The sequence below is a fragment of the Pseudomonas sp. 21615526 genome (assembly GCF_013386245.1).
Taxonomy (GTDB): Bacteria; Pseudomonadota; Gammaproteobacteria; order Pseudomonadales; family Pseudomonadaceae; genus Aquipseudomonas.
Genome location: NZ_JACAOM010000060.1, coordinates 1 through 57,671, shown reverse-complemented (window position 1 = coordinate 57,671; position 57,671 = coordinate 1). Strand labels below are relative to the sequence as shown.

Annotated in this window: 40 protein-coding genes and 1 rRNA gene (1 of these 41 running past the window's edge); 13 read left to right on the top strand and 28 right to left on the bottom strand. The window is 61.7% G+C overall.

The annotated features are described in order from the left end of the window. From HX786_RS17500 to HX786_RS17440, 13 genes are all read right to left on the bottom strand, one after another. A protein-coding gene (locus HX786_RS17500) for a DUF637 domain-containing protein (protein ID WP_178912384.1) crosses the window boundary here: on the bottom strand, positions 1-7,838 show its 5' portion. It extends 547 nt beyond the left edge of the window; the window shows 7,838 of its 8,385 coding nt (coding positions 1-7,838); it begins with the start codon at positions 7,836-7,838; its stop codon lies beyond the left edge, outside the window. Positions 7,839-7,869: 31 nt separating this feature from the next. Continuing rightward, positions 7,870-9,591 (bottom strand): ShlB/FhaC/HecB family hemolysin secretion/activation protein, encoded by a 1,722-nt coding sequence (locus HX786_RS17495; protein ID WP_256735307.1) that lies wholly within the window; start codon positions 9,589-9,591, stop codon positions 7,870-7,872. 321 nt (positions 9,592-9,912) lie between these two features. After that, a complete protein-coding gene (gene pgaD, locus HX786_RS17490) occupies positions 9,913-10,395 on the bottom strand; it encodes a poly-beta-1,6-N-acetyl-D-glucosamine biosynthesis protein PgaD (protein ID WP_008433665.1) in 483 nt (160 codons plus the stop codon). Further along, the gene (gene pgaC / locus HX786_RS17485) at positions 10,392-11,738 is read right to left on the bottom strand and encodes a poly-beta-1,6-N-acetyl-D-glucosamine synthase (protein ID WP_003218180.1); all 1,347 of its coding nucleotides are present in this window, start codon (positions 11,736-11,738) and stop codon (positions 10,392-10,394) included. Before pgaC ends, pgaD begins: the two co-directional genes overlap by 4 nt. Before the next feature lie 3 nt (positions 11,739-11,741). Further along, entirely contained in the window at positions 11,742-13,739 is a 1,998-nt protein-coding gene (gene pgaB / locus HX786_RS17480) for a poly-beta-1,6-N-acetyl-D-glucosamine N-deacetylase PgaB (protein WP_008433662.1), read from the bottom strand. A 12-nt stretch (positions 13,740-13,751) separates the two neighbouring features. Then, entirely contained in the window at positions 13,752-16,205 is a 2,454-nt protein-coding gene (gene pgaA, locus HX786_RS17475; protein WP_178912383.1) for a poly-beta-1,6 N-acetyl-D-glucosamine export porin PgaA, read from the bottom strand. Positions 16,206-16,386: 181 nt separating this feature from the next. Next, entirely contained in the window at positions 16,387-17,883 is a 1,497-nt protein-coding gene (locus tag HX786_RS17470) for a YdgA family protein (RefSeq protein WP_023659325.1), read from the bottom strand. A gap of 266 nt (positions 17,884-18,149) precedes the next feature. Next, on the bottom strand, positions 18,150-18,782 hold the full coding sequence (locus HX786_RS17465; RefSeq protein WP_003218188.1) for a hypothetical protein: 633 nt from the start codon (positions 18,780-18,782) through the stop codon (positions 18,150-18,152). 81 nt (positions 18,783-18,863) lie between these two features. Beyond that, positions 18,864-20,306, bottom strand: a complete 1,443-nt coding sequence (locus HX786_RS17460; RefSeq protein ID WP_003218190.1) for an efflux transporter outer membrane subunit — start codon at positions 20,304-20,306, stop codon at positions 18,864-18,866. Further along, the gene (locus HX786_RS17455) at positions 20,303-21,193 is read right to left on the bottom strand and encodes an efflux RND transporter periplasmic adaptor subunit (protein WP_178912382.1); all 891 of its coding nucleotides are present in this window, start codon (positions 21,191-21,193) and stop codon (positions 20,303-20,305) included. The genes HX786_RS17460 and HX786_RS17455 overlap by 4 nt, the downstream gene beginning before the upstream one ends. Then, on the bottom strand, positions 21,190-21,399 hold the full coding sequence (locus tag HX786_RS17450; RefSeq protein ID WP_003218193.1) for a DUF1656 domain-containing protein: 210 nt from the start codon (positions 21,397-21,399) through the stop codon (positions 21,190-21,192). The genes HX786_RS17455 and HX786_RS17450 overlap by 4 nt, the downstream gene beginning before the upstream one ends. After that, entirely contained in the window at positions 21,396-23,474 is a 2,079-nt protein-coding gene (locus HX786_RS17445) for an FUSC family protein (protein ID WP_178912381.1), read from the bottom strand. Before HX786_RS17445 ends, HX786_RS17450 begins: the two co-directional genes overlap by 4 nt. Beyond that, positions 23,471-23,902 (bottom strand): MarR family winged helix-turn-helix transcriptional regulator, encoded by a 432-nt coding sequence (locus HX786_RS17440; RefSeq protein WP_177009336.1) that lies wholly within the window; start codon positions 23,900-23,902, stop codon positions 23,471-23,473. The genes HX786_RS17445 and HX786_RS17440 overlap by 4 nt, the downstream gene beginning before the upstream one ends. A gap of 260 nt (positions 23,903-24,162) precedes the next feature. Between HX786_RS17440 and HX786_RS17435 the strand changes: the two genes are divergently transcribed. Then, a complete protein-coding gene (locus HX786_RS17435; protein WP_003218199.1) occupies positions 24,163-24,441 on the top strand; it encodes a hypothetical protein in 279 nt (92 codons plus the stop codon). Next, positions 24,438-24,731: a type II toxin-antitoxin system RelE/ParE family toxin gene (locus tag HX786_RS17430; RefSeq protein ID WP_177027844.1), complete on the top strand. Its 294-nt coding sequence runs from the start codon at positions 24,438-24,440 to the stop codon at positions 24,729-24,731. The genes HX786_RS17435 and HX786_RS17430 overlap by 4 nt, the downstream gene beginning before the upstream one ends. Before the next feature lie 4 nt (positions 24,732-24,735). Here HX786_RS17430 and HX786_RS17425 read toward each other — a convergent pair whose 3' ends face one another. Continuing rightward, positions 24,736-24,981 carry a DUF2789 domain-containing protein gene (locus tag HX786_RS17425; protein ID WP_177020625.1) on the bottom strand — a complete coding sequence of 82 codons (246 nt, stop codon included), beginning with the start codon at positions 24,979-24,981 and terminating at the stop codon, positions 24,736-24,738. A 75-nt stretch (positions 24,982-25,056) separates the two neighbouring features. Then, positions 25,057-26,652 carry a glycosyltransferase family 39 protein gene (locus HX786_RS17420; protein ID WP_178912380.1) on the bottom strand — a complete coding sequence of 532 codons (1,596 nt, stop codon included), beginning with the start codon at positions 26,650-26,652 and terminating at the stop codon, positions 25,057-25,059. A 222-nt stretch (positions 26,653-26,874) separates the two neighbouring features. Between HX786_RS17420 and HX786_RS17415 the strand changes: the two genes are divergently transcribed. Both HX786_RS17415 and HX786_RS17410 read left to right on the top strand, forming a co-directional pair. Beyond that, a complete protein-coding gene (locus HX786_RS17415) occupies positions 26,875-29,037 on the top strand; it encodes an outer membrane assembly lipoprotein YfiO (RefSeq protein ID WP_177037328.1) in 2,163 nt (720 codons plus the stop codon). Between the two features lie 3 nt (positions 29,038-29,040). Beyond that, entirely contained in the window at positions 29,041-29,745 is a 705-nt protein-coding gene (locus HX786_RS17410) for a DUF3142 domain-containing protein (protein WP_177081708.1), read from the top strand. A 62-nt stretch (positions 29,746-29,807) separates the two neighbouring features. Here the strand turns inward: HX786_RS17410 and HX786_RS17405 are convergent, their stop codons facing one another. From HX786_RS17405 to HX786_RS17355, 11 genes are all read right to left on the bottom strand, one after another. Then, positions 29,808-32,261: a TonB-dependent siderophore receptor gene (locus tag HX786_RS17405; RefSeq protein ID WP_177081709.1), complete on the bottom strand. Its 2,454-nt coding sequence runs from the start codon at positions 32,259-32,261 to the stop codon at positions 29,808-29,810. 93 nt (positions 32,262-32,354) lie between these two features. Next, positions 32,355-33,311, bottom strand: coding sequence for a FecR domain-containing protein (locus tag HX786_RS17400; RefSeq protein WP_008433641.1), 957 nt, complete (start codon positions 33,309-33,311; stop codon positions 32,355-32,357). Continuing rightward, the gene (locus tag HX786_RS17395) at positions 33,308-33,817 is read right to left on the bottom strand and encodes a sigma-70 family RNA polymerase sigma factor (RefSeq protein ID WP_008433639.1); all 510 of its coding nucleotides are present in this window, start codon (positions 33,815-33,817) and stop codon (positions 33,308-33,310) included. Before HX786_RS17395 ends, HX786_RS17400 begins: the two co-directional genes overlap by 4 nt. Before the next feature lie 73 nt (positions 33,818-33,890). Then, on the bottom strand, positions 33,891-35,333 hold the full coding sequence (locus HX786_RS17390) for an efflux transporter outer membrane subunit (protein WP_177009328.1): 1,443 nt from the start codon (positions 35,331-35,333) through the stop codon (positions 33,891-33,893). Next, positions 35,330-36,388 carry an HlyD family secretion protein gene (locus tag HX786_RS17385; protein WP_003218219.1) on the bottom strand — a complete coding sequence of 353 codons (1,059 nt, stop codon included), beginning with the start codon at positions 36,386-36,388 and terminating at the stop codon, positions 35,330-35,332. The genes HX786_RS17390 and HX786_RS17385 overlap by 4 nt, the downstream gene beginning before the upstream one ends. A gap of 26 nt (positions 36,389-36,414) precedes the next feature. Beyond that, the gene (locus HX786_RS17380) at positions 36,415-37,950 is read right to left on the bottom strand and encodes an MFS transporter (protein WP_177123202.1); all 1,536 of its coding nucleotides are present in this window, start codon (positions 37,948-37,950) and stop codon (positions 36,415-36,417) included. Between the two features lie 229 nt (positions 37,951-38,179). After that, on the bottom strand, positions 38,180-39,100 hold the full coding sequence (locus HX786_RS17375; RefSeq protein ID WP_003218223.1) for a LysR family transcriptional regulator: 921 nt from the start codon (positions 39,098-39,100) through the stop codon (positions 38,180-38,182). Positions 39,101-39,196: 96 nt separating this feature from the next. Next, positions 39,197-40,045, bottom strand: a complete 849-nt coding sequence (locus HX786_RS17370) for an ABC transporter permease (protein WP_003218225.1) — start codon at positions 40,043-40,045, stop codon at positions 39,197-39,199. A 12-nt stretch (positions 40,046-40,057) separates the two neighbouring features. Next, on the bottom strand, positions 40,058-40,909 hold the full coding sequence (locus HX786_RS17365) for an ABC transporter ATP-binding protein (RefSeq protein ID WP_008433632.1): 852 nt from the start codon (positions 40,907-40,909) through the stop codon (positions 40,058-40,060). 1 nt (position 40,910) lies between these two features. Beyond that, a complete protein-coding gene (locus HX786_RS17360) occupies positions 40,911-41,936 on the bottom strand; it encodes an ABC transporter substrate-binding protein (protein ID WP_003218229.1) in 1,026 nt (341 codons plus the stop codon). 14 nt (positions 41,937-41,950) lie between these two features. After that, positions 41,951-42,844 carry a TauD/TfdA family dioxygenase gene (locus HX786_RS17355; protein WP_003218232.1) on the bottom strand — a complete coding sequence of 298 codons (894 nt, stop codon included), beginning with the start codon at positions 42,842-42,844 and terminating at the stop codon, positions 41,951-41,953. Between the two features lie 298 nt (positions 42,845-43,142). Here HX786_RS17355 and HX786_RS17350 point away from each other — a divergent pair, with 298 nt between their 5' ends. The 5 genes from HX786_RS17350 to HX786_RS17330 all read left to right on the top strand — a co-directional run bounded on the left by HX786_RS17350 (position 43,143) and on the right by HX786_RS17330 (position 49,867). Continuing rightward, positions 43,143-43,853 carry a GntR family transcriptional regulator gene (locus tag HX786_RS17350; protein ID WP_003218234.1) on the top strand — a complete coding sequence of 237 codons (711 nt, stop codon included), beginning with the start codon at positions 43,143-43,145 and terminating at the stop codon, positions 43,851-43,853. Positions 43,854-44,304: 451 nt separating this feature from the next. Further along, positions 44,305-45,069, top strand: coding sequence for a DUF3050 domain-containing protein (locus HX786_RS17345; RefSeq protein ID WP_023659321.1), 765 nt, complete (start codon positions 44,305-44,307; stop codon positions 45,067-45,069). After that, on the top strand, positions 45,066-46,013 hold the full coding sequence (locus HX786_RS17340; RefSeq protein WP_102367850.1) for a diiron oxygenase: 948 nt from the start codon (positions 45,066-45,068) through the stop codon (positions 46,011-46,013). Before HX786_RS17345 ends, HX786_RS17340 begins: the two co-directional genes overlap by 4 nt. After that, complete coding sequence (locus HX786_RS17335) at positions 46,010-49,390, top strand: amino acid adenylation domain-containing protein (protein ID WP_178912379.1); 3,381 nt, start codon at positions 46,010-46,012, stop codon at positions 49,388-49,390. Before HX786_RS17340 ends, HX786_RS17335 begins: the two co-directional genes overlap by 4 nt. Positions 49,391-49,417: 27 nt before the next feature. Beyond that, positions 49,418-49,867 carry an SRPBCC family protein gene (locus tag HX786_RS17330; protein ID WP_177067541.1) on the top strand — a complete coding sequence of 150 codons (450 nt, stop codon included), beginning with the start codon at positions 49,418-49,420 and terminating at the stop codon, positions 49,865-49,867. A 42-nt stretch (positions 49,868-49,909) separates the two neighbouring features. On the opposite strand, the gene HX786_RS17325 is transcribed toward HX786_RS17330, so the two are convergent. Next, a complete protein-coding gene (locus HX786_RS17325; protein ID WP_003218243.1) occupies positions 49,910-51,790 on the bottom strand; it encodes a methyl-accepting chemotaxis protein in 1,881 nt (626 codons plus the stop codon). Positions 51,791-52,069: 279 nt separating this feature from the next. On the opposite strand from HX786_RS17325, the gene HX786_RS17320 reads away from it, so the two are divergent. The 4 genes from HX786_RS17320 to HX786_RS17305 all read left to right on the top strand — a co-directional run bounded on the left by HX786_RS17320 (position 52,070) and on the right by HX786_RS17305 (position 57,395). Then, a complete protein-coding gene (locus HX786_RS17320; RefSeq protein WP_003218244.1) occupies positions 52,070-52,570 on the top strand; it encodes a sigma-70 family RNA polymerase sigma factor in 501 nt (166 codons plus the stop codon). Beyond that, a complete protein-coding gene (locus HX786_RS17315; RefSeq protein ID WP_003218246.1) occupies positions 52,567-53,550 on the top strand; it encodes a FecR domain-containing protein in 984 nt (327 codons plus the stop codon). The genes HX786_RS17320 and HX786_RS17315 overlap by 4 nt, the downstream gene beginning before the upstream one ends. A gap of 105 nt (positions 53,551-53,655) precedes the next feature. Next, positions 53,656-56,148, top strand: coding sequence for a TonB-dependent siderophore receptor (locus HX786_RS17310; protein WP_178912378.1), 2,493 nt, complete (start codon positions 53,656-53,658; stop codon positions 56,146-56,148). A gap of 71 nt (positions 56,149-56,219) precedes the next feature. Further along, positions 56,220-57,395, top strand: coding sequence for a PepSY domain-containing protein (locus HX786_RS17305; RefSeq protein WP_178912377.1), 1,176 nt, complete (start codon positions 56,220-56,222; stop codon positions 57,393-57,395). Positions 57,396-57,473: 78 nt separating this feature from the next. On the opposite strand, the gene rrf is transcribed toward HX786_RS17305, so the two are convergent. After that, positions 57,474-57,589, bottom strand: a 5S ribosomal RNA gene (gene rrf, locus HX786_RS17300). Positions 57,590-57,671 lie beyond the last annotated feature (82 nt).

Below are 57,671 nucleotides of genomic sequence, written 5' to 3'. Positions count from 1 at the left end.
CTGGCAAGCTCTCCAGCTAACTTACCATTAAAGTATTTACTCGCGCCGCCAAACAGAGCCGCCTGAGCTGCGGATTTCGCCGTGCTCCATGCCAGGTCAGACGTTACGCTCGACTCTCCTGGAAAGGTTTCCGGAAAGAAAGAAGCTAGCACTCGGTCGGGCTCATTGGATTTAAAATCCGCCGTAATCCGGCTAGCAGAATCCCATGCCCCCACCATCGAGGTGGTGCCAAGCGCTCCTAAGCCGATGGGTAAGGCACAGGTAACAACGCCAACACATGCGGGTGACGACATCACCATCCCGGTATATGCAGTAGCCCCTCCGACTAGGCCAAGGGCAGTGTCTTTGCTTGCTCCAACGACCTGCACCGCCTTGCCGTGAGCATTGAGCGTATCGTCGCTCCAATCCTGCCAACTACGGCCACCAAACTGGCCGGTCGCCTCAAGTAACGCGATCTCCTCACTAAAAGTGGCGCCGCGATCCTGAAGTGCCTTGAAGTCCTTATAGGTTTCATCGTTGGTCGGGATCGACTCTGCGCAACTAACCAAAGCGCAGGCCGCCGCATTCAAACGATCAGCCTTTTCCGGATGGAACCGTCGCTGTTCATCCAACGCATCGGCTTGAGACTTGTGAAGCTGGTGGTTGTACTGCGTGGCATTTTTCGCCACCCAGCCACCCTTCTCCAATTTGCTAGCATCTGCATCTTTTTGTGTGGCCGCAGCTAAAACACCGACCAGTTGAGAACTCATGGACAACAATGTCTTGTCGCCCTTCACGATGTCGTTAAGCTGTACGACCAGTGCCTCATTGGCGCCGGCTGCCAATGCGCCTGTACGGAAATCTCCACCCGTTGCTTCGGCCAAGAGGCCACCGACCATCGCATGAATCGCGATCTTGGGAATTGAACCGTTTTCGATGTTCCACTTTTTCGTGTAGTCGCCGACGGCATTGAAGCTGGCCGCTGCCAGGGTATTGAATAGCGCAGTTTTCAGCGCCTCACTCCCACTGCCGCCCTGCCCCAATGCTTTACTCAACAGCGTTGAAGTACCGCCTTGCAATGTCTGGTTCGCGGCAAACTGCCCTACACCAGTCCATGTGTTGAGCTGTGGCCCCGTTATTTGCTTAGTCGCCTGATCAGTATGAGTTCCGGTCCAGCCATCAAAATAAGCTGCGGTCAATCCAGCGGTCACACCGGAAATCGTATACCCCTTCAAAGCATCCGAAGAGGTGACATCCTTGAACACCGCCCCTAAGTTGCCACGATTATTAACGACACTAACCGTCGCATTGGTCGCAGCGCCTGCCGCTACGGCTCCCGCACCTGCCGCGACAGCGACGCCTGCTCCAGCACCTGCAGCCGCAGTCATTGCCAACGGCCCGACAAATGCGGCCATCAGAATTGCTATTACAATCTGCGAGCCCGCACCTAAACCGGAGTTACTGTATTTGAAGCTATCGTGGATCTCTTTGACTTGGCGCCAGTCCACGTCACCGCGCTTTTCAGCATCCTTGAGCCAAGCCAGATTCGGATCGGCTTTGACCATGGTATCGATGGTCTGACTAACGGTTTGCTGATCGATCTGCCTGACATCAATCTTCAATCCGTCGACAGCTTTGATAACGACCTGCCCTTGAGCGATCATTTCACTCTGGCGCAGCGTTTCGTCAGTGTTGCCTTTACCTTTGGCGCTGAACCAAGCGAGGTCACCCTTGCTCTTGGTATGGCTCTCGTCATGAAGGTCTTTGACGCCTTCAAAGACGATGGCCCCGCCACTGTTAAGAATGATGTCATTACCACTATCAAGCTTCGCGACCTGGTAACGCTGGTCACCTTCGCTGATCAACGTGAGGTTGCCGCCAGTCTTGATCTCGGTCCCAACGTTCGTGGTGCGGGTTACTTCGTCTCGCTGCTCTTTCTTCGCGCCCCAGCCACCGTTCTCCTTCATGTCATACAACGTATGAGTACTGTTCTGCGCCGCCAGCAAATTCAACTTATCCCCGCTATACAGATAAGCCTCATTCCCCGCACTGATCTTGCTCGCCACCAGCGTGGTGTCGCGCCCGGCCTGGCTCGTAAAGTCCCTGCCCGCCGTCAGCACACTGGCTAACTGCGTGGTCTGCTCATCCGCGGTCTTAATGCGTTTCTTGCCGTCTTTTTCCTTGCCTTCGACGTTGTGCACATCGCTGACAGACGCCACGTTGAAATCGCGCCCGGCCTGAATGTTCAGGTCCTTACCCGCGGTGGCGTTGCTGCCGATGATGTTGACGTCTTGCCCCGCCACCATGCTCAGGTTGCCGCCGGCCGTGACCGTGGCCGCTTGGTTTTTCACGTCGGTGGTGATGGTGGATTTGTGTCCGCCGTCGCTGAAGGCGTGGATCTCGCTGGTGTCGCTGACGGCGATCAGGTTGAGGTCGCGCCCGGCTTTCAGGTCGGCATCGCCGCCGGCGGTGAGTGCACCGTGGTTGGTGAGGTCGCGGCCAGCGTCGATGGCCAGGTTTTCGCGGGCGGTGATGGTGCTGACGCTGCTGTCGGTGAGGGTGCGCATGCCGGCGCCCTGGCGCACCTGGATGGCGGTGTTGTCGTTGGTAATGTCGCCCTTCAGGGTGGTGAGGCTGACCTGGGTGCCGCGTATCTCGCCAGCCATGGAATTGCGGATGCTGTCCTGGGCCAGCAGGCTGAGGTTGTTGCCGGCCTCGATCAGGCCGCCGGTGTAGAGGCTGCCGCTGCTGGCCACCGAGAGGTTGTTGCTGGCGCGCAGGGTGCCGACGTTGATCAGGTCGCCGCCGGTCATCAGGTTGAGGTCACGGCCCTGGATCAGGCTGTTGCCGCGCACGTTGCGGGAGTCGGCCTGGGCCAGGTAGAGCACCGGCACGAGCACGGTCTGGCCGTCGACCACGCGGTTTTCCATCCACACGATGTCGTGGGTCAGGGCGCCGACTTGCTGGTCAGTGAGGGACACGCCGACGCTCAGGCGCAAGGCGTCCTTGCTGGCCAGGGCGTTGTCCATCAGGTAGCGGAACTGGTCGTAGTCGCTGGTCAGGCCACCGGCGAGGAAGCGTTGCCCGGTTTGCGCCAGCACGGCATCGCGGATCAGCCGTGACTCGTATTGCCCGTCACCCAGGCGACGCCAGGCGTTGTCGGGGCTGTAGCCGAGCTTGCCGAGCATGTAGTCGGAGCTGAAGAAACCCGCCACAGTGGTGAGGTTCGGGTTGGTCTCGATCAGGTAGTGGCTGGTGGGGTCGGCGTTTTTGATGAACAGGCCGTAGTCGCCCTTGGGCAACTGGAAGCCGGGCGCGGTGGTGGGATCGACCGGGGTGAAGGACTCGCCGGTGTAGTCCACGGGTACGTAGCGGCCGTCGGGCGCGATGCTGGTCACCGGCAATACGCTGCTCGGCGCCTGGGCGGTGGCGTCGTTGACGTGCTTGCTCAGGTTGATGTTGATGCCGCCGACGGGGATGCCGGTCTGGTCGTCACCGAGGGTGCCGGTCAGTTGCTCCAGGGTGTTGGTGTGCAACGTGCCATTTTGCAGGGTGCGCGCAACGTTGAGGTTGACCGCGCCACCGGCCTGTATCGTCGCGGTGTAGCCCGGGCCGCCGTTGTCGGTCCAGGTGGTGACGTTGCTTTGTTCGGAGAAACGCCAGTCGCTCGACCGGGCCTTGAGCACCTCAAAGCGTGCTTCATCGAAATTACCCGCTGCCACTGCTGCGTTGAAGGCGGGCACGTCGATGTATTCCATCCGGTCCCACTCATCGGTGTCGATGCGCTGCGGGGTGCCGATGACGATGGTGTTCTGCCCGGTGCGAGTCGCGGCGCCCTGGTTGAGCAGGTCGTTGGCGGTGATGCTCAGGTTGCCATTCGCCGCCAGCAGGCTATAGCGGTTCTGGACGTTGTCGCCCTGGATCAGCAGGTCTTTGCCCGCCACCAGGCGCGCAGAGGCCGAGTCCTTGATCGCGGATTCAAGGTAGGTCTGGTTGATGGTGATTTGACCGCGCTTGAACGAGTCGTGCCCGCCGCAGTGCTGGCCGCACTGCCAATTGAGGCTGCCGGTGGTGACGGTCTGGCCCAACTCGAATTCAGCCTTGGCGTTTTCCACATTCCGCGCACTGATGCCGATATTGCCTTCGCTTTCAACCGTACCGGAAAGGTTGCTGAAGCCCGCCGCCATGCCGCCATCGAGCGCCGCGAAACTCAGGTTGCCCTTGCTGTAGACGTCGCCGTACAGGTTGCTGAAGCTGTTCCCGCGCAGGGTCAGATCGCCGCCGCTGAACAGCAGCGTGTCCGCGCTATTGCTGATGCCATTGCTGGCGCTGAGGTTGACGTTGCCTTGTGAACCGAGGGTGCCGCGGTTGTTGATCTGTGCGGCGGCAATGTCGAGTTGCTGGCGTGCGGTGAGGTAGCCGAGGTTATCCAGCGTACCGCCCAGGGTGATGCGGGTGGTGGTGCCGCCGGCCAAACGCCCGCCGTTCTGGCTGAGGTTGTTGGCGACCACGCTCAGTTTTTGCTGGGCCGAAAGGCGGCCACTGTTGGTCATGTCGCCGGTCAGGTTGACAGTCAGGTCACCGTCGCTGAGCAACTCGCCCGCGTTATCCAGGCTGGCGACATCCAGGATCAGCCCCTTGGCGCTGGCCAGGCGGTCGCCGGCCTTGAGGCTCAGGCCCTGGGTGCTGGTGTAGTGCAAGGCTTCATTGAGTTGCACACGGCCGAGGCCATCGACCCGGCCGAACGACCAGTCGGCGGTGCCCAGGCCATTGATGCTGCCCTGGCTGCCGCTGAGGCTGCTGGTATTGAGGCTGAACACGCCGGTGCCAGCGTGCTGCAGTTGCCCGGCCTGGTTATTCAGATGCCCGGCGCTGAGGCTGAAGGCCTGGCTGCCGAATTCAAGAATGCCGTTCTGGTTATTCAGTTGGTCGGTGACCGTCAGCGTGCTGCTGGCGCCTTCCATCGCCCGCAGTTGGCCGCCCGCGCTGTTGTCGAGGTTGCCGCCATTGAAGGTCAGGCCCTGGTTGGACTCAATCAGGCCGCCTTGGTTGGTCAGTTGGGTACGCGAGGTCAGGCTGAGCTGATTGCCGCTGATCTGGCCGTTGGCGCTGTTGTCCAGGGTGGCGCCGGAGACGGTGACGTGCTCCTTGCCGAACAGTTTGCCGCCCCGGTTGGTCAAGGCCTCGACCGTCAGTTGCAGGTCGCTCTTCAAGGCGGTCAACGCGCCGGCCTTGGTACCGTCTTGGCTGTTGTCGACGCTGTCGGCTGTCACCGTCAAGCTATCGCCCTGCACGGTGCCGCCCTGGTTGTTCAAGGTGCCCAGCGTCAGGTCGACCGCCGCACCACCGCTGAGGATCATGCCCTGGCGATTGCTCAGGTCCTGGCCGCGGTAGCTCACGCCCTGATTGCCGGCCAGGAGTTGGCCCTGGTCGTTGTCGAGGGTTTGCGCCGCGATATCCAGGCGCTTGCCCCGCAAGGTGCCGCTCTGGTTGTCGAGGGTGGTCAAGGCCTTGACCAGCACACTGCGTTCGGCGGCGTCGATCACACCGTTGGTGTTGGTCAGCAGGTTGCTGATGTTGAGGGTGATGTCGCCGTCATTGCTGACCAGCGCGCCCTTGCTGCTGTTGTCGAGGTCTTGCGCGGTGACAGTGAGGGCCTTGCCCAGCAGGATCCCGGCGCTGTTGCCCAGGCGGTTGCCGGTCAGCAGCAGGTCACCCTCACTTTGAATACGGCCCTGGGTATTGAGCAATTGGTCGTTCAGCACCACGCTCACACCCGGCACACCACCGGCCAGCAACCCGGCACTGCGGTTGTCGAGGCTGCCGGCGCGCACGTCCAGTTGGTCACCGACGATACGCCCGGCGCGGTTGTCGATCTGCCCGCTTCGCGCATCCAGCAGCAACTGCTTGCCGATGATGGCGCCGCCCTGGTTATCCAGGCTCGCGGCGTGCAGCTCGATGTCGCCCTGGGCGGCCTGCAAGTGACCTTTGGCGTTGTTCAGCTGTTGGGCGACGGTCAAGGTCAACTTGCCGGCATCCGCGCTGAGTACACCTGCGTCGTTGTTGCTGAGGCTGCCGAGGGTAGCGGTGAGTTGCCCACCCACCAGCTTGCCGTCCTGGTTGGCGACGTCACCGGCGCGCAGGTTCAAGTCAGTGCCAGCCTGGGCATGACCCTGGCTGTTGTTGAAAGTGTTGGTGACGGTGAGGTTGAGCGCGCCTTTCTCGGCACTGATCAAGCCCTTGGCACTGTTGTCGAGGCGGGCGGCGTTGACCGTCACGGCGTCGGCAACCAGGAAACCGTTCTGGTTGTTGATCGTGTCCGCTGTTACACCGAGGTTGCCCGCGACAATCTGCCCGCCGGTGTTGTTCAGCGTGCCGCTGTTGAGCGTCAAGCTGCCGCCCGCGACCTGGATATGGCCCTGGCGGTTATCCAGCGAATCGGTTTGCAGCGTTGCCGCCTGATCGGCACCGAAGCGAATCAACCCGCCGAGGTTGACGATGGCCGGCGCGTTGATCGCCAGCGCTTGCTCGCCATACACCCGCGCGGTGGCGCCCTGGTTGGTCAGTCTGGCACTGTTCAGCGTGACGGTTTTACCCTGGATCACTGCGCCCTGGTTGTTCAGTTCCCGGGTGGCCGTGGCGCTCAGCGAGCGGCTGGCCAGGACGTTGCCGCTGGTGTTCAGGGTTTGCGTATTCACCACCACATCGCCGGTGGCATTGCGGCTGTTATCGGCCTGCACGCCTGCTTCGATGATGCCCGGGTTGGTGACGGTGGTGGCGTTGAGTTCGATGCGTTGGCCAGCGGCCAGGCTCTTCTGGTTGACCAGTTCTTCAGCACCGCTCACCTGCACATTGCCGGCGGCGTAGACCTTGTCGGTCAGGTTCACGTTCTGCGCGGTGACCTTGAGGTTACCGGTGGTCGCCGTCTGCGCCATGCTCAGGCGCCCGTTGGCATCCAGCTGGATATCGCCGCCACTGGCGGCCAGCGTACCGTCGAGCTTCACACCCACGCCGGCTTCGGTGCCCACCAGTTTGATCGCACCGGCGTACATACCGCCCAGCGCCGAGGAGTCGATGGCCAGCTCGGGCTTGGCACTGCCGTCATCGGCGCGCGCGGTGGCTTTCAGGCTTTTGGCATCGACGTCGTTACGCCCGGCAATGACGGTCAATTCTCGTGCGTTGATCTGCGCATTGATCTTGGCCGAGCGGGTGATGATTTCGAAGCGGTCGACGTTGCTGGCATTCAAGCCTTCGCCGTCGATGGTCACGGCGCCGCCGTCAACCTGGTAGCGCTGCAACTGGCCGCTGGCGTCGAGCACCGGTTTGCCGGTGGTGAGGGTCACGTTGGGGGTGTTGATAAAGCCGCAACCGCTGCACGTGACGCCGTACGGGTTGGCGACGATGACCTTGGCCGACTGGCCCGCCACTTCGGTGTAGCCGCGCAGTTGGCTGGGGCTGCCGCCGTTGACTTCGTTGAGGATGACGCTGGCCGCGCCGCCCTTGAGGTTGGGGTTGCCGACGATGTAGCCACCCAGCTGGGTGTTCGTCATGGGGCCGTTGGCGTTGTTGAGGATCACGCCGTTGGGGCCGACGTTGTAGTCCTTGAATTGGTTATGGGACAAGCCACTGCCATTGGGGGTGGCGATGTTCACCACCGGTACGCCATTGCCGGCCTGGCCGACGGTGGTGCCCGGCGCACTGACCACAATGCCTCCGGCCTGAGCCAGCAGCGGCTGCCAGAACAGCGCGTTGGCCAGGATCAGCACCAAACCGCGCTTGGGCAGGCCGAAGAACGAGTCTCGCGGTTTCAGCGCAGCAGAAGGTTGGCGGGCCAGGAAGGCAAAGTGGCGAACATCCATTGTCATATTCTCGATGTAACGGGGCGTTGAATTACAGGAAGAAATCCATGCGGAAGTAGATCGGCGCTTCGCGCTCGCTCATCACTGCCGGGCGTTCCAGGGAATGGGCAAAGGTCACGCTGGTGCTGACGTATTTGCCACGGGCGAACAACTCCAACGAGTTGCTCGAGACCCGGCCGTGCACGTTGTCGTTGTAGCGGCCATTGCTGATCACACCCTGGTCGTAGCCGACGCTGGCGCCGTATTCGGCAAAGGCCGGGCGCATCCAGTCCCAGGTCACCGGGCGCGCCCAGCGCACGTCGTTGCGCCAGTAGCCGCCGCTGTCGCCGGTGAGCTGCTGGTCTTTGAAACCGCGCACCGAGGCCGAGCCGCCGAGGCTCATGCGCTGGGGGCTGAACAGAATGTCTTCACTGCGTTGGCCGGTGGCCAGGCTGGAGAAACTGAACGACTCACCCCATAGCGTGAACGGCTGCAGGTAGCTGACGGTGGCGGTGTATTTGCGGTAGCGCGCGTTGGGCAGGCGATTGCCGTACTGATCGCGCTCGTTTTCAGCTTGGGCATCGAAGGCGCCGATACCGTTCTGCATGCCCAGGTCGAGGTTGACGAAGGCATTGCCGATGCGGCGGCCGTGGTTGATGCCCAGTTGCAGCTCGCTGAGGCGGTTGCTGCTGGTTTCGAGGTGAGCGTCGTTGATGTAGTTGTTAGTGCGCAGGTGGGCCAGGCCGACGTTGACCGAGGTCTTGCTGACGTCGTCGCGATGGATCACGCGCTCGGCGCGCAACTGGTGGTTTTCGTTGTCGCCAGATTGCTTGAACTTGAAGGTGTCGGCGTAACCCAGAGCGCGGTAATCACTCTCGCTGTAGGTGTAGCTGAAGTTCCACCAGCCCCACGGCACGTTGTAGTAGAGCATGGTGTTTTTCGAGGTTTTCTGGTGGTCGCTGACGGCATCGTGGCCGCCGCGCAACACCAACTGGTCGGCCAGGCCCAGGGGGCTGTCCCACTCAAGGCCGGCGCCCCACTGCTGTTCGCCGGTACTTTTCTGCCCGTCGTTATTGCGCGACAGGCTGGCGCGCCAGGGCTTCTGCGGGACGTTCCTGACCTGCACTTCACTGCCGCCCACCTGGCTGCCGGGGGTCAGTTCCATTTGCGCCTGCTTGGACGGCAAGCGATTCAACTGGTCCACCAACTGCTCGATTTCCCGCAGGTTGAGCTGCTCGCCGACCTTGCCGGGGAAGGCCATGGCCAGCTCGCGCGGGGACAGGTTGCTGCCGTCGGCGCCCTTCAAGCCTTCGAGCTTGCCTTCCACCACCAACACCTGGAGGTGGCCGGTGGAAAGGTCCTGCTGCGGCAAGTAAGCACGGCTGGTAACCATGCCTTTGTCGATGTAGTAGTCGGTGATCGACTTGAGCACTTGGTTGAGCTGGGAGACGCCCAGGCACTGGCCGATATACGGCTTGAGCAGGCGCTCGCGGTCCGGTGCAGGCAGGCTGTCGGCACCCTTGAGTTCGATGTCTTTGATCGGGAAGCAACGGGTGTCGGCCGGGGTGGCAGGCGCTTCGGGCTTGGCTTCTTTGCCGGGCAGTTCCTTGAGGTCTTCAAGGCGCCGGCGCTGTTCTTCCAGCAGACGGTTTTGCCGGTCGCGGATCAGGTCCTGATCGCCAGGCGTGGGCGCAGCCGTCGCACTATTGAGTGCGAAGCAAGTCAGCAGGCAAACGCCCAGCAGCAGCCGAGTCCGTGGCAATAATAAAGACATGTTCGATCCGTCGAAAAAGCGGGGGCCGGCAAACTAACATCGAACTTCCGGTGGGCCAAGATTCTGGCTTAGTGGGAAGTTATGTTTAACAGGCATATAAGTTGCTGATTATTAACAATAAATAAATCATGCAACGTTTAATTGCTTGCAATTGGAATTTTTATTCCGACAAGCGGTAACAGTTTTGATACACCTCCAATGGTGGCGCTTACAATTGCCATTACTTGGCCATCAATGCGGTATCAAGACTGGTTAGTAGCCAAAAGATGAGAAAAGTTCGCGGTTATTTTGTGAATTGGATCCCATTTTTCGATATCCCGGTTAACCAACCTCCTTGGTCCGCTCCTGCCCCGCCACCAACTTCAACCCTGGCCGCTCCACATGCCGGGACACATGGGCTGTCACTTCCTGCACACCCCCTTCGTGGTCGTTATGAATCACCAGCACACCCGGGCGGCGCAGTTGCTCCAGGTCACCTTCCCCCAGGCTGAAGCTGTCGCTCAAATGCTGGTCGCTCAAGGCCTTGGCCGCCGAGCGCCGCTGGGCAAAGTGCTTGCCACGTCGCTGCTGGTAGCGTGCCCAACTGATCAGTACCATCGCGTTGAAGACGGCAATCCACAGGTAGATCTGCAAGGTATCCAGCGCCGCGAAAATCGGCGCATCGATCCGCGGGCCGCCGTGGCTGTCGAGCATCGGCACCAGCCCGCGCACCAGCAGGATAATCAGCCCGGCCCAGGCCAGCAGGGTCAGGAATACGTCGATGGCCCACATCACCGGGCGCTGTTGGGTTCGGATCAGGTTCATGGCTGCACATCCGTAGTGGGGGCTTTGATACCGCGATCCGGGCTGACCCAGCGCGCGCGTTTCTGGTGTTGGCGGAACAACACTTTGGGGAAGCTGACCAGGGTGGTGAACAGGCTCACCAGCCAGAACACCAACGGGTACCAGACGGTCCAGAACAGGGTTTTCCACAGGCCCTTTTCATAGCGCCGGTCGATCATGATGCTCACCGCGAACTGCACCAGGCATACCACCGCCAGCAGCAGGCCGGTGAAGGCCGGCGGCATCAGCGAGTCGACGGCGATGGCGGCGGGCAGCGTCACCACCTTGCCCACGGCCCAGAAAATCACCGAGAGCAAAAAGGTGAAGGCCCAACCGGTGGACAGGCAGTACTCGAACAGCAGCGGCCACAGGTAGCGATGGCGCCATTGCCAGATGCCACGAATATTTTTGAACAGCACTTCAGCGCCGCCCTGGGCCCAGCGCAGGCGTTGCTTCCACAGGCCGCCGAGGGTTTCCGGCATCAGGATCCAGCACAGCGCGCGAGGCTCGTAGAAGATGCTCCAGTGGTCCAGTTGCAGCTTCCAGCTCACGTCGATGTCTTCGGTGATCATGTCGGTGCTCCAGTAGTCGACCCGGTCCAGGGCCGCCCGCCGAAACGCCACCACCACGCCGGAGACGGTGAAGATCCGCCCGAAGACCCGCTGGGTGCGCTTGATCAAGCCGATGATCGAAGAGAACTCGCCCACCTGCACCCGCCCGATCAAGGTGGAGCGCGTGCGAATCCGCGGGTTGCCGGTGACGGCCCCCAGGCGCGGGTTGTCGAGCATCGGCGCCACCAGGTACGCCGCAGTGTTCGGCGAGAGCAACGCATCGCCGTCGATGCACACCAGGTATTCGCTGCGCGCTGCTACCGCGCCCATGCGCAAGGCCACAGCCTTGCCCTGGTTTTGCGCCAGGTGCAGCACCCGCAGGCGCGGCTCTTTCAGCGCCAGCGCATCGAGCACGGCGGCGGTGTTGTCGCTGGAGCCGTCGTTGATCGCGATCACTTCAATGTTGCGGTATTGCTGGGCCAACGCGGCGCCGATGGTTTCGGCGGCGTTGTCGCCTTCGTTGTAGCAAGGGATCAGGATCGAGATCAGCGGCTCACCGGCCAGCACCGGCGCCGGCGTGTCATCCGCCCACGGCCAATGGCGCTCCCAGTGCAGCCAAAAGTACAGGCCGCCAGCGATCCACAAGCCGGACATGAACAGCGGATAGAAGAATACGAAGTCCATCAGGAACTGCCCGGTGACCAAAAAGATCAGCCCAAGGGGCACACCCAATACCAATGACAAGACGATAAGCGCGAGGATTCTGTCGAACATGAGTCAAGGATTCCACTGGTTGGAAAGGGCCGGACGCACGGTTTTCAGATCCGGCGAATTCTCCAGGAAGTTGTCGGGGTAGTAGCCAAAACTGGTCACGCCCTGACGCTTGAGCACGCCCATCCACTCGGCCATTTGTGCACCGTCCAGATCGGGGGCGGCCGAAGTGCGCCAGTCCTTGGCTTGCAACTCGAAGACCGTGCGTTGCAGAGCGCCGGGGCGGGCCTTGACGGTGGCCACGAGCTTTTCCAGCCAGGCGTTGGAGCCTTTGAGGTCCTGGCCTTCCATCAGCGGCATGGCCATCGGCGCAGTCCAGTCGTAGCTGGTGAGGAAGTCGTCAAGGTTCTGCGCGAACCAGGCTTCGCTGCCCGGGTTGAGCATCGGTTCGGCGAAGATATTGCGTGCGGTCTGCACCTGCGGGCCGCGCAGCTTGCGGACCTTGGCCGTCAGCTCATGGGTGAAGTCGATCAGGTAGCGGCTCTTGAAACGCGTCCAGCGCTGCATCACCGCAGGGTCGGCGCGCAGGGCTTCGATGGTGTCCGGCAGGCCATTGGCGGCGTAGGCCTTGAGCGCCAGCGGGCTGGCGTCTTCGAAGTCCGACAGCACCGCGTCGTCGTGGAACAGCACGCCGTCGATGGCACTGGTGCGCGCCAGGTCTTCGTAGATCTCACCGATGACCTGCCGCACTTTCGGATCGAACGGCGACAGGCGCTGGTACTGGTCCGGGTCGATGGCGACCTTGCCGGTTTGCGGGTCCCAACGGGTAACGCGGGGCAGCTTCGAATCGAGGGCGAAACTGAGCACCGGCATCCAGGCAAATACGTTCACGTGGGCCCGGGTGCGCAGTTGCCAGGTGACGCGGTTGAACAGGTCGGCGCGCACCGGCAAATGGCGGTTGGGGAAGTACAGCGAACGCACCAGGCCATCGCCCTTGGGGTCGGCGAAAGCCTGCAGGAACACGGTGCTGGCACCCATGTCGACCACGCGCTGGATCAGTTTGTCGAGGTTGCGCACCTGCTGTTCCGGGTCCGGGTCGTAGACGTTGTCCAGGTCCACATGCAGCACCCGCAGCGGGGCTTCAGTCTGGGTCGCGACGATGGCGTTGGCGTAGTGTTCGCCGTCCGGGTCGGAGGCCACCAGGAAGCGCGGGCTGCTCATCAGGTTGCCGAGGCTGTCGAGACCGTCTTCCAGGGTCAGGGCCATCTGGTAACCCTGCTCGCCCACCACCGCCAGCGAGGTGCCATCGGCAGCGCCGTAAGGCCACACCCACACGCGCGGCGCCTTGCCGGTGACGGCGCGGATCTTGTTGGAGATCGCCGTCACGTCGGTGCGCATCCGCGCCTGGAACTGGGCTTCGGTTTCGTAGCGATGGGTCGCCGGGTCAAAGCGTCGGGTGGTGGCGGCCGGTTGCAGGTTGCCCTGTGGGTTGGCCAGCACGCCCTTGTGATTGGCGTCGGTGTGCGCGGCGATTTCCACCAGGCCGGACTGGGCGATTTCGCGCACCTGCTGCCAGGTCAGGAAGTCCGAACGCGGGCGTGGTGTGCCGGCGAAATCCACCGGCTGGTTCAGCGGCGTATCCACCCACGAACCCACCGGCGCCAGCAGCGCGTGCCAGTTGTAGCTGCGCAGGATCGGCATCACACGGGTGTAGAAGCTCGCGTAGCCGTCATCGAAGCTGAGCATGATCGCCTTCGCCGGCAACTCCGGGCCGCCGTTGCGGGCCGCCAAAATCTGGTCGACGGTGACGGGCTGGTAGCCGTTTTCCCGCAGCCACGCCAACTGCTCGATCAAACGTTCGGTGCGCACGGCCACGACAGCCTGATCGGGGTCGCGGTCCTCGATGTCGTGGTAGGCGATACCGAGGAAATGGTTCTTCGGCCACGCCGCTTCGCTGGCAGGCTTGAGCCGCTCGGCGGGTGGAGTGAAAGGTGCGGGTTGCTGGGCGCAAGCGCTGCTCAGCATTAACCCCAGGGCCAACAGGCAACGGGACAAGACAGGCATGATCGGACTCTTCTAGAAGCGGTAGGTGAGGTCGACGATCAGGCGCAGGTCGCTTTCGCGCTCACCGTCATAAGGTCGGCTGATCCAGCTGAGGTTGGCGCCGGTTTCGAGCACGTCGTTCCAGCGAAACCGCTGGCCGTAGCCCACCAGTGCAACGCCGCCGGTACCGTAGTCGCGCTGGCTGTAGGTGCCCGCCCCCACCTGGAACTGCTGGCTCCACTGGGTTTCGTAGCGGTGGTAGAGCACGTGGTTGACGGTGGCCGTGGGCAGCACGCTGAAGTCCGAGCGCGGGTTGAAGTACGGCGTGTCTTCCTTGGTGTTGCGGCTGGTGCCGACTTCCAGGCCCAGGTCGACTTGCACCCCCGGCGAGCTGTACACGCCCTGGCGACCGGTGAGCAGAGCTTCAAGGCGGTTGTTGCCGTCGCTGAAGTGGGACGGGCTCAGGGCCAGTTTCCATTCGCGGCTTTCGTTGGCGCGCCAGCGGATAAACCCGCTGCCGCCGTTGGCAGTAATGTCGGCATTCAGTGCCCGCAGCGGGGTGCTCGCGGAGAGGTAATCGAGACTGCCGCCGTACTGCCATTGGTCATTGATGTCGCGGGCAATCGCGATGCGTGCGCCCTGCTTGTCGCCAAAGCCGTAGGAGTGGTTGGAGACCTCGGCTTCGAGGGTCATGTCGCGGGTGCGCCGCTCTACACCGAGGCGCTGCCAACGGTGTTGGCCGGTGCCTTCTTCGAAATCGGCGGTGGCGTAGCCGGCCCCGCCGAACACGCGCCAGTCTTCATCGATGGGCGGGCTGTAGAGCAAGGTTTCGATGCCGAAATCGCGGCTGCCGGACACCGCGCCCGCGCCGTCATCGCCGCCGCCGTTGCTTTTGCCGGTGTAGGCCTCGACGCGCAATTCGGCCATGTCGTGCACATCCCGCAGGCGGCTGAGGCGCTGTACCTGGCGGTTGTCCGGGGCGCGGTCGACCACGTCATCGGTGAGTGCATCGAGCTGACGCCATTCCTGCAGATCGAGGGCAGTGTGGCCTTGGGAAACCTCCAGGCCGATGTCGCGCGGGGCCTGGGCTTCGGTTTCCTTGAGGGTGTTTTCGGCGCGCCGTGGCCAGTCGCGGGCACGGTACATATCGGCCTGGGCCAGGCGCAGGCCGATATTGCCCGGGGCCTGTTGCACCAGGGCTTCCAGGCCTTTTTCGCTGGCGGGCAGATCGGCGCCATAGGTGCCGGCCTGGGCGGCCAATTGTTGGGCGTCCATCCAGGCGTCGTTGGGGTTGCCGATGGGCAAGCCCTTGAGCTCGACCCGGGGTTTCTGGGTGCTCGCCAGGTTGTCGGCGACTTCGCGGGCTTCCACCACTTGATCGTTTTCGAGCAGGGCGTAGAACAGCGCGGTGCTGTCTTCGACGTGATCGCCGGCGTCCGCATCGCTTGCCGCCAGGGCCTGGCGATACAGCGGCGCGGCCTTTTCCGGCTGGCGCTGGTCGAGGTAGGCGGCAGCGACCCAGCGCAGGGCGTAGGTCGGCAGTTGTACGCCTTCGCCCTTCAGCACTTCGTAGTCGCGGATCACCTCGGCGGTGCGCGCCCGGGCTTTCAGCGCGCCCAGACGGTCGATGCGCCAGCGCACCACGTCGTCATGGGCGTTGGCATCCGGTGTCCAGGTGGTGAGCAGTTGGTCGTAATCCTTGAGGGCACGGTCGGCGATGACGTAGCGCTCTTTTTCACTGCGGGTCGCGAACTCGGCCATGCGCACGCGCTCGGCGGCCAGGTCGCCTTCGAGGCGGCGTTGGGTGACCGGGTCCAACAGGCCAGGGCGCCGGGCAGCGAGGCGCAGGGCCGGTTCCGGCAGGCGCGCACGTTGCAGGGCGACGATGTATTCGCGGGCGACTTCAGGTTTGTTGCCGGCACGCATGAACGCCTGGTCGAATTCGAACAGCGCGTCATAGGTAGAGCCGGCACGGGTCAGTGCGTAACCCAGGGCCATGCGGCGGTCGGCGTCGTCGGGCTTGGCGGCCACCAGGGCGCGGGTGCGCTGCATCGCTTCAGCGGTCTGGCCGGCGTCCGCCTGGGTCAGGGCCAGGCCGAGTTGCAAGTCCGGGTTATTCGGCTCGCGCAGCAACGCCTGGCGATACACGGCAATCGCCGGTTCCCAACGCTGCTGGTTGCGATAGGTGCGGGCGACGGTGGCCAGCGCCTGGGTGGTGAGGGTGCGTGAGCGGCCCTGGGCCTCGTAGACCGTCAGCACCTCGGCGTCCTGGCGCGCCCAGCTGGCAATCAACAGGTGATCGCTGACCTGCCCCGGCGTCTGGCGCTCGGCGGGCATTTGGCGCAACAGGTTGAGGGCCGGACCATAGTTGCCACTGCGGGCCTGGTTGATCAGCGAATCATAGGCCGCATCGGCCGATGCCACGACGGGCCAGAGCAGTTGGCTGCACAGGGCCAGGCGGATAAACGGATGAATATTACGCGACATGTCGTCAGCTTCCTCACCAGGGAAAGCTGTAGCGATAAGTTCACCTGCACGACACTCCAGGCGGCCGGCATCTGATGACGCGGCCAAGCTTTCCCGGGGCGCAATATCCTTGAGGGGGGTACAAAAAAGGCCAATTCAGAACAATTGTTCAGAATTGGCCTACATCACTTTGAGCCGAAACTTATTGAGCGCCGCTGACCGCGCCGAACTTGCCCAGCACAAAACCAATGAATTGCTCGACGGTCATTTTCTGGCCGTTGAAGGTCACTTCATTGTTGGCGTAGTGCAGCTTGGACACGATATCGGTACCCACCAGGGTCGCCAGTTGAGTACCCACGGCCATACCGCTGATCATCTCGCTGGCCATCTGGGATTGCTGCTCGATGGCTTTCGGGTCGGTCACACCACCGATCTGCGCCTGCAGGCCGGCAACGTCCTGGATCATCGGCTTGGACAGGGTCAGGTTGGCGTCCAGCAGCGCAACGATTTGCTTGCCCAGTTCAACCGGCGGCAGGTCCATGCTCGACGGCTTGGCGAAGTCCGCCACCAGGTTGAAGCGGCTCTCGCCATTGGTGGTTTTCAGCGACAGGTTTTCTACCGCCACTTGCGGCTTGGCAGCCAGCAGTTGGTCGACGTTGGCCTGGGCCAGGGTCTGCTCGGCTTCGGTCAGTTGCAACTCAGGCACGGGCTGGCCAGCAGCGGCAGCGGCCTGGGCCGGCTGTACTTTTTCCTGGTAGAGCTTGGTCAGTACCAGCATCGACGGGATGTCGACGTTCTTCATGCTGACGGCCATGGCCGCCGAACCCACTGGCTTGCCCTGGTAACCGATCTCGTCGATCTTGTAGTCGACGCGGCCGGCCAGGTTGTTGTCCTTGGTTTCGCTGCTGTCTTTCTGCTCAAAGTTCTTGAGAGTCAGCACTGCTTGCTGCGGGCCGAAGGTGACCTTGGTGTTGGTCAGCTCGACGGTGTTTTGCCCGGTGTAGAAACCGAAGGTGGTTTTTTCCAGGTTGCTGGCGATGGTCAGGCCGCTCAGCTCCGCATCCAGCTTGGCGTTGTTGGCATCGATGACCGAGACCTTGAGGCTGTCCATGTAGCCGCTGGCCTTGACCTTCTTGCCTTCGGCGGTGGAGTCGAAATCGAGGTTGGCGCCGGAGAAGCTCACGGCCGACTTGTCGTCCTTGAGTTCCAGGGGCAGCAGTTCAACGTTGCCGGTCACCGAGCGGTCATAGCCGATGTTGGCCACGCCTTTGAGGGGCGACACGTCCTTGCTGGCAGCGAACCATTTTTCGGTGGTGGGGTTTTTCTCGAGTTCGTAGTGACTGGTGGCCATGACCGGCAGCCACTTCAGCGACACCAGGCGCGAGAACGGCAGCGGGCCGTGTTCGATATGGTCGACGAACAGCAGTTCGGTGTCCTGATGATTTTCGCCGAACACCGCGCCCTGGGCCTTGAGGCGATAGTGGGCGGTGCTGCTGAACAGCTGACGGTCGAGGGAGACCAGTTCGAGGGTCACAGTGCCGTCGACACCGGCCATGGAGGTCTGCAGTTCCTTGTTGGCGTCCTGGATGGCGGTTTGCAGCACCGGCTCCAGTTGCTTGCCGGTGTACCAGGCACCGCCTGCGCTGATTGCACCAATGGCGACGACGATACCCAAGAGAACGACTGCTGGCTTATTCATGTAGTGACCTGATCAAATCCTGTGAAGTGGGCTGTCTTCCCTGAACCCCGAAGGGTGTCGGCTCAAGCCCGCCGAAATCCGGGGAAGATTAGCATTGGCTGGCGTATGCAGCCCAATTTTTCAATAGGCGCAGACTTCAGCGCTGAACGGTAAAGTGCCTTCGCGAGCAAGCCCGCTCCCACATTCGAGTGAGTTCCATCTTTGGAATGCAGTCGAGTGTGGGAGCGGGCTTGCTCGCGAAGGCGTCAGTACAGACACCACAGATTTCAGGAATACTCGGTTTCGATCTCATCGAGTTGATGGTCAAAGCTCTTCAGCCGTGCCGTCCACGTATACACCAGCACCTCAAACTCACGGTGAATCACCGCATTGCCCGGCGTATCCGACTTGGGATCATAAAAATCCAGCTGGTAACGCTCCCGCGCCATCGCAGTGGCCACGTCGGATAATTCCCGGGCGTTATTCAGCCAATGCCGTCCGTCGGCGACTTGCCGATCAAGCATCACGCATTGTTTTTTCAGGGCTTCGAGGCTTTTTTCCAGCGGTGTGCCGGTCAGTTCGCCCATGACTTCCTGGAAGGTGCGCCCCGGCTGCCAGTAGCTGCCCCAGAAGTAGCGGTCGAACACCGTCTCGACCCGGCGCAGGGCAACCTTGGTGTCCCAGATCGCCACGCGGGTCTTGCCTTGTTCGAGCAGTCTTCGCTTGATTCGCTGGCCCTGGTAGGAGGCCCAGGCCACCACGCCGATGGACAGCACCGCGATCAGCGCGCTGGCGCTGTCGAGGAACACCATGGCCTTGTCGATTTGATGGGCCAGCATGATGCCGTAGAAGTAAGTCGCCGATAGCAACACCAGTGCGAAGAACACGCACCAGAAAGCGGGAGCATAAGGGTTTTTCATTATTGGAATCCCCATGAGCAAACGCGAGCAGTGACCAGCGGACCATCACGTAAGTCCGCCTGTCAAAGCATAGCAATCAGCTCAGGGTTTGCTGGCTTGTGTGGCTTGCGTTCGTCCACTTTCCCAGCCACCGCCCAGGGCCAGGAACAAATCGATCTGGCTCATGGCAACCTGGGTGTTCGCCGCGGCCAGTTGCGCCCGCACGTCGGTGTAGGTGCGGGTAGCTTGCAAGTCGGCCAGGAACGACGCGCGGCCGGCCTGGAAGAACCGGTGCGTCTGCTCCGCCGCCTCTTTGGCCGACGCGCCGGCATCCGCCAGGGCATCGCGGCGTTGCAGTTGCGCGGTGTATTGCGCCAGGCCCGTCTGGGTTTCACGGATAGCGTTGAGCACCACCCCGTCGAAGTGCGCCAGGGCGCCCTGGGTCGCGGCTTCGGCTTCGTGGATGCGGGCGCGGGCGCCGTTGGTCGGCAGCGTCCAGCTGATCAGCGGGCCAAAGCCCCAACGGTTGGTGGCCGGGGTGCCGAGGTCATCCAGGATGCCGACGGTACCCACGGTGGCGCCGATACTGATGTCCGGGTACAGCGCGCCGGTGGCCACACCGATGCGCGCGGTGGCCGCCGCCAGTTGGCGTTCGGCCTGGCGCACGTCAGGGCGGCGCTTGAGCAGCGTGGCGCCATCGCCCACCGGCAACAACTGCGCGATGTGCGGCAGCTCGGCGCATTGGGCAGTGCCGGCCGGCAGTTGATCCAGCGGCCTGGCCAGCAACATCGACAGGCGGAACAGCCCGGCCTGGCGCAGTGCTTCATAGCGCGGCATTTCGGCGCGCAAGGATTTGTATTGGGTTTGCGAACGGGTGACCTGGGTTTCATCACCGCGCCCGGCATCCCGCAGGCGCTGGGTCAGGTGCGTGCTCTGGGCTTGCAGGTCGAGGGACTCGTTGGCGATCGCCAGCTCTTCGTTGGCCGCACACACCTGGGTGTAGGAGCGCACCACGTCCGCCACCAGGGTGATACGGGCGATATCGGACGCCGCCTGGGCCGCATCGGCAGTGGCCTGGGAGCTTTCAATGCCGCGCTGCAAGGTGCCGAACAAATCGAATTGATAGGAGGTGCTGATACTGGCGCTGCCGATATTCGCCACCGGGACTTTTTCCGTCAGCAAATAGGCCTCACCCGATTCTTGCAGGCGCTGGGCTTCGGCCTTGGCGCCGGCACTCCAGCCGCCGGCCGATTCGGCTTGCTGCACCTGATAGCGCGAGCGCTGCAAGTTGGCCGCAGCCACCCGCAGGTCGGTGTTGGAGGCCATGGCCTGCTCCACCAGCTTATCCAGGCGCGGGTCCTGGTAAAGCTTCCACCAGTCCGCCGGTACCGGCGCCGACACCACATTGCTGCCCTCCCCGGCCAACTGGCCCTGAAGGTCACCACGGTTCACGGCCGCCTTGTCCGGCAGTTTGTAATCGGGCCCCACCACTTGGCAGGCCGCCAGCAACAACCCCAGCCCGGCGGTTGCTAAAAGCCGTTTCATGGCTTGTTCTCCGACTTGGGTTGGTCGTCGACGATCGACACGGTGGCGGTGCGCCCGGCAATCATGCGGAAGTCTGCCGGCACATCGTCAAACGCAATGCGCACCGGAATCCGCTGGGCCAGGCGCACCCAGCTGAACGCCGGGTTGACGTTCGGTAGCAGGTTGGAGCCGCTGGTGCGGTCACGGTCTTCGATACCGGCGACGATGCTCTGCACATGCCCGCGCAGGCGAGCGTTGTCGCCGATCACGCGGATGTCGACGCTCTGGCCGACGTGAATGCCGTCGAGCTTGGTCTCTTCAAAGTAGCCGTCGATGTGGAAGGAGTTGCTGTCCACCACCGACAACACCGGGCGCCCGGCGGTCACGAACTCCTGGTTACGCGGCGCACGGTCGTTGATGTAGCCGTCCACGGGGCTGCGGATCACCGAGCGGTCCAGGTTGAGCTGCGCGGCATCCACCGCCACTTGCGACTCGGCCAGGGCCGATTGGGCACGGGCGACGCGGGACTGGCTTTCTTCCAGTTGCTCGCTGGCCACCAGGTTGCCGAGGCCACGGTTACGCTTGTTCTCGCGCACGGCCTGGGCCAGGGTTTCCTGACGGTCGGCCACGGCGGCCTGGGCCTGGCGCAGGGCCAGCTTGAAACGGTCCTGGTCGACGGAGAACAGCACCTGGCCGCGCACCACCAACTGGTTATCGCGCACGTCCACTTGCTGGATCAGCCCGGACACGTCCGGGGCGATCTGCACGATGTCGGCACGGATGTGGCCGTCACGGGTCCACGGCGCGAACATGTAGTACATCACCATGCGCCACACCACGACGCAGGCGAAGGTCACCACCAGTAACGTCAGGACTACACGGCCAATGGTCAAAAAAGGTTTTTTCATGTCATGAGGTATCGACTGAGTGAATCCACTGCGCCCAGCAACAGAGCGTAGAGACCCACATTGAACAATGCCCGGTGCCAGACCAGGCGATAGAAGTGGACGCGGGTCAACAGCCCGTGCACCACCAGGTACAACACATACGTAATGCCCATCAGCACCAGCAGCGTGGGCAGGAACACCCCGCTGATATCCAGATCACCGATCATAAAGGCGCTCCATCGGGTAACGGCGCTTCCATCTCTGTGCCGCCAAGAAATTCCACGCCGGGCAACAGCGCCAGGCGCAAGCCGCTGAGGGCGTGCAACAAATGCAGGCGGGTTTCGTCCTCGCCTTGCAGGCCCTGGCCGTTGAGGGCGCGGCGGGTACGGTCGAGGGTCATCAGCAGACCGCTGGGGGCCGGCAGACGTTCACCGGCCTTGAGGCAGGCCTTGAAGTAACCGCCGACGCCTTCCACCACCTGGTTCAACAACACACGCGGCACCCCGAGGATGCGCGGCGAGTACGCCAGTAGGTCCAGCAGGTTCAGCGCCACCCGCACTTCCCGCAGGGCGATGCCGGTGTCCTGGCCGGTCATGGCCAGGCGCGGCAGGTGTTGCATCAGGCGGTCGAGCATTTGCACGCCCATCTTGCGGTGTTCGGCCAGGGTCGCAGGCTCGGTCAGGGTGACGATGTCGCGCCAGCTGAAACGGGTCAGGCGCTTGGCCGCAAGCTCAGCGCCGAACGGCCGGGCAATCAGGGTCCAGACAAAGGCGAACAACAGGCCCACCGGGCCCGCCAGGTTGGAGTTGGCAAAGGCCAGGAAGTCCGCGTCGTAGGCACCCTGGATGCTGATGAACGACGAGGTATTGACCAGCGTCAGCAGCATGCCGAGGTAGAAACGCGGCTGTACCGTCAGCGTGCCGATGCAGATAAAGGGCACCGAAAACGCCAGCACCAGCATCGGGAAATCGTGCAGGTTGGGCAGCACCAGAAACAGGTAGAGGCTGGCGAACAGCACCGACATCGCGGTCCAGAAAAAGAACCGGTAGATCTGCGGCGCCGGGTCGTCCATCGAGGCGAAGAAGCTGCAGGCCACCGCCGCGAGGATCACCGCGCTGCCACCGTCGGTCCAGCCCAGCAGGATCCACAACACCGAGGCGACGATGATCGCGGTGACGGTGGAAAACGCCGAGTAGAACATCAGGCCACGGTCGAGGAACGGTGTCAGCCGGCCCAGGCGCCAATGGCGGTAAACTGCGCGCCAGCTGTCCTGGCTTTCGCACTGGATGGCGGCTTGCAGGCTGCGGCAGTCCTGCCACAGATCCACCCACTCGCCCAGGCGATACAGGGCGTTGGAGAACAGCAACTGATGGCGGTCATCCAGGGCGTCGGCATCGGGTTGCAGGGCTTCGATCTGGTCACGCAGGACACGCCAGCGTTCGAGGGGCGCATCCTTTTGCGTGCTGGCCAGCCACTCGTTGGCCTCGGTCAGCAGCGGCGTGAAGCGCTCGAGCAATTCCGGCGCGCGGTGTTCCAGCGCGTACACGGCGTCGTCCAGTGCGTCGATCACCGGCAGCAGGTGGATCATCCGCCCGCGCAGCTCCTTTGTATTGCGCACCGTTTGCGGCCGGGAGCCCTCGTGGGGCAGTTGGCCGATCATCAATTCCAGGGTGTTGAAGGTAGCGACCATGCCGCCGCGCAGGGTGCTGATTTCTTCGGGCTGGACGTTGCGGCTGAGGAAGCGCTGGCTGTAGACCTGGGCGTCGGCAAACCACTTGCTTACCGAGTCATCGAACACCGGCGCCAGGCGTCGCGGCCAGAACATCGCCCCCACCACCGCCGCCACGGCGATGCCGAGGAAGATCTCTTCGGTCCGCGCTTCGGCCACATCCCACACCGCCAGCGGGTTATCCACCACCGGCAGGGCGATCAGCGGCAAGGTGTAGCCGGCCAGCATCAGCGCATAGCTGTTGGCGGTGCGCAGGTGCAGGGACAGGAACAGCAAAATCCCTGTCCACAGCGCGATCACCACCACCAGCAAGTAAGGCGTCTGCACAAACATCGGCACAAAAAACACCGCTGCGGCCGCCCCCATGAAGGTACCGACCGCCCGGTACAGCGCCTTGGAGCTGGTAGGGCCGACAAACGGGCTGGACACGATATACACCGTGGCCATCGCCCAATACGGACGCGGCATTTGCATCAGCATGGCGATGTACAACGCGATCATTGAAGCGGCGAATGTCCTTACGCCATAGAACCAATCCCTGGCCGGCGGCATGCCGGTAAAAAATCCGTTCAAGAACTCACAACCATGGGATGTTGATTGGCACCTTCGAAGGCCCGCAGTACACGCAAAGCAGCTTCCAGGTCATCGGGGTCGATTGTCGCCAGCACCTCGCGACGCAGGCGCACCAGTTGCTGTTCCACTGCCTGCACCAGCTCGCGGCCACGCTCGGTGAGGCTCAAGGCCTTGGCGCGGCGGTCGTGGATGTCTTCGGTGCGGCACACATAGCCGGAACTGCACAGCTGATCCAACAGGCGCACCAGGGACGGGCTTTCCATCCCGGCGGCCTGGGCTACCTTCACCTGGTGCACACCGTCGCCGAGGCGGCCGATCATCAGCAGCGGCACGGCGCAGGCTTCGGAGATGCCATAGCTGACGAGCGTGGTCTGGCAGATTTTGCGCCAGGTCCTGGCACCTACCACCATGCTGCTGCTGATGTTCATCTGGAGTTGTTCGAGGGTCTGGGACACTGGATTATTCGCATACAGTTAGTTTGCTAACTATCAATATGGTCGATGGATCCAATGCAGTCAAGTTTTGATACAAATTTGCGGATGGGTGGATGGCCCGTGGGCTAAGTAAAGCTGGTTTGGGGAAAGGTGGTTTGCTGTCAGCAACCATCAGTCGCCTCACTCAGCTCACATGCGTCGTCAGGTATGCACGTTGTATATACTTCGTACATACCAATCTAGAGCATTCACTTATGTCAAAACTAGCCGTTTTCACCTTGAAGCTTGAGTCGGAACTACGCGACCAATTCATGGCCGAGTGCGAGGCTACCCACCGTCCTGCATCGCAAATCGTGCGAGATATGATGCGTCAGTTTGTCCAGGCCCAGCAGGAATCACGGGAGTACGACGCGTTCTTGCAGCGTAAAGTAGACGCCTCTCGCGCCTCGATACAGGCAGGCAGAGAGATTTCCAATGAGGATTTGGAAGCTGAGTTTTCTGCGAAACGTGCTCACGTAGATAATCAGGAATGAGGGTTGCCTGGACGCCGGAAGCGGCGCAGGACCGTAGGGATATCTGGGACTTTTTATTTGAGAAAAACCCACAAGCCGCAGCCGATATGGATCGACGCTTCAGCAGTGCAGTGCTGGGGCTGGCAAAACACCCAGAAATCGGCCCACTCGGCAGGATCACAGGCACACGCGAAGTCATTCCTCATCCAAGCTACCGCCTTGCTTACCAACTTGAGCCCGACGTAGAAAGGGTCGTGGCGCTTGTGCACACCGCTCGCCAATGGCCACCAGAGAAAGCAACCGCCTCTTGACGGCCTAGACTCCTCGCCCCTCTCTCAACCGCAAATTCAGCTCATCCACCACCTCCGCCCAATCCGCGTCCTCCAGAATCTCCTCACGCAAAAACGCCCGCTGGGGCGGCGTCCAGAAAAACGCTTCCGCCAGATGCAATTCGGGCTTGAGTGGAGAGTGGACCGCGATGAACCGCTCGATGCTGACCGGGTCATCGGGCAAACCGAGCTGTTTGAACAACGATGGCAAGTTGTGGACTGGGGATTCCATGAGGCGTTCCTGGAGAGAGGGTTCACCTGAGTCTAGCGCCCCAGGCGAACATAAACCTCTCAGGTGTTGCGCGGATTAATCGCAGCCCTCACGGTGCACGCCCGCTGGCGCGTTACACAGCACGAACAGCCGGGCCCGCGCGCCGCCGCCGTCCTGCTGGCTGAGCTGACGCCATCCGGCCGGCAACGGGGCAAACTCATCCGGCGGCTCCGCGGCGCTGATCAGCCATACACGCTGGATCTCGGCGGGTAACGCCGACAAGCGATCAAGGTAGATGCGCCCGCCATCCTGGTCCACCAGGGTGCCAAAACCATAGGCATTAGGCCGGGTGGACTTGCCGGCGGCGGTCGGCGGTGTGAAAAGCTGCAACTGGGCGTCGGTCTCGTCGTAATAGACGTAGGGCAGGTACCACAGCATGTCGCTGATGACGATGCGGTCATCTTCCTGGTAGTTGCGATTGACGAACTCCACCACCACGTTGAATTGATCATGCTCATCGACGGTGGAGTTGGTTTTCACGCCCACCAGCTCGACCCCGACAAACAACACGAAGACTGCCGCCGCTGCGAGCGGCAGGCGCGGCGACAGACGGTCGACGGCCAACGCCACGATGATCGGCAAACTCATCGCGTAGGCGGTGAGATAACGCTCGATAAACACCGGGGAAATAAACGAAACCCCATAGACCAGCAGCACCGGCAGCATGAAAAAAAGCCCCAGCAGCCAACCGAAGCGGTAGCGGCTTTGATCGCGCCAGGCAGTCACACCGACCAGCGCCATCAGCAATAACGGAAACACCACAAAGAGCGGTCGCCACAAGTGGTCGCCCGGGTCCTGAATGAGGAACTGCCACACCATCGACGGCACGGAATACAGGTTGACCGGGTCTTCCCAGCCAATATCACCGCCCACCTTGAGTTCTTCGGTGTGCTGCACCAGGCCCAGCAGATTCGGGAGCCAGGGCAAGTACAGCAACACAATGGCAACGTTGGCCACCCACCAGCCCGCACGCGTGACCAGGCGCAGGCCGCCGGCCCGTGGCTGGCGCAGCAACAGCAGCCATGACCAATGCACCAGCACGCACAACGCGGTGAAATAGTGGGTGTAGAAGGCTGCCGTCATCAACAGCGCATAGGCCACCAGATAGCGCTTGCGCTCAGGCTGGCGGACCCAATACACCAAGGCCAGGGTGGCGGCCAGCAGCCACACGCCCAGCAGCGAATACATCCGCACTTCCTGGCTGTAGCGCACTGCCGTGGGCAGCAACGCCAACAGAATCCCGGCCAGCACCGCCGCGCGACGGGTCGCGATCAGTCGTGTCAGCCAGATTCCCAGGCCGACTGCGACCACACCGGGGATCGCACTCATGCTGCGCAGGGAGAAAATGCTGTCGCCGAACACCTCGATCCAGCCGCGCAGCATGAAGAAATACAGCGGCGGATGAACGTCATGTGCGGCGTGAAACCACAGGTCTTCCAGGGAATACTCGGCGAGCAGCAGGCTTGAACCTTCATCGCCCCAGATGGCGGAGGCGGTCAGGCCATAGAAACGCATGGCCATGGCCAACGCCACCAGCGGTACCCACCACAACCGAGCCAGCCAGCCGGCATTCTCCCATAGGCCAGGATTGAGCACGGGCAATGCCCCGGCCTTGTTGTCTTGTTCCGCCACAGAGCGTCGCACCTCTACTTCCTCACCCACTACTGAACCTGCGCTTGCGCGAACACCCGCCACTCTAGGTCAAAAGGCCTTGATTCGCCCGCTGTTTTGCATGGATTTGACCAACCATCCGCCAATCGGACAAATCTGAATTTTGCGCAGGACGTCTCCGACGCTTTCATCGGATCACGCTATGATTGCTGCCTTCCATGGATTCAGGATCAAGGACATTTCATGCGCATCGGTCTTCTGTCACCCCTGGCACTGGCATTGCTCGCCACCCTTCCCCTCCAGGCCCACGCCAGCGGCGATGACTCTTGCTACCCGGATTGGCGGGTGTCGCGCAACAGCCTGGACGTGTGCAGCAACCTGCCCTTCCTGAGCCCCGGCAATGACAGCCGGGTCAACCTGCGGCTGTTGCTGGCGGACAAAAACGTCATGCCGCTGGCGCCGAATGCCTTGGGCGAGCAGGACGTGTCCGAAGGATTTGGCCCGGTGCCCTTTCCGGTGTATCGGCTTATGCCGGCTGCGGATGAGCCCGACAACAAACCCGACGACTCGCGCACCGCCGAACTGGATGCACTGCTCAGCCCGCTGGGCATCACGCGCGACGACGCCAAGACCGCCGGTGAAGCCTTCCTTTCCGGCGAAGGCAGCCGCTGCCGCAGCAACGCCGATGACAGCGCCGCCGCGTTTATCAGCCAGGTGGTGAAGGCCGATGTACCGCAGGCCGAGCGCCAGTTACTGGCCAAGCTGCGGCTGCAGATGCTCGGCAGTTGTTCCTCGGACGGCGTAGCGGCAGGCGAGGCCGACCAAATCAAATCGGCAGACGGCCAGGCATTGCTCACCTATCTGAAAGCCGCCGGGGACTTTTACAGCGGACGCTTCAGCGATGCGCAAAAAGGTTTTGCCGGGCTGACGAGCAGCTCGCTGCCCTGGCTGAAGGAAACAGCGCTGTACATGACCGCCCGCACCGCGCTGAACGACGCCCAGCAAAATGCCTTCGATGAATACGGCACGCCGTCGCTTGAGCATGTGGATAAGTCTGCCCTGCAACGGGCCGAAAGCGCTTTCGACGACTACCTGAAAACTTATCCACAGGGCGAATACGCCGCCTCCGCCCGTGGCCTGTTGCGCCGGGTGCACTGGCTGGCGCCCAACCCCGACAAACTGGCGGACGACTTTGCCTGGCAACTGACCCAGGCCACCGATGCCCAGCGCAACGTGTCGCTGGATGAACTGGTGCAGGAAGCCGACACCAAGCTGCTGACCAGCACCACGGCACCTGTGGGCAACCCGCTGATCCTGGCCCTCAACGACCTGATGTGGATGCGTGCCGGCGAGCCGCCGAAGCTCACGCGTGAAGCGCTCGATGCACAAAAAGCGGTGTTCGCGCAGGAGCCCGCGCTGTATGCCTACGTGCAGGCGGCGTTTGCCCTGAACGTCGAGCATCAGCCCGACCGTACCTTGAAGCTGCTGCCGCAAGACGTGCCGTCGAATCTCGACTACTTCGCTTTCAGCCAACAGACCCTGCGTGGCCTCGCGCTGGAAGCCAAGGAAGACTGGAAAGCCGCCGAAGCGCTGTGGCTGCAACTGCTGCCGCTGACCAAGCAACCGTTGCAACGTGACCAGCTGGAGCTGGCATTGGCGATGAACTACGAACGCAGCGGCCAGCTGGCCAAGGTATTCGCCGCCGATTCGCCGATCAGTGCCAAGCAGGTGCGCTATATCCTGCTGCGCAACGTCGCCGGTCCCGACCTGCTGCGCCAACAGCTTGCCCATGCCGAAGACCCGGTAGAGCGCCAGACCGCACAATTCACGCTGCTCTATAAAGACCTGCTGCGCGGCCAGTTCGAGACCTTTGCCGAGGACCTCAAGCAACTGCCCGCCTCGGTTCCCGATGACAAGCTCGGCACCAGCCTGGGCTACGTCTACAGCGGCGGCCAGTCGTTGAGACTGTTCCAGTGGAACGGTGACAAGGCCGAGTCCGGCTACACCTGCCCGAGCATCGCGCAAATCGCCAGTACCTTGCAGGCCGATCCGAAAAACCCGCAGGGCCTGAACTGCCTCGGTGAATTCGTCCTGCGTAACGGTCTTGACGGCATGCCCCTGGAACAAGCGCGCTCCGCCGGCAGCCTGGGCAGCACTGCCTCGCCCTTCAAGGGTGAAACCTTCTCGCGACTGGAGGGCTACAAGCGGGTGATCGGCAATCCCAAGGCACCGCGAAACGACAAGGCCTACGCGCTGTTTCGTGCCATCAACTGCTACGGACCTTCGGGCTACAACAGTTGCGGTGGCGAGGACGTCGACAAGAACGTGCGCAAAGGCTGGTTCCGCCAGTTGAAAACCGGGTTCGCCGACACCCAGTGGGGCAAGTCGCTGCAGTACTACTGGTAAGCCGTGAAGCGTTTCTGGCTGGCCCTGCTCCTGCTGGCAAGCCCGGCCTTCGGCGCGGTGGACGCCCGCGACCATGACGCGTTCTGGCTGTGGAGCGGCGTCGCGCCGCAGCCGGTGCTCAAGCAGGCGAAAACCCTGTACATCCTCCAGGGCCAGATCAACTCGACCCGCCGCGCGCCCCGGCGTGGCGTGCAATTCATCGCCCAGGGCATGAGTGTGCCGCGCATCACCCAGGGTGAAATCTGGGTGGTGTACCGCGCCCACACCCTGCACTGGCCCGAGTCGGTGTACAGCCAGATGCTCGGCCAGGTGCAACGCTGGCGGGATGCGGGCAACCCGGTGATGGGCATCCAGATCGACTTCGATGCGCGCACGCAATACCTCGACGAATACGCGGATTTCCTGCGCGACCTGCGCCAACGCTTGCCCAAGGATCTACGCCTGAGCATCACCGGGCTGATGGACTGGAGCAGCAACGCCGACCCGGCCGCCATCGCACAACTCAAGGGCGTGATTGATGAAGTGGTGGTGCAGACCTACCAGGGGCGCCACAGCATCCCGGACTACGCGGCGTATCTGCCACGCATGAACCGGTTGGGGGTGCCGTTCAAGATTGGGTTGATTCAGGGTGGGGCATGGGAGGAGCCGGGGTATTTGAAGGGGAGTGAGTGGTTTCGCGGGTATGTGGTGTTTTTGCAGAATCCCTGAGTGCCCACGGTCCTTGGACTGTGGGCACTCAGGGCTAAAAAACGCCCGCGAATGACCGGTATCTACCAGTCATAAGTCAAGCTCGACACCACCGTGCGCCCTTCCCCGTAGTAACAATCCAGGTCACTGGTGCATTGCGACACGTAGGTCTTGTTGGTGAGGTTCTGCACGTTCATTGCCAGCTTCACGCCTTTGAGCTTGAACGCCGAGCGGCCCAGGTCGTAGCTCAGGCTGGCGTCGTAGACGGTATAGGACGGAATGCTGAACGCCCCTGCGTAGTAATCACCAAAGCTGCTGCGAACGTAACGCGCGCCCAATCCTGCGCCAACACCGGCCAGGGGTGTGTCGCCAAGGACGGTGTAGTTGACCCAGACCGAAGCGGTAAGCGGCGCAATGCCGGCCGGATGCCGGCCCTGACGACCGTCGTTGTCCTTGGTGTACTTGATGTCATTGCGCGCCGCTGACGCGACCACGTCCCAGGCATCGCTGAGGGACGCCTTGGCTTCCAGCTCCACGCCACGTGAGCGCATGGCACCGCTCTGGGTGCTGAAGGTGGTGTCTACCGGGTTGGTGGTCAGCACGTTTTTCTGATCCAGTTGATAGACCGAAACCTGCACAAAACTCTTCTGGCCCGGCGGCTGGTATTTCAGGCCGACTTCGTACTGGTTGCCGGTAGAGGGGTCAAATGGTTTGCCGCTGATATCGGTGCCCGACAGCGGCAGGAAGGATTCGGAGTAGCTGACAAACGGCGCCAGGCCATTATCGAACAGGTACACCAGACCGGCCCGGCCGGTGAACGCCTGGTCTTTGCTGCTGGTGCGGGTGTCGGCCAGTGGTTCCTTGTTGACCACGTTGGCCCAGTCGTAGCGCCCGCCAAGGACCAGCGCCCACTTGTCCAATTTGATCTGGTCCTGCACGTACAAGCCGGTCTGGGTCACGGTGCGGTCCCAGCGATAAGGCTGGCCGAAATTCAGCCGCTGGCCATAGACCGGCTTGAACAGGTCGATCACCGGCGGATTACGATCGTACAGGCCGTGGAATTGCGAGTTGAAGTGGTAGTAATCCAGGCCAACGATCAACGTGTGGGACAGGGCGCCGGTGTCGAACTCCGCCTGGGCGATGCTATCCACACCGAATACTTTGTTGTGCTGCGACCAGTCCACACCGAAGCGTTGCAGATAGCGTTGGTCTTGCACGCCGGTTACCGGGTTGGGCACAAATCTGTAGCCGTGCAACGGTGCGGTGTAGCGGTCGTCCACTTCGGCGTAGCGAGCGTTTTGCTTGAGGGTCCAGGTGTCGTTCAGGCGATGGGACACCTCATAGCCCAACACGTACTGCTCGCGGTTGTACTGGTTGACGCCTGGCTCACCGATGAACACATCACGCTTGATCTTGCCGTTGGGGTTGTCCCAGATCGTCCCGGACGCGGGCAACCCCTGGGCCTCGGGCACGCCTTTGTCTTTCTGGTACTGGGCGAACACGGTCAGGCGCGTGTCGTCGTTGGGCTGCCAGGTCAGGCTGGGAGCGATGAACTGGCGTTTGTTCTCGACGTAGTTGATCTCGCCCTGTTCGTCCTTGGCCAGGCCGGTGAGGCGATAGAGAAACTCGCCCTGCTCATCCAGCGGTCCTCCGAGGTCGATGGCGGCGCTTTTGTGCTCGTAGGTGCCGGCCTCCAGCACCACTTGATGCACCGGGGTTTCGCTGGGGCGCTTACTGACCATGTTGACGATGCCACCCGGTTGGTTCTGCCCGTACAAGACCGAGGCCGGCCCCTTGAGCACTTCGATGCGCTCCAGGGAATAGGGCTCGATCTGCAAAGCACCGCCGGTGCTGCCGCCGCCGTAGGGCAAGTGCAAACCGTCGAGGTACAGCGGCGTCGGCGTAAAGCCACGGGAAGTAGGCTCATCAAACAGTTTGACCCGATCGGAAAAACCGCCGGCCGTCATGCCCGGTGTATAGAGCAACGCCTGGGTAACGCTTTGCGCGCCCCGCGCCTTGATCTCGGCGGCGGTGATGACGTTGATGGTCTGGGGGATTTCCACCAGCGCCGAATCGGTCTTGCTCCCGGTGGCGCTGCGCTTGGCAACGATGCCGTCAACCGGGCCCCAGGCCGTTTCCTGATCCTGTTGACCACTGATCTGCGTCGCACCGAGTTGCAGCGCGCCGCTCGCGGGCAGGGCCTGCAATGACCAGCCGCCCTGGGATTGCACCGCGACCAATCCGCTGCCGGCCAACAAACGCTCCAACCCTGGCCCGGTGGCGTAGCGGCCCTGCAAGCCGGCGCTGCGCTTGCCTTGGGTCAGCAAGGCGTCCACCGACAACAGAATCCCCGAGGCGCTGGCGAACTGGTTCAAGGCCTGGTCGAGGTTGCCCGCCGCAATGTTGTATTGGCGCAGGGCTTCAGCACTCTCCTGGGCCTGGACCACGCTCGGCACCACAGGCGCCGTCGCCAGCAGACTGACAAACAGGCCACGGCGCAGGGCGCGGGCCAGGGGTTGGATTGGGTGGTGCGACATTGCAGGGCTCCCCGTGAGAACGCTTCTTGATTGGCTTTCAAGAGGTATCCCGGACGGGGTTGGAAAACCGACAAGCCGTAGGCAAAAAATTTTTTAGCCCCGCGCCTTGATCGTGACCCAATAGCGCGTCACCGCCTGTACCTGCACCGGCAACGAACGCTCAAGCGCGTGGAGAATCGCGTCGGTGTCATTCAGCGGAAACACGCCGGTCAACAGCAAGCCGGCCACTGCCGCATCGCAGCGCAACAGCCCCGGGCGATAACGGCTCAACTCGGCAACGAACTGCCCCAGCGGCTGGCGCTCGGCGATCAAGCGGTTCTCGGTCCAACTGCTGGCATTGGCATCCACCGGCACCAGCGTCGAAGTCCGGCTGGCGCTGAACCACAGGCTGTCCCCGGCATTCATCTGCACCGCCGCACCGCGCACCGGACGTACCTGCACACGTCCTTCATACAGGTCGACGCGGCTGCCATCGTCCACTTCACGCACGGCAAACCGGGTGCCCAAGGCCTGCACATCTCCGGCCGGGGTTTCGACGATCAATGGCCGGGACGGATCGTGGCCGCTGGTCAGCAGGATCTCGCCGCGTATCAGGCGGATACGCCGCTCACTGGCGCTGAAGCGCAAGTCGACCGCGCTGTTGCTGTTGAGGTCCAGGCGCGTGCCATCGCTCAAGGTCAGGTGGCGAATCTCGCCCGTGGCGGTGCGGTATTCGGCAAACGCCGCCTGCCAGGGCTGGCTGCTTTGCACCAGATAGCCGCTGCCACCGGCCACCAGCAACAGCCCGAGCAGTTTCAAGGCGGCGCGGCGTTGGGTGTCCGGTGTATCGCGTAACACCGCACGGGCACTGTCGACAGGCACACCGCCGAGGGTTTGCTGTAACTGCTGCAAGCGCTTCCAGGCGCGCCGGTGTTCCGGATCGGCCTCCTGCCAGCGCGCGAAGGCCTGGCGCTGATCGCCGTCCATCTCGCCGCCCCATTGCAGCATCAACCACTCGCTGGCCTGCTCGACAATGGCCGGGGCAATCGGCGCTTCGTGCCGGGTTCTCATTCTTCGTAGACGACCTGGTAGCAGGCGAGAATCGCCCGGGTCATGTACTTCTGCACCGAGCTGACGGTCACCTCCAGGCGCTCGGCAATCTGTGCGTAGCTCAGCCCTTCGAACTGCGACAACAGGAACGCGCGGCGCACGTTGTCGGGCATGCGGTCGAGCATGGCGTCGATCTGCATCAGGGTTTCGAGGATCAGTGCGCGGGTTTCCAGGGACGGGGATTCGGGCTCCGGCAGGTGGGCAATGCTTTCCAGGTAGGCACGCTCGATGCGCAGGCGTCGCCATTGATCAATCACCAGGTTGCGGGCGATCTGCGTCAGGTAGCTGCGGCTTTCCTTGTCACCGGGAAAGCGCCCCGATACCAGTAAGCGCAGGAAGGTGTCCTGCGCCACATCGGCGGCGTGTTCGCGATCCCCCAGGCGTTTGCGCAGCCAGCCTTGCAGCCAGCCATGATGGTCGCGATACAGGAGATGAAGCTGTTGCCGGCCGTCAGTCGCGGTGTCCATGAAAAGCTCGGATACGTTATTGAGAGCAATTATCATTACACCTTGTTGCGTGGCTGGCAAAGTTCTTTGTCATTCAGCGTCCGGCGGTCTGCAACGGGTACACCGATTCCCAGCCCCCGCCCAATGCCTTGTACAACCCGACCATGGCCAGGGACACGCCGGTGGAGCTTTCCACCCACTGCTCCTGGGTCGCCAGCAACGCACTTTGCACGGTCAGTACGTTGACGAAATCCACCACGCCTTCGACGTATTGATGCTGCGCCGTGGCAAGGGCGATCTGGTTCTGCCGCACGGCTTCGGCAAGGCTGTCGCGCCGCAGTTGGCTGGCGTTGTAGCGGGTCAGTTGATCATCGATTTCATGCCAGGCCCGCAGCACGGTCTGCTGGTAGGCCAGGGCCGCTTCCTGTTGCTGGGCTTCGCGCAGATCGAGCATGCCTTGCAACCGGCCACCGTTGAAAATCGGCAAGCTCAGTTGCGGGCCGAAGGCGAATGCACGCGAACTCCACGAGCCGAAATCCGCCAGTTGCAACGCCTGGGAGCCCACGCTGCCAGACAGGGTGATGCGCGGGTAGAAGTCGCCCTTGGCCACACCAATGGAGGCGGTGGCCGCATGCAAGCGAGCTTCGGCCTGGCGGATATCCGGGCGGCGCTCGGCCAGTTGCGACGGCAGGCCGATGGCGACCTGGCGTTGGGTTTGCGGCACCGCAGCGTCCTTGGACAGCTCGGCGTACAAGGCTTGTGGCGGTTCACCCATCAGCAGGCTCAGGGCGTTGATCAACTGGTCCTGGCGTTGCTGCAAATCCGGCAGGCGCGCCTCGATGGCGGCCACTTGAGCAGCGGCTTCGGCTACGTCCAGGTCAGTGGCGACACCATCGGCCAGGCGCAGTTGCGAGAGCTTCAGGCTGTGGCGCGCCACCTCGAGGTTTTGCTCGGTGACGGCGCGGGTGTTTTGCACGCCGCGCAGTTGGATGTAGTCCTGGGCGGTTTCCGCCAGCACCGACAACAGCACCGCGCGGCGGTCGTTTTCGGCGACTTGCAGGGTGGCGTCGGCGGCTTCGGTTTCGCGTTTTACGCGGCCCCAGAAGTCCAGTTCCCAGGCGGCGGAGAAACCCATGTCCCACTGGTTGAACGCCGAGCGGCCGTTCTTGCCCGAGGCATCGCTCAAGCCATCGGCGCTGTTGCGCTGACGCAGGTAATCGCCGGTGGCGTTGACGGTCGGGTAGCGCTCGGCGGTGATCACCTGGCGCGCCGCGCGGCTTTGTTGCAGGCGGCTGCTGGCGAGTTTCAGGTCAAGGTTATCGGTCAGCGCGCGATGGGTAAGCGCGGTGAGCTGCGCATCGTGGAACACTTCCCACCAGCGCTCTTCCAGCGGGTCGTTGACCGCGTGGCTGGCGGCTTGCCGGCCATGGGGCTCGGTCCATTGGCCGACGGGATTCAGCGGGCGCTGGAAGTCCGGGCCGACGGTGCAGGCACTCAGGGTGAGCAGGCTCAAGGTTAACCAGGCAAGGCGTCTCATTGCTGCGCCACCTCACGTTGCTGGGCGGCGGCGTGGGTGTCGACGCTGGCTTCCACCGACATGCCGACCCGCAGGCGCTCGGTCAACGCCTGGCCGGGCTCCAGGATAATTTTTACCGGAATACGCTGCACCACCTTGGTGAAGTTGCCGGTGGCGTTGTCGGGTTTGACCGAGGCAAATGTCACGCCGGTAGCTGGCGCCAGGCTTTCGAGGTGGCCCTTGAGCACTTCGCCGTCGAGGCTGTCGACCTTCACGTCCACCGTTTGGCCAGCGTGCATGTGGGATAACTGGGTCTCCTGGAAATTGGCCACCACGTAGGCCTCGGCCAGCGGTACCACGGCGAGGATCTTGCTGCCCGGCGTCACATAGGCGCCGACCCGCACCGCGCGCTCGCCGACCATGCCGTCCACCGGCGCGACGATGCGGGTGTACGACAGCTGATAGCTGGCCATTTCCAGTGCGGCCTGGGCACGTTTCAGGCCGCCCTCTGCCGCATCACGCTGGGCGCTGAGGATTTCCACCTGCTTGCGTTCAGCGGCCAGCACCGCCGTGGCATTCGCCAGGCGTGCGGTGGCCTGGTCAATACGCGTCTTGGCTTGCTGGGCGTTCTGTACGGTGCCGGCGCCTACACCCGCGAGGTGGTTGTAGCGGTTCAGTTCGTGTTCGGCAAACGCCACTTCGGCGCGATCCGCCGCCACAGTCGCCTGGGCCTGGGCAATCACCGAGCTTTGGCGCTCCAGGGTTGCCGTGGCATTTTTCAGCTGCGCCTGGGCCACCAGCGTATCGGCATCGGCCGCCTGGGCAGCGGCGCGGAAGTCACGGTCATCGATCAGCGCCAGCAACTGCCCGGCCTTGACCCGCTGGTTGTCTTCCACCAGCACTTCCTTGATGAAGCCGGCCACACGCGGCGCCACCAGGGTGTAGTCAGCGGCGACGAAGGCGTCGTTGGTGCTCTGGCGTTTGCTGCCGAACACACCCGGCGCCAGCAGGTAAACCAGCACACCTACGGCAAACACGGTGATGACGGTTACAGCGATTTTGTCTTTGCGTTTCATAACAATCCCTTTGGCTCAGTGAGCAATCAAGTCGGCGCGCGGGGCGGATAAATCCGCGTCGGCATCCAGAAAATCAGCAGGATCAACGCCGCCGCGACACCGGCCATGACGTAGTAGAGATCCGAAGAGGTGAGCACCACGGCCTGCTCGTGCAGCCGATGGGCAAGGCCGGCGGCATCGCTGTCGGCCAGGGGCGAGTTGCCCAGGCTGTCCACCAGCATGGTCGAGTGGAAATGCAGGCGGTGTGTGGTCAGGGCATCGAGCACGCCGGTGGCGACCACGGCAGCCAGGCCTTTCACGGTGTTGAACCACGCTGAGGCGAAAGGCCCGTCCTGGGGCGTGATGCTGCCGGTGGAGAGCATCAGCAGCGGCAACACCGCCATCGGTTGCCCGAAGATTTGCAGCAGTTGCAGCACGTAGAAATCATCGCGAATCCATGCCGACGTGAGTTGCGCCCCGCCCACGCAGGACAGGATCAACATGCTCAAGCCAATGCCCAATACCCAGCGGCAATCGACCCAGCGCAAGTTGCACAACGCCGCCACCAACGGCAGTGCGATCAACTGCGGCAGCGCCATGATCAGCATCACCGGTGCAGTTTGCAGCGGGCGGTAGCCTTGCACCTGGGCCAGGTAGCTGGACGGAATGATGGTCACCGCCAGCAGCACGATCAGCACCCCGGCGAGCACAATCAGCGCGAACGACAGGTTGCGCAGCCCAAGCATCTGCAACTTGAAAAACGGCATCGGGTGCGACCACTCGTTGATCATGAACAGCACCAGCAACACCAGGCCGCCGATCAACAATGAGGTAATCAGCGGCGACTCGAACCAGTCCAGCCGATTGCCCTGCAACAGGCCGATCACCAGCATGCAGATCGCCGGGAACCCCAGCAGCAGACCACGCCAGTTGAACTGCTTGAAGCGCTCCAGGCGCAGCGGGTCCTGGGGCAAGCCGTAGGCCACGGCCGCCATGGCCAGCAGGCACGGCCCGACAATCTGCCAGAACGCCCATTGCCAGCCGACGTATTCGGTCCACATGGCCGCCAGCGGTGTGCCGAGGCTAGGGCCGAAAGTGGCCGTGAGGGCATAGCCGGCCAGGCCGTACAGCTTGACGTTGGCCGGCAGGAACCGCAGGGCCACGGTCATCAGCATCGGCGGCAAGGCGCCACCGGCCAGGCCTTGCACGGTGCGCAGGATCAGCAGGCTTTCGTAGTTCGGTGCGAACGGGCACAGCACGCCAAGCACGGTGAACAGGCCGATGGCGCAGAGAGTGAAACGGCGCAGAGAGAACGTCACCGAACACCAGGGTGCAAAGGCCATCGCCGAGACAGAGGTGGCGGTGTAGGCAGCCACCAGCCAGGTACTTTCGTCGAAGCCGATGTACATCGCACCACGAATATCGGCGAGAGCGACTTTGGTCACCATCTCGTTGAGGCCGGACACCAGTACCGCAAGCAATACGCCCACCAGGCCGATGATGATGCGCGGGCCGAAAACGGGCGGGGTAATGGCGGTCGGTTTGGCTGCGGCCAGGGGTGCGGGAGCAGCGAGGGACGTCATGAACTACAACTCGGAATAGGAAATACCCGAGCAGTTTAATAAGGCTTAGACATGACAAAAAGTGACTTATCGGAAGCTTATAAGTGCACCAGACGCAATGATCAAAATGTAGGCGATCTCTGTGGGAGCCGGGCTTGCCCGCGATGGCATCACCTCGCTATGCCTGAAAAGCCGTGTCGCCCGCATCGCAGGCAAGCCAGCTCCCACATTGACCGGGCTCACTTGCGACTCACGTGGGCTGCGCTTCCTTCCACGTCGCCTCGCAGCATTCACGCATGGTCTCGCGCAGCCATCTATGGGCCGGGTCCTTGTCGAAACGCGGGTGCCAGGCTTGGGTCAGCACCAGGGTCGGCAGGGAAATTGGCAGGGTGAAGGCTCGCAACGGCAGCTTCAGGCGATTGGCGCTGTAGAGCGCTTCCTTGGGCACCGGCAGGATCAGGTCGGAGTCCGGCAGCATGAACATCGCGCCGTGAAACCCCGGGGCGATCATCGCGACTCGGCGTTCCAGGCCCTGGGCGTTCAGGGCGGTGTCGATGGGCCCCCGGGCAATGCCGCGGCGGGAGATGCTGATATGCGAATAGCTGGCAAACCGTTCGGCGGTGATTTCTCCATCGAACAACGGGTGCCCTTCCCGTGCCAGGCCGACGAAGGTGGTGGTGAACAGGTTCTGCACCTTCACTTCCGGAGTGATCGGCATGGTGTTGCCCACCCGCAGGTCGAGACGGCCTTCACGCAGGGCCTCGTCATCGGTGTCGCCTTCCGGCACGAAGCGCAGTTCGCACAGCGGCGCCATGCGTTCCATGGTGTCGAACAGCCGACCGCCATACACACCGACAAAAAAGTCATTGGCCCGCACGCTGAAGCGTCGGCGCAGGGTGCGCAGGTCCACTTCGTCCGCCGAGCGGAACAGCAGCGCCGCCTGCTCCACCACGCTGCGCACCTGGCCTTGTAGCTCCAGGGCCTTGGGCGTCGGTACCAGGCCGCGACCGGCGCGCACCAGGATCGGATCGCCCACTGCCTCGCGGATGCGCGTGAGGGTGCGACTCATGGCGGCCGGGCTCAGGTTCATCCGCCGCGCGGCGCCTACCACACTGCCCTCGTCGAGCAAGGCGTCGAGGGCGACCAGCAGGTTCATGTCCGGTAATTGCATGCCAAGCACTCGTGATCGGTTGGGAGTGAACTTGGCGCAATCGTAGCAGACTGTGGCGAGGGAGCTTGCTCCCTCGCCACAGGGTTGGTGTTTCAGTCAGCGTTGCATGCCCCAGCGCTTCACGGTGACCCGCTCCAGGGTGTCGAACACCAGGTTCTCCACCAGCAGCCCGATCAGGATCACCACCGCCAGGCCGGCAAACACTTTGTCGGTGTACAGCTCGTTGCGGTTCTGGAAGATGTACCAACCCAAACCGCCTTTGCCGCTGGTAGCACCGAACACCAACTCGGCAGCGATCAACGTGCGCCAGGCGAACGCCCAGCCGATTTTCAGCCCGGCGAGAATCGACGGCAGCGCAGCCGGGATCAGGATGAACAACACGAAGCGCATACCCTTGAGGCCATAATTTCGACCGGCCATGCGCAGGGTTTCGGAGACACCGAGGAACCCTGAATAGGTGTTGAGCGCCAGCGCCCACAACACTGAATGCACCAGCACGAAGATCAGGCTGTTCTGCCCCAGGCCAAACCACAACAGCGCCAGCGGCAGCAGGGCAATCGCCGGCAACGGGTTGAACATCGAGGTCAGGGTGCTCAGCAGGTCACGCCCCAGTTGGGTCGACACCGCAAGCGTGGTCAGGGCAAACGCCAGCACAATGCCGATCAGGTAACCCTTGATCAGCACCACCAGCGAGATACTGACCTTGCTCAACAACTCGCCACTGGCCATGCCGTCGTAGAACGCGCTCAGTGTCTGCAGGAAGCTCGGCAGCAGCAGGTCATTGTTCTGATAACGGGCAGCCGCTTCCCAGAGGATCGCAAGCACGATCAGGATCAGGCTTTTACGCAGCCAGCCTTGTTGCCACAGGCGCTGGCGCCACGGCAACTCGCGCTCTACGCGTACACCGGGCAACGGTTCGAGAGTGATTTCATATTCCTGGCGCATGGTGCAAGCCCTTCAATAAGCGATGCGGATATCGGCGAAACCCAGTTCGGTTTCCACCTCGGGCGCTTCATCAAACAGCAGCCGATGAATGCGCCGCGCCGAAGCCTGGAACTCCACACCGCCGAGGCTGTGCAGGTCGTATTGATGGCTGTGGATTTCCGCCCGCACCCGCCCCGGGTGCGGCGACAGCAACAGGATGCGGTTGCCCACCACCAGCGCTTCCTCGATGGAGTGGGTGACGAACAGCAGGGTGAAACGCACCTCTTCCCAGAGCAGCAATAGTTCTTCCTGCATCTTGCGCCGGGTCAGGGCGTCGAGGGCGGCGAAGGGTTCATCCATCAGCAGGATTTTCGGTTGCATGGCCAACGCCCGGGCGATTGCCACGCGGGCCTTCATGCCGCCGGACAGGGTGTGCGGGTAGGCGTCGGCAAAGGCCGTGAGGCCGACTTTTTCCAGGTAGTACAGCGCCCGCTCTTCGGCCTCGCGACGCTTGAGGGTTTTGGACGCCAGCAGCGGGAACATGACGTTCTGCTTGACGGTTTTCCACGGCGGCAGTTGGTCGAACTCCTGGAACACCACGATACGGTCCGGCCCTGGCTGCTCGACTTTTTGCCCGAGCAGACGGATCTCGCCTTCACACGGCTTGATAAAGCCGGCGATGGATTTCAACAGTGTGGATTTGCCGCAGCCCGAAGGCCCCAGCAATACAAAGCGGTCTGCCGGATCGATCGCGAAGCTGACTTGGTGAGTGGCCCGCACCACCCGTTCGGGCGTGCGGTATTCAAGGCTGACTTTATCCACCGAAAGCAGTGCTTCGGTGGTGGTCGGGTTGCTGGCCGTGTGGCCTTGCAAGGGCGCGTTCATGTCAGCTCCCTTGCAGCGGCTTGGCGTCCTGGAAGAAGTAATCCTTCCACGATTCGGGTTTGTTTTTGATCGCGCCGACGCGGTAGAGGAATTCCGCCAGCGGGTAGGTGTTTTTCGGTGTGACGCTGAATTCGAACTGCGGGTTTTCGATGATTTTCAGCAGCTCGGCGCGGTCGATCTTGGCCTTGGTCACGCGGATGTAGGTATCGGCGGCGGCGCCTTTGTCGTTCTGGGCGAACTGCGCCGCTTCGGTCAGTGCCTCGACGAACGCCTTGTAGGTTTTCGGGTTGTCGTTGCGGAATTTCTCGGTGGCGAACAGCACGGTCGGCGAGTTAGGCCCGAGGATGTCATAGGAGTTGAGCACCACATGCACGTTCGGGTTGGTCAGGGCCTGCTCCTGGAACGGCGGGTTGGAGAAGTGCCCGGTCAGCTCGGTGCCACCGGCAATCAGCGCAGCCGTGGCATCCGGGTGCGGGACGGCGACGGTGTACTTGTCGAGGCGATTGAATTCCTTGTCGCCCCATTGCTTGGCGGCAGCGTATTGCAGGAAACGCGACTGCACGGAAACGCCCACTGCCGGTACGGCAATGCGGTCTTTTTCAGTGAAGTCGGCAATGGTCTTGACCTTGGGATTGTTGCTCACCAGGTAGTAGGGGAAGTTGCCCAGGGAGGCGACGGCTTTCACGTTCTGCTTGCCGTGGGTGCGGTCCCAGATAGTCAGCAGCGGGCCAACGCCGGCCCCGGCGATGTCGATGGAACCGGAGAGCAGCGCATCATTGACGGCTGCGCCGCCGGACAATTGTGTCCAGTCGACCTTGATGTCGATGCCTTCCTGCTTGCCGTATTTTTCGATCAGGTTCTGGTCGCGCACCACGTTGAGCAACAGGTAGACGATGCCAAACTGCTCGGCGATGCGAATCTCGCCTTCGGCCTGGGCGGCGGCAGGCGCCACAAGACTGCCGGCCAGCAGGCTGACGCCCAGGCCGACCGTCGCGGCCAGGCGCGCAAATGGGGTTTTCTTGGACATGGTCATGCTCCGGGTCAGAAAGGCGCGTCGCCCTGGATGGTGGTGCGGTACAGCTTGCGCCGCAGGTGGCTGGGGCAGCCGGCCGCCAGGTGGATCAGCGAGCGGTTGTCCCAGAACACCATGTCGTGGGGCTGCCACTGATGGCGGTAGATGTTTTCCGGCAGCACGCTGTGGGCGTACAGCTGGGCAAGCAGGTCGCGGCTTTCGTCTTCCGGCAGGCCGACGATACGGGTGGTGAAGCCCTCGCTGACGAACAGCGCCTTGCGGCCGTTTTCCGGGTGGGTGCGCACAATCGGGTGTACCACTTCCGCCACTTGAGCGAGTTGCTCGGGCGTGAGGGTCGGGCGCCAATTGCCTTCGAATTTGGTTTCGCTGTAGCGTGCGGTGTAGGAGTGCGCGGCGCTGCGGCCTTCAACGGCCTTGCGCAGGGACTCGGGCAGGTTGTCCCAGGCTTTATGCATGTCGGCGAACAACGTGTCGCCACCCTCGGACGGCAGCTCCTGGGCATGGAGCATCGAGCCCAGGCTCGGCAGCTCCTTATAGGAGAGGTCCGAGTGCCAGAACTTGCCGGCGTCTCCCAGGCCGATGGATTGGCCGTTTTCGATGATGTTGGAGACGATCAGGATTTCCGGGTGGTTGGCCAGCAGGAATTGTTTGAGCACATGGATTTGCAGCACGCCGAAACGGCGGCTGAAGGCGATCTGTTGCTCGGGGGTGATACGTTGGTCGCGGAAGACCACGACGTGATGGTCCAGATGCGCGCGGTGAATGCGTGCGAAGTCCTGGTCGCTGACCGGGCGGGCCAGGTCCAGGCCTATGATTTCGGCGCCGACGCTGCCGGGAAATGGACGGATCTCGAAGGTTTGTGTGGTGTCGGTCGCTGTTGGAACAGTAGAGGTGGCAGACATGAGTTCACTCCCGTGCAGTCAGGAGAGTGACTTTATAGTCATAAGAACCGCATTTTAAATACCGTTAGTGAATATCGATATGCAGCAATACCGCTATTGGCCCGACTCCCGGGAATAAAATGTGCACGACGGACCTTTAGCCTGTAAGACCTGACAAATGGGAGCTGTGGGCCCGAAGAACACGCTGTTGAGTCGCTTACAAGCCGAAACCTTGCCCGTTTGACAAGCTTGTGGACAATCTCTAGTGTGCATTGGATCCAATTAGCCACCTCACCTTGAAAAGGAGGATAGCGTAGTCGTGACGCAGAAGCCGAACCCTTTGAGCAGCATCCAGATCAGCGGGCCTATCCCCGCCCATCTCGCCCGCTCCGTGATTGAAGAAACATTGCGCAACGCCATCCTGGATGGCCGCTTGCCCTGTGGCACCGCCATGCGTCAACAGGAGCTGGCCAGCTTGTTCGGGGTCAGCCGGATGCCGGTGCGCGAGGCATTGCGTCAACTGGAAGCCCAATCGCTGCTGCATGTGGTCACCCACAAAGGCGCGGTGGTGGCGCCACTGATCGAGGACCACTCGGCGGAAACCTACGCCCTGCGCATACTCCTCGAATCCGAAGCGCTGCGCTTGTCGATTCCCCTGCTCACGCCCGATGACATCACCCAGGCTGGCGCCTTTATCGACGCGCTGGAACGGGAAAGCGACTACACCGAAATCGGCCGCCTCAACCGCCTGTTCCACATGGCGCTGTATGGCAAGGCGGGCAATCAGCGGTTGCTCAAGCTGGTTGAACACGGCTTGAACGAAGAGGAACGTTTCCTGCGCTTCAACCTCGAGGCCATGGGCCTGGGCAAGACGTCCCAGGAAGATCACCGCGAACTGCTCGACCTCGTGGCGCAAAAGAAGGTCGACGAAAGCATCCTGACCCTGCGTAACCACCTTACCCGCGGCATGGAGGTGATTACGGGTTACCTCAAAAGTCTTGAAGAGACTGAACAGAACGCTGCGCTGTAAATTCCGCGTGGAACTGAAACGCCTCCCTCGACCACAAAGCGCTGCAAAGTGACGCTGGCCGACGGAGGCCAGTGCACCACCATTACTCCCGTTAAACCATTAAGCCCAAAGAAAACTTCACACACTCCGCAGAGCGATCCAACTACCGCAATATTCCAACTCGAAAAACTTATAAAACTAAAAACACCTGAATACTTAATCAGATTATTACCAACACTCCAATTCTCCCAATCGACAGCGTGAATCCATGCTCGGTGCGTCACTGCGCGTGGCGTTCCTTTAAATAAAGCCTTGGTATTTTGTCACAGCATGCTGCTTGCCAGTAACAGTGTCAGCCTCGTACAGGGCTGCCTGTTATCAAGGCACCCGCGCATCCGTGAAAACCAATGTTTATTTGTCGCTAAAGCACAACGCTTTTATCAGGGAAGAGACACGACTTATAGGCATCAACATGTTCCAGCACTCACACCTGCTTAAACAAAAAAAGCAGAAGTTACATATCCATCCAATATTCAAACAAATAAACACTCTTCCAAAGTTGCAGTACTTTATGGAAAACCACGTATTCGCCGTGTGGGACTTCATGACACTCACCAAACGCCTGCAACATGACCTCACCGGTATGCGCCTGCCCTGGTTACCGCCAACGGACCCGCAAGCGGCTCGCCTGATCAATGAGATCGTATTGGGCGAAGAGTCGGACGCGTATCCCGGCCATGGGCACGGCAGCCACTTCGAGTTGTACCTGGAAGCCATGCGTGAAGTCGGCGCGAGCACGGCGAACATCGAGCGGTTCGTCAGCCTGCAGCGTGACGGCAACGATGCAGAAACGGCCCTGCAAAAAATCGATATCCACCCGTCCGTGGCCCGGTTCGTCAGAAGTACCCTGCAGGTTGCCCTGGACGCCCCGACGCACTGCGTGGCGGCAGCCTTTCTCCACGGGCGCGAGAGCGTCATCCCGGCGATGTTCAAGCGCATCCTGGAGGAGTGCGAGGTGCTCCATCGCCAGGCGCCCACCTTCTGCTACTACCTCAAGCGCCACATGGAGATCGACGCCCAGGAGCATGGCCCGGCGGCAACTCAATTGCTGCAACGCCTTACCCTCGGCGACCCAAGCCGCGAGCAGCAAGCCGACAGTTGCGCCCTCGGCGCCGTGGAAAGCCGCCTGGCCTTATGGGATGGGTTGCATAGGTGCCTGCCGGAGATGAGCGCATGAACCCTGCCGACTACCGCTCATTTGCCGACGACTGGGAGCGCCGCGCGACCATCCGCACACGCCCGCGGCGGCGGCTGGAAAACGATCAGAAACTGATCTACCCCCTGAGCCGACAGCCCCTGGTGCTGAGCGCAACCTTTATCGACCGATGCCCGCAGTGCCGTGATTTTGTCTTGCTGCAGACGTTCTACAAGTTCATCAACGACGTGGTGATCTTTGAAACCGAGATCGTCGACAAGACCGCACGCAGCATCGCCAAGAATCGCTTTTCGGTGCCCTTCCCGCTTGCCTGTCGCTACGACGCCATGACCGTGGTGGTGGACGAGGATTACCACGCCCTCGTCGCCCTCGATTTCATGCAACAGACCATCGAGATGACCGGGATCCCACCCCTTGAACTACCCGCGCAAATCGAGCTGAGCCGCGCCTTGCCTGCCGCACTGGCGCTGGCGCCCGAACACCTGCGCGATGCCGTGGAACTGATTGCCGTGGCCATCGCCGAGAACACCGTGACCCATGACGTGGCAGCGTTTTCCAAGGACGACAGTGTCAAGCAATCCATCCGTGGGTTGATGGCCGACCACCTGTTTGACGAGGGCCGCCACGCGCTTTTCTGGACGCGCCTGGTGCGTATTTATTGGCAGTCTGCAGACGCCGCGGACCGCGACTGTATCGCCCGGATCCTGCCGGTTTTTCTCCAGCATTACCTGACCCACGACCTGCAGAAAAACTTCGACCTGCACTTGATCGAGCACCTGGATGTCAGTGACGGCACGCGCTCTGCGCTGCGCACTGAAGTGCAGGCGATGGGCTTTCCCATTACCCGCCAGCACCCGTTGATCGGCAATATCATGGGCTTCCTGAACCACAGCGGCCTGCTGCAAACGCCGAGTGTGGTTGGGGCGCTGGATGCCTTTCTTGCGGCGCCAGGAGGGCACCCATGAGGCACCTGAAGATTGGGCTGGCGGGCTTCAGCGCGGCGCTGAATGAACTGGGTGAGACATTGGCGCAATACGGTCATGGGGTGGTGCGAGCACAGGATGTCACCCACCTAGACCTGCTGATTGATGACGGTAGCGAGGAGGTTCCGCCCGGCGTGACGTGCACAGCCTTGATGAGCCTGCGCGTGGGTATGGGAGCGTTGACCGACTGTGGATTGCCGGCCCTGCAGCTCAGGTGTTACGCCCACTCACGGCGACTCCTGACAACCCTGGAGGTAGCCGGAGAAGCCTGTGGCAATGGTCAACGGCTGCGTCAACACGCAGTAAGCAGCCTGGTGGAGTGGGTAGCCCAACAGGTGAGTGGGTTCTCCCGGGACCCGGGCTATTTCTCGCAGGCGGCCGTCGCCTCTGATGATCCGGAACACGGCCTGCAAGCGCTTGCATCCCTGGCGTACCTGCATCGTTTTAACCTGACGGCCGATTTGGTTCTGCAGCAGCAAGCCCAGGTACCCCTGATCGAACGATTGGAAAACAGTCTGCAAACCTTCGCCGACCGGCCGGCGTTGAACATCGCCGGCAGCGGGCTGACTTACCGGCAGTTGCATCGCCAGAGCCTGGCTATCCAGCACCGTCTGCGACTTCTGCTTGGGCCCCACGACACACCGCCGGTAATCGGCGTCTGCCTGGGCAAATCCCTGGAGCTGTACGCCAGCATTCTCGCGGTACTCGCCTGCGGTGCGGTGTACCTGCCCCTGGAGCCGGGCCACCCGCTGCAACGCCAGCAAGCGATGCTGGAAAACGCCGGCGTCTCGGTGCTGCTGGATGATGGCAAACATCCACTGCGGGACGGGTTTTGTGCATTGGATGTGAGTGCCGTCGACACTCCCGACACCTCGCTGCCAATGCGCCAGCGCCCCGCCATGGACGACCCTTGCATGGTGTTCCACACCTCGGGCACTACCGGCCACCCCAAGGGCGTGCTGCTCAGCCAGCACAACCTAGCCCATTTCAGCGCCTGGTTCGGGGGTCATGTGCAGCTGAGCGAACACAGCCGGGTCTTGCAGTTTTCGCCCTTGAGTTTTGACTCGTCCCTGATCGATATCTTCCCGAGCCTGATCGCGGGCGCCGAGCTGATCGTGCCCAGTGAGGACCAGCGACGCGACCCGCAGCAACTGGTGGAGTTGATCCGACAACAGCGCGTCACCCACGCCTTCCTGCCGCCGGCGCTGCTGAGCATCCTGCCGCTGGATCAACCCCTGGGCCTGGCGCACCTGATGACCGGAGGCGACGTGTGCGAGCCCTATGTCATCGAGCAGTTGGCAGGCCAGTGTCGCCTGCACAATTTCTACGGGCCCACCGAAGCCACCGTGCTGGTGACCAGCCACACGTTGCAGCCGGGCGACAGCAATCGCAACCTCGGCACGCCCATCGCCAACAGCCAGGTACTGATCCTCGACGAGCACCTGCAACCGGTGGATGAGCAGGTGTTGGGCGAACTGTACATCGTCGGTCCCGGCGTCAGCCTGGGTTACCTCAACCAGCCGCGTCAGACCGCCGAGCATTTCGTCCCCCTGGAGTTGCCCGACGGCCAGACCTTGCGGGCCTACCGCACAGGCGACCTGGCGCAGTGGACCGCTGCCGGCATCGAGTTGGTCGGGCGCCGGGATCAGCAGGTGAAGATCCGTGGGTTCCGGGTCGAACCGCAAGAGATCGAACATTGCCTGCGCAGCAGTCAGCTGTTTCGCCAAGTGGCGGTGGTGATTGACCGTGAGCGGCGAATCCTGGCTTTTGTTGCTCAGCCCGAAACACAAGACGCCCTGCCTGCACTGACGCAGCATGCCCGGCAAACACTGCCGGACTATTTGCGGCCAACCCTGTGCACGGAACTTGCGAGCATGCCGTGCACCCCCAACGGAAAGGTCGACCGCCAGGCATTGCTGGCGTTACCGACTCCAACGCTGCCGGCCATCATTCACGGCGAACCGCACACGCCCATGCAAGTGCAGTTGCTCAACCTGTGGAGCGAGTTGCTGGGCATGCCGGTCACGCAGCTGTCGGCCGACGAGAGCTTCTTCAATCTTGGCGGCCATTCCATCCTGCTGTCGACGATGCTGCTGCGTATCCGCGAGCAGTTCGGGCGCAGCCTATCCCTAAGTCGGTTTTTTGAAACCCCCACGGTTCGTACCCTCGCTACGCTGATGGGGGACGACGCACCACCCGAAGCACCGACCGGCCAGGCTACCCGGGATGCGCTACGTGAGCTGCATGTGCAGACATTGCCGGCTGAACAGGCGGGCGAACGTCGCCGGGTGATCGTGACCGGGGCCAACAGTTTTCTCGGGGTGCATATCGTCGAGGCACTGCTGGCCGAGGGTGCACTTGAAGTGGCGTGCCTGGTGCGCGAACGGCCCGGACATTCGGCAACCGCGAGGTTTGCCGAGGCCCTGCGAGAGTACCGTCTGGAACACCTGGACCTGAGCCGGGTGCAGGTGTATGCCGCCGACATCAGCCAGCCGCGTCTTGGCCTGTCGAGTGAGGTGTATGACTACCTCGCCGGGGAGTTCGGCGTGTTGGTGCACAACGCCGCCCACGTCAATCATGTGATGGATTACGCCACCCTGGCCAAGGACAACGTCGAACCGGTGCTGGAATGCCTGCGCCTGTGTGAAACCCGGTGCAAGAAGGTCTTCAATTTTATCTCGACGCTGTCGGCCGCCAGCACTATCGACGCACATGGCCAGGTACTCGAAAACCCCGCCGCGGCCACCCCGCCGCTCTACATCCAGAATGGCTACAACCTGTCCAAATGGGTTGCCGAACGCTTGCTGGGACGCGCCGCAGCGCAAGGTGCCTGGGTCAATATCCATCGCCCGGGGAACATCAGCTTCAACAGCCGCAGCGGAGTCTGCGAGCCACAGAAGAATCGCCTGATGTTGATGCTCAAAGGTTCACTCCAACTGGGCCTGGTGCCGCACCTTGAGTTGAATTTCGACCTGATGCCGGTGGACTTTCTCGCCCGGTTTATTGCGTTCCACAGCAGCCGCTGCCGTGCTGGAGGGACGGTGTTCAACCTGCATAACCCGCAGCCCCTGAGCTGGGAAACCTACGTCGACGCCTTTCGCCAGGCAGGCCACGCATTCGAGCTGGTGAGCGTGGCTCACTGGCAACGTCACCTGCACACAGTGGACAGCCGCAATGCGCTGTTCGGCGTACTGGGCTTCTACCTCAACGGGGTGGGCGAGGACATCGGCGATACCTCGATGATCCGCCATGACAACGCACGACGCGGCGTCGAGCAGATGGGCGGGCGCTACCCCGAAAAAAATCCGGCGCTGTTACGCAAGGGCTGCGAGTACCTGCGCAGCACCGGTTTCCTGTGACCAGGCTCTCAATTGAAGGAAGACCTTATGAAACCCGATACGTTGATTCGCAACCCTTGCGCCAAACCTGTGGTGTCCTCAGTTGTGGTTGCCTGTGATGCCGCCAGTGCGTGGGCGGTGGTCGGTGACTTTGGCGGATTTGATCGATTCATCCCCGCCTTGTCCCACATCGAAATCACTGGTGCGGGCGCGGGATCGCTGCGCAAGAAGTTCTTCCACGATGGACACCTGGTGGTGGAGCAACTCAACAGCCGCGACGAGCAGGCCATGCGCATGACCTGGACCACGATCTACAACACCTTGGGCGTAGCACGGTTGTGGGCCGCCATGGATGTCGAACCGTTGGGAGCAGGATCCTCACGGGTGACCTGGACGATCATCGCCGAGCCGGTTGAACCTGGCGCGGAGGGGTTTGAGCCGTTTGTGCAGGCATTCGCCGACGGTGCGCTGGCGAATGTGCGAGCGATGTTTGGCTAAAGGAGACAGGAGCGAGCAGGCTCGCTCCTGTGTGTTCATCGATCAGATTTTGAAACTGTCGACCAACTGCTTCAGCCGGTTGGCCTGTTGAGACAAGGCGTCGCAATCCTTCAAGGTTTCGTTGAGGTTGGCCACGCCCTGCTGGTTCAGCAGGTTGATCTGGTTGATGTCGACGTTGAGAGTTTCCACCACGGCGGTCTGTTCCTCGGTGGCGGCCGCTACCGACTGGTTCATCCCGTCGATCTCGACGATCCGCTGCGTCACGCTGACCAGGCGCTCACCGGCCTGGTTGGCGACCTCGACGCTTTCTTCGCTGGAGGTCTGGCTGGCGTTCATCGTGGTCACGGCCTCACGCGAGCCAATCTGCAGCGAGGTGATCATTTTGTGGATCTCTTCTGCCGACTCCTGGGTGCGGTGCGCCAGGTTGCGTACTTCATCCGCCACCACGGCAAACCCACGCCCGGCCTCACCGGCACGTGCCGCTTCAATCGCGGCGTTGAGGGCCAACAGGTTGGTTTGCTGGGAGATGCCTTTGATCACGTCCAGGATGTGGCCGATGTTGTCGGTGCTGGCGTTCAGGGTTTCAATCTGCGTGCAGGACAGGCTGATTTTTTGCGAAAGCTCCGACATCGCCAGGATGGTTTTCTCAACCACCTTGCGCCCATCATCGGCCTGCTCACTGGCACCACTGGCGTGTTGCGAAGCATCAGCGGCGTTGCGCGCGATTTCCTGCGTGGCGGCCCCCAGTTCGTTGATCGCTGCGGCCACGCTGTTGGTGCGCGCGCTTTGTTCGTCAGAACCGATGATCGACGCGTTGGACGAGGCCATTACTCGCTGGGACAGGTCGTGCACCTGGCGCGTCGCCGAGGAAACTTCGGAAATCGACGCGTGAATACGCTCGACGAATTGGTTGAAGGCACTGCCCAAGTCACCGAACTCGTCCTTGCTTTCCACTGTCAGGCGGCGGGTCAGGTCACCCTCGCCCTGGGCGATGTCCTGCATGGCGCGGCCCATGGTGGTCAACGGGCGCATCAAGACCTGGATCAGGACGCTCAGGAACACGGCAATGGCGGCAACCGCAATGAACATGGCGATCAATGCCGAGGTACGGAACTTACCCAGCGGTGCGTAGGCTTTGTCTTTGTCGATCGACAGGCCGATGTACCAGTCGGCATTCGGCAACCCGCTGATCGGGGTGAAGGACAAAATCCGTTCCTGGCCATTCAAGACCACTTCCTGGCTGAGCTTCTCGATGCGCACGTTGGTGCCCGGGTAGATGTCCTTGAGGTTCTTCATCACCTGGTCCTGGTCCGGGCTGACGATCACCTGGCCATCACCGCTGACCAGGAATGCATGGCCGATGCCGCCGAAATCCACCGAGTTGATGATCTTCACCAGGGTTTGCAGGCTCAGGTCACCGCCGACCACGCCAAGCAGTTCGCCATTCTTTTTCACCGGCATCGCGATGGTCACGATCAGCCCGCCTACCGCAGCCATGTAGGGCGGTGTGAGCATGGTCTTGTCGGCTGCGACAGCTTGCTTGTACCAGGGACGCTGACGCGGATCGTAGCCATCGGGCATTTTGGCGTCGGGACGCTGGGTGAACACGCCGTTGGTGGAACCGACGTAGGTGAACTGGAAGTTGGAGGTAAATGCCGACTGGTCGACCAACCCCGGAAGATCGGCAGAGCTGCCTTGATGGGCCACGTTTTGCGCGAGGCTTTCCAGTACCAGCACCCGCCCGCTGAGCCAATTCTGCACGCTGCTGGCGGTGAGTTCACCGGATTGCTGAATGGACGACTCCAGGTTTTGCCGGATGGTATTGCGCTGCAAGTAGTCGTTGTAGAACGTGAATAACGCGAAGGCCAGAACCACTACGCCTGACGCGGCCAACAGAATTTTATGACTGAACTTGAGATTCATTTCATTGACTTCTTTTTGCCAAAAGGGGGTGAGCGTGCCGGATGCAACATTCCATGTAACGGTATAGGCAGACTCTGCGACTGCTCTATTTCGGTGCACGCATGGCTCGTCAGGCTTTCGGCCAAGGCAGGATAAATCTTAGGAATTTGTGAGAAGCATCTGCTTTTAATGTCAGAAACCGACCAGTGGTAGCGCTCTAACGTCAGGAGTTGCAAAATTTTTCAGGCTTGTCGACAATGCGACTAATTATCATTTGTGACGCTTTGCCAGGCCGTGTGAATGCCCTCATCCGAGTACGCAGTACAGACGCTTTACAGCAACCATCATGGCTGGCTGAACACTTGGCTGCGCAGCCGTCTGGGTAACGCAGCGGATGCGGCGGACCTGGCCCAGGACACGTTCGTGCGGCTGCTGCAAAAAACCGAACGTTTCGAACTCAAGGCCCCTCGCGCTTTCCTGCGCACTATCGCGCGGGGCCTGGTGATCGATCATTGGCGTCGCGAAGAAATCGAGCGCGCCTACCTGGAGTCCATCGCGCATTTGCCCGAAGCCTTGGGGCCGAGTGCTGAAGAACGTGCGTTGATTCTGGAATTGCTGGAGTCCATCGCCCGGCTTCTGGACGGACTCAAGCCCAAGGTACGCAAGGCGTTTCTACTGGCTCAATGCGACGGCCTGACTTACAAGCAGATTGCGCAGCAGATGGGTGTATCACTGCGTTCGGTGGAACGCTATGTCGCCGAGGCGCTTTATCACTGTTATGTGCTGCGGTATGAGGCATGACCTCGATGGATAACACCGCGCGCGCAGGAATCGACCCGCAGGTGGTCAAGCAGGCCATCAGCTGGATGCTGCGCCTGCGTAACAATCGCGCCAATGTCCGCCTGAAGGCGCAGTGCGAGCACTGGCGCGAGGCTCATCATGAACACGAGTTGGCCTGGCAACGCGTGCAGGCACTGCAGCATGAATTAAGCAGCCAGTTGGCGGCGATTCCCGGGGCCCATGTGGCGCTGGAGAACAGTGCCCAGCGCCTTGGGCGCCGGCAGGCATTGAAGGTATTGTCCGGCGTGCTGTTGATGGGTTCGGCGGCCTGGGTCAGCCGAGACCTCACCGGCTGGCAGCGTTGGACCTCTGACCTGGCTACCACCACTGGCGAACGCCGTAGCGTGCAACTACCGGATGGCACGCGCCTGCAGCTCAATACCGATAGCGCAGTGGACCTCGACTTCAACCCGCAACAACGCTTGATCACATTGGTGCGTGGGGAAATCCTGGTGACCTGCGGCGCCGCGGCGACCGCCCCCCTACTGGTTCGCACCCGCCATGGTTTGTTCGAAGGAATAGACGGGCGATTTGTGGTGCGCCAGGACAGCGATTGCACACGTCTGAGCGTCGCGTCAGGCAACGTGGCGATTCATTCACCGCATACCGCCGACGGGCTTTTCACTCAAGTGCATGCAGGAGAAAGCTATCTGGTGCGTCAGAATGCGGCCGCTCTGGCGCCGCCTTCGGATATGGATACAGGGGCCTGGGCCGACGGATTGATCGTCACCCGCAACATGCGTCTTGCCGACTTCCTGGCGGAGGTGGGGCGCTATCGCCATGGTTATCTGGGCTGCTCGAGCGATATCGCAGATTTGCGCTTGTCTGGTGTTTTTCGCCTGGAGGACACCGAGAAACTATTGGCGATCCTTCCGCAGACGCTGCCTGTGCGCCTGCGCTATCGCACCCGCTGGTGGGTGAGCCTGGAGCGTCAGGCCTGATTATTTTTGGCGTGCCTGATTTATTTTTGGCGGCTTTTTTCCGTGAGTCCGGCTTAGACAGTAAGCAATTCAATCTGCCTTCAGCGACCTCTACGGATCTCGATAATGACTGTGCGTTTTTTCAGCAACTCTCCCTCTTCCTACCCTTTGCTCGGCAAAGCCGTACGCGCAGCATTGCTGTCGACCACGATGGGCATCGGCTTGCTGCCAGTGGCCGGTGTCGCGGCTGATAGCGGGGTCGAACGTATCAGCCAGCGCTATGACATCCCGGCAGGCGCGCTGAGCGATGTGCTCAATCAGTTTGCCCGTCAGGCAGGCATCACCCTTTCCAGCACGCCTGCGCAGACTCAGGGCCGACAGTCTCCCGGGCTGCACGGGGAGTACTCGGCCGAACAGGGCCTGAGCCAATTGCTCAACGGCTCAGGCTTGCAGGCGCAGGCCCAGGACGACGTGAGTTTCGTGTTGCAGGTCCAGCCCGAGAGCGAGGCGCTGACCTTGCCGACCACCGACATCAAAGGCTTCGCCCTGGGTAATGCCCTGGGCAGCATGGAAGGCTACAACGCGACCCACAGCCAGATCGCCACCAAGACCAGTACCGCGCTGCTGGAAACGTCTCAGACGGTTTCAGTGGTGACCCGCGAGCAGATGGACGACCAAGGCTCGCAAACCGTTGCCCAGGCCATGCGTTACACCCCTGGCGTGCTGACCAACCCTTATGGCGCCACTCACCGCTATGACTATGTGGCGATGCGTGGTTTCAACGACGGTTCGGTGGATAACATCTACCTGGACGGTTTGAAATCCATGGGTGACAGCGGAACCTACAGCACCATGCAGGTGGACCCGTATTTCCTCGAGCGCGTAGATATCCTCAAAGGACCGTCATCGGTGCTCTACGGGCGCAGCTCGCCGGGTGGGCTGGTGGCGTTGACTAGCAAGAAGCCATTGTTTGAGCCATACCATCAGGTCCAGGCCACGATAGGTTCCCAAGGGCAGCGAGGCATGGGTTTCGACTTCAGCGGCTCGGTGGATGACGACAAGCGCATTGCTTACCGACTGACCGGGCTTGCAGACAAGTCCGACACGCAATTCGACCATGCCAAGGAAAAACGCTACGCGCTGGCACCCACCTTGAGCATCGACTTTACCGATGACACATCCCTCACACTCCAGGCTTACCTGCAGCATGACCCCGACGGTGGCTACCACGGAGGCATGCCGGCAGATGGCGCGCTGCATCAGCGCAACGGCCAGCGGATCTCCAATCACTTCTTCGAAGGCGAGCCGGGCATTGATGGGTACAAGCGTGATCAACAGTCGTTCGGCTATCAGTTCGAGCATCGCTTCAATGATGTTTTCACGGCGCGGCAGAACTTTCGGTATCTGGACTCCAAGGTCCAGCTGGACCAGGTGTATGCCTATGGCTGGACCACGCCCACCAGTAATGAGCTGAATCGCTACTACTCAGGCGGTGACGAAAAGCTGCATGCGTTCATCATCGACAACATGCTGCAGGCTGAATTTTTTACCGGCGCGACCAAGCATACGGTGTTGATGGGGGCGGACTATCAGCGGCGCAAAACCGTCGTGGACTGGAGCAGCGGCTCTCTTGCGCCAATCAATGCGTTCAACCCGGTGTATGGCAATTCCGAGATCAGCTATTACAGCCCAACCAGTTATCTGCGCCGGCTCGAGCAGACCGGCGTTTACCTGCAAGACCTGATTGAGATGGACAAGTGGCGGTTCTCCCTCGGGTTGCGTCAGGACTGGGTTGAGACCTCCGATGAAAATCGCATTGCCGAAGCGGGACGGCCGCTGGGCACAGAGATCAGTGATAAACGTACCAAACTGACCGGCCGGGCGGGAGCGCTCTACCTGTTTGATAATGGTCTCGCGCCCTACGTCAGCTATTCCGAATCCTTCAACCCGAACTCCTATTCGGACAGTGCCGGCAATCCCCTTGCACCTACCGACGGCACCCAGTGGGAAGTCGGCTTGAAGTATCAGCCGCCGGGTACCGACAATTTGTTCACGGCCTCGCTGTTCCGCATCGACCAGGAAAACCTGGCGACCAAACTGCCGCAGGAAAACTTCTATCGCGCGGTCGGCGCTGTGCGCTCCCAGGGCCTGGAGCTGGAGGCGCATATGCAGTTGACCGACCATCTCAAATTGTTGGGCAGCTATACCTTCACCGATATCGAGTATTCGAAGTCGATGGTCAGCACGCTGAGTACCGCAGACAACGTGATCGAGAACAAGGGGAACTCGCCGACGCAGGCGCCGCGTCATATGGCGTCGGTATGGGCAGACTACAAGTTCGATAGCGGCGCACTGGATGGCCTGCGACTCGGTGGTGGTGTTCGTTATGTCGGCTACAGCTGGGCAGATGCGGAGAACACCATGAAGGTGCCCGCCTACACGCTGTTTGACGCCTCGATGGGTTATGACCTTGGCAAGGTGGGACTGAAGGGTGTGGATGTACGCCTGAATGCCAACAACCTGACGAACGAGTCTTACGTGGCGTCGTGTGCCAGTTTGAACTTCTGCTACCTGGGTGAAGAGCGCAACGTCAGTGCGACGGTGAGCTACCAGTTCTAATCCCTCTCGATTCATACAAAGCCAGTTCCTGATTCCAGGCGCTGGCTTTGTCGTCTTTGCAGGAAATTTTTATGCGCGCATTGCTGGTTTTACTTCATCGCTACATCGGGTTGGCAACGGCGTTGTTTCTGATGATGGCGGGACTCACGGGCAGCCTTCTGGCGTTTAATCATGAGTTGGATGAATGGCTCAATCCCGGCTTTTATGGAGCAACGGCCAAAGGTTCGGCATTGCCGCCAGGTGAACTGGTGGACACGTTGCAGGGGCAGCATCCCAAACTGCAAGTCTGGTACATGGAGTATCCACAAGAGGCCGGTCATACCGCGATGCTGGCGGCAGTTGCGAGAAACGATCCGGCGACGGGCAAACCCTTTGAGGAGCCCAACCAGGTCTTTTACCTGGATCCGGTCAGCGGCGAAGAAATGGGCCGGCGTGTTTGGGGGGCTTGCTGCTTTCAGCGCGAGAACTTCATTCCGTTCATTCTGGAATTTCACTACAACCTGACACTGCCGGGTAATTGGGGTTTGTGGCTGATGGGACTGGTGGCGATCGCATGGGTGTTCGATTGTTTTATCGCGCTGTGGCTGACCCTGCCGAGAGGTAAACCGTTCTGGAAGAAGTGGTCCAAGGCGTGGAAGATCAAGGGCGGCCACGCTTACCGGCTGAACTTCGACCTGCATCGTGCAGGCGGGTTATGGCTTTGGCTGTTGTTGCTGCCGATTGCAGTCAGCAGCGTCGCGATGAATTTGCCGAGCCAGGTGTTCAAGCCTGCTGTCTCGCTGTTCTCACCGGTTGAGCCTAGCGTCTATGAGGCCCGTGGCGGGTTACCCGCCGAGCAATTGGGCGTGACACAACTGAGTTATCAACAGGCCTATGAGCGGGCGCTGGAGGAAGGCAAGCGGCTGGGACTGACGGCGGCGATTGGAGAGCTTTACTACAGCTTTGAGTACAACTTTTATGGGGCGGGTTTTGGACAACATGATACCGAGGCCCATGGGAAATCCTGGTTGTTTTTCCACGGGAAGGATGGGCGTTTACTGGGGCAGGAAATAGCAGGGCAAGGTACGTTGGGAGAGCGCTTTTATCGGCTGCAACTGCCGATCCATGGGGGCAGGATCATCGGGGTGACGGGTCAGGTGCTGATTGCGCTGCTGGGAGCTGTGATCGCGATGTTGTCTGCTACCGGGATCTATATATGGTGGCGCAAGTTAATGGCCAGGCGAAGCAGTAAGGCACGCAAAGGGTGAGCCGGTTCTAGTTGTTTGCCCAGCCCTTAAACGACAAAACCCCTGTCTGCGCTAGCAGACAGGGGTTTCGGAATTCAATCTTGACGATGACCTACTCTCACATGGGGAAACCCCACACTACCATCGGCGATGCATCGTTTCACTGCTGAGTTCGGGATGGGATCAGGTGGTTCCAATGCTCTATGGTCGTCAAGAAATTCTGTGTACCAGACCGTTGCGTTCGCAACGTGCCGGTGAAAATCATGGACTTCTACATAAACAAAACCCCTGACTGCA

Bases quoted from the DNA above. Each gene is read 5' to 3' on its own strand.
- HX786_RS17360 (WP_003218229.1), bottom strand. From the start codon at position 41,936: ATGTCCAAGAAAACCCCATTTGCGCGCCTGGCCGCGACGGTCGGCCTG.
- HX786_RS17440 (WP_177009336.1), bottom strand. From the start codon at position 23,902: ATGAACATCAGCAGCAGCATGGTGGTAGGTGCCAGGACCTGGCGCAAA.
- HX786_RS17395 (WP_008433639.1), bottom strand. From the start codon at position 33,817: ATGGACACCGCGACTGACGGCCGGCAACAGCTTCATCTCCTGTATCGC.
- pgaC (WP_003218180.1), bottom strand. From the start codon at position 11,738: ATGTTCGACAGAATCCTCGCGCTTATCGTCTTGTCATTGGTATTGGGT.
- HX786_RS17380 (WP_177123202.1), bottom strand. From the start codon at position 37,950: ATGACGTCCCTCGCTGCTCCCGCACCCCTGGCCGCAGCCAAACCGACC.
- HX786_RS17305 (WP_178912377.1), top strand. From the start codon at position 56,220: ATGCGCGCATTGCTGGTTTTACTTCATCGCTACATCGGGTTGGCAACG.
- HX786_RS17415 (WP_177037328.1), top strand. From the start codon at position 26,875: ATGCGCATCGGTCTTCTGTCACCCCTGGCACTGGCATTGCTCGCCACC.
- HX786_RS17430 (WP_177027844.1), top strand. From the start codon at position 24,438: ATGAGGGTTGCCTGGACGCCGGAAGCGGCGCAGGACCGTAGGGATATC.
- HX786_RS17335 (WP_178912379.1), top strand. From the start codon at position 46,010: ATGAGGCACCTGAAGATTGGGCTGGCGGGCTTCAGCGCGGCGCTGAAT.
- HX786_RS17435 (WP_003218199.1), top strand. From the start codon at position 24,163: ATGTCAAAACTAGCCGTTTTCACCTTGAAGCTTGAGTCGGAACTACGC.
- HX786_RS17425 (WP_177020625.1), bottom strand. From the start codon at position 24,981: ATGGAATCCCCAGTCCACAACTTGCCATCGTTGTTCAAACAGCTCGGT.
- HX786_RS17450 (WP_003218193.1), bottom strand. From the start codon at position 21,399: ATGATCGGTGATCTGGATATCAGCGGGGTGTTCCTGCCCACGCTGCTG.
- HX786_RS17405 (WP_177081709.1), bottom strand. From the start codon at position 32,261: ATGTCGCACCACCCAATCCAACCCCTGGCCCGCGCCCTGCGCCGTGGC.
- HX786_RS17340 (WP_102367850.1), top strand. From the start codon at position 45,066: ATGAACCCTGCCGACTACCGCTCATTTGCCGACGACTGGGAGCGCCGC.
- HX786_RS17390 (WP_177009328.1), bottom strand. From the start codon at position 35,333: ATGAGACGCCTTGCCTGGTTAACCTTGAGCCTGCTCACCCTGAGTGCC.
- pgaD (WP_008433665.1), bottom strand. From the start codon at position 10,395: ATGAACCTGATCCGAACCCAACAGCGCCCGGTGATGTGGGCCATCGAC.
- HX786_RS17355 (WP_003218232.1), bottom strand. From the start codon at position 42,844: ATGTCTGCCACCTCTACTGTTCCAACAGCGACCGACACCACACAAACC.
- pgaA (WP_178912383.1), bottom strand. From the start codon at position 16,205: ATGTCGCGTAATATTCATCCGTTTATCCGCCTGGCCCTGTGCAGCCAA.
- HX786_RS17495 (WP_256735307.1), bottom strand. From the start codon at position 9,591: ATGTCTTTATTATTGCCACGGACTCGGCTGCTGCTGGGCGTTTGCCTG.
- HX786_RS17470 (WP_023659325.1), bottom strand. From the start codon at position 17,883: ATGAATAAGCCAGCAGTCGTTCTCTTGGGTATCGTCGTCGCCATTGGT.
- HX786_RS17345 (WP_023659321.1), top strand. From the start codon at position 44,305: ATGTTCCAGCACTCACACCTGCTTAAACAAAAAAAGCAGAAGTTACAT.
- HX786_RS17325 (WP_003218243.1), bottom strand. From the start codon at position 51,790: ATGAATCTCAAGTTCAGTCATAAAATTCTGTTGGCCGCGTCAGGCGTA.
- HX786_RS17460 (WP_003218190.1), bottom strand. From the start codon at position 20,306: ATGAAACGGCTTTTAGCAACCGCCGGGCTGGGGTTGTTGCTGGCGGCC.
- HX786_RS17370 (WP_003218225.1), bottom strand. From the start codon at position 40,045: ATGCGCCAGGAATATGAAATCACTCTCGAACCGTTGCCCGGTGTACGC.
- HX786_RS17375 (WP_003218223.1), bottom strand. From the start codon at position 39,100: ATGCAATTACCGGACATGAACCTGCTGGTCGCCCTCGACGCCTTGCTC.
- pgaB (WP_008433662.1), bottom strand. From the start codon at position 13,739: ATGCCTGTCTTGTCCCGTTGCCTGTTGGCCCTGGGGTTAATGCTGAGC.
- HX786_RS17365 (WP_008433632.1), bottom strand. From the start codon at position 40,909: ATGAACGCGCCCTTGCAAGGCCACACGGCCAGCAACCCGACCACCACC.
- HX786_RS17315 (WP_003218246.1), top strand. From the start codon at position 52,567: ATGACCTCGATGGATAACACCGCGCGCGCAGGAATCGACCCGCAGGTG.
- HX786_RS17385 (WP_003218219.1), bottom strand. From the start codon at position 36,388: ATGAAACGCAAAGACAAAATCGCTGTAACCGTCATCACCGTGTTTGCC.
- HX786_RS17320 (WP_003218244.1), top strand. From the start codon at position 52,070: ATGCCCTCATCCGAGTACGCAGTACAGACGCTTTACAGCAACCATCAT.
- HX786_RS17310 (WP_178912378.1), top strand. From the start codon at position 53,656: ATGACTGTGCGTTTTTTCAGCAACTCTCCCTCTTCCTACCCTTTGCTC.
- HX786_RS17465 (WP_003218188.1), bottom strand. From the start codon at position 18,782: ATGAAAAACCCTTATGCTCCCGCTTTCTGGTGCGTGTTCTTCGCACTG.
- HX786_RS17330 (WP_177067541.1), top strand. From the start codon at position 49,418: ATGAAACCCGATACGTTGATTCGCAACCCTTGCGCCAAACCTGTGGTG.
- HX786_RS17400 (WP_008433641.1), bottom strand. From the start codon at position 33,311: ATGAGAACCCGGCACGAAGCGCCGATTGCCCCGGCCATTGTCGAGCAG.
- HX786_RS17455 (WP_178912382.1), bottom strand. From the start codon at position 21,193: ATGAAAAAACCTTTTTTGACCATTGGCCGTGTAGTCCTGACGTTACTG.